Raw genomic sequence first — 55,126 nt, forward strand, 5'->3', positions numbered from 1 at the left:
CCCCCGCCAGCCTTCGACGCCCCCCGCCAGCCTTCGATGCCCCCCCGCCGGCCTTCAGCAGCCGCCGGCGACCGAGGGCAGCACCTGCACCACGGCGCCGTCGCGGACCGCCGTCGCCAGCCCGCCCTGCCAGCGCACGTCCTCCCCGTCGACGTAGACGTTGACGAACCGCCGGACCGCGCCCGCCTCGTCCCGGATCCGCCGGCCCAGCACCGGGTGCGCTGCGGCGACCGCGTCGAGGACCGCGGCCAGCGTGGCGCCGTCCGGATCGACCCGCAGGTGCCGCGACCCGCCCGCGAGGTCGGCCAGCGACCCCGGCAGCACCACCTCGACGTGCACGCCGGCCCCCGTCACGGCAGCCGGGCCGCCCGCACGACGAGCACGTCGGGCAGGTGCTCGGCCACCAGGGTGAACGTCTCCCCCTCGTCGGCGCTGGCGTAGACGCAGCCGTCGCGGGTGCCGAGGTACAGGCCGGTGCGCTCGTGGTCGTCGGTGCAGAAGGCGTCGCGCAGCACCGCGGTCCAGGCGCCGTCGGGGAGCCCGGCGCCGACCTCGGTCCAGCTGTCGCCGGCGTCGTGGGTGCGGTGCACGCGGAGCCGGCCGTCCGGGGGCACGCGCTGCACGTCGGCGACCAGCGGGACGACCCAGGCGGTGCCCGGCGCGTTCGGCGAGGCGGCGATCGGGAAGCCGAAGTCGGCGGGGAGCCCGTCGGCGATCGACGTCCACGACCCGCCGCCGTCGTCGGTGCGGAAGACGCCGAAGTGGTTCTGCGCGTACATCCGCGCAGGGTCCCCCGCGTCCACCGCGACCTTGTGCACGCACTGCCCGTACTCCGGCGGCTCCGGCAGGAAGACGGCGCTGATGCCCCGGTTGCGCGGGGTCCACCCGGTGGCGCCGTCGTCGCTGGCGTAGACGCCGCCGGTGCTCATCGCGACGGTGACCCGGTCGCTCGCCGGATCGGGCAGCACGGTGTGCACCGCGCCGCCGCCGGCCCCGGGTTCCCAGGTGGGCCGGTGGGGGTGGTCCCACAACCCCCGCACCAGCGTGAAGCTGCAGCCGCCGTCGGTGCTGCGCCAGAGCGAGTGGGGCTCGCACCCGGCCCAGACCAGGTCCGGGCGGTCGGCGGTGTCCGGGCGCAGCTGCCACACCCGGCCGAGCGCGGCGCCGGTGTCCTCCGGGAAGCGGATGGCGCCGTGGTCGGTCTCCTGCCAGGTGCGGCCCAGGTCGTCCGACCAGGTGACCGACGGTCCCCAGTGCCCGTACTGGACCCCCGCCAGCACCCGGGGCACCGGGCGACGGGTGTCCACGGAGACGGCCGCCACCTCCTGCGCCAGCAGGTGCGGCCCGTCCAGGGACCACGTGCGGCGGTCGTCGTCGCTGCGGGCGAGCCACAGCCCCTTGCGCGTCCCGATGGCCAGCAGATCGGTCATGGCACCCCTCCGGTTCGGCGGTCCTCGGGGTGAGGACCGCCGCGGGGGTGGGAACTGAGCGGTCGGGCCTCAGATCCGCGAGGCGCCGCCCTCGGGGTGCGGCTGGCGGCCGTCGGAGGCGACGTCGGGCGCCAGCCGCTGGGCCTCCGCGCGCAGCTGCTCGGCGGCGGTGCGGTCCTCGTCGGCGCGGGCGGCGCGCTGGCGGGCCTCCTGCTCGGCGAGCGCAGCGCGCTCCTGGACCTCGGCGAGCTCCCGGCGGGCGCGGGCCGCCTGCTCCTCGGCGAGCGCCTGCTCCTTCTCGGCGCGGGCGCCGCGGATCTCGGCCTCGCGCAGGTGGTCGCGGGCCTCCTCCCGCTGCTGCGCCCGCTTGCGGGCCCCCGTGGTCCGCGAGCGCCTGGTGAGCGCGAACGCCACCAGGGCCAGCAGCACCAGCGCCACCACGACCAGCACGACGATCAACCACGGCTCCACGGCGATCCCCTCCTCGGATGCGCCGACGTGGTGCCCCCCGGGGGTCTCGCGGAAACCCTCGGCCGGCTACGCCAGCGCGCTGCCGGCGACCCACTCCTCCCACGGGATGGCCCAGTCGTAGATGGCGCCGTCGGCGGCCGAGAGCGTCGGGCCGATCGAGTTCTCGATCTCCACGACGTCGCCGGGCTGCGAGAACTCGAAGAACCAGGCGGCGCGCTCGGTCGAGAGGTTGATGCAGCCGTGCGAGACGTTCTCGTTGCCCTGCTGCGCGACCGACCACGGCGCGGCGTGCACGAACTCCCCGTTGTCGTTCAGCCGGACCGCGTACTCCACCGGCGTCCGGTAGCCGTTGGGGCTGTCGACCGGGGTGCCGTAGGTGCTCGAGTCCATGACCCGGTTGCGGTTGAGCTCGGTGACCACGTGCGGGCCGTTGCGGCTCGGGAACTCCGGACCGCCCGCGCTCATCGGGAAGGTCTGCACCAGCTCGTCGCCGTCGTAGACGCGCATGGTGTGCGTCGCGGCGTCGGCGACCGACACGTGCCGCTCACCGATCGAGAAGGAGATCGAGCGGTCCTTCTCGCCCCACACGCCGTCGCCGAAGTCGACGCCGTAGAGGTTCGCGTCCACGGTGACGTCGGTGTGCGCGGGCCAGTACGTGGACGGGCGGAAGTGCACCTCGGTGTCGCTGAACCAGCTCCAGACGCCGTCGGTGGGCGTCGAGCTCGTCACCACGAGGTTGCGCTCGACCGCGGCCTTGTCCTCCACCGGCTCGGAGAAGTAGACCCGGATCGGCATCCCGACGCCCACGGTCTGGCCGTCGAGCGGGCCGATCCCCGGGGTCACCACCGACACCGGGTCCACCGTCGTGAACGACGACGTCGCCGTGGCCGGCTCCGCCGGGTCCCCCGAGGCGGTCGCGGTGAGCGTGTAGCCGGTGCCGTAGGCCAGCGGGGTCTCCGGCGCCCAGAGCACCGTGCCGTCGCCGTCCTCGTCGTCCTCGAGGGCGCCGGGGACGACGGTCCCGGCCGCGTCCGTGAGGCCGACCTCGCCGAGCTCGCCGCCGGTGACCGAGATCTCCAGCGGCACCACGGGCGAGACGTCCACCGCTCCGTCGGCGACCGCCAGCCGGACCGTCGCCGGCTCGGCTGCGGCGGGCGGCTGGGGCGGTCCCCCGGCCTCCGACCCGCTGCAGCCGGTCAGCAGGGCCAGCGCCCCGGCAGCGAGCACCATGCCTGTGCGACGCACCTCGTCCTGCTCCTCTCCCCCTGCTCCCGCCCGGACGCGGACCGGAGCACCCCGCCCAGTGTCCACGCCCGGGACGACGACCGGGGTGGGACCCGCGCCACGGGCCCTGGGCGGCGGCTGCCGGGACGTGGTGGAGAGCACCCTCCCCCGGTTCGGGCTGCGGGCCGGGCGCTGGTATCGTTCTCGTTCGTGCCCGGCCGCCGGGCGCACCGCGCCATTAGCTCAATTGGCAGAGCAGCTGACTCTTAATCAGCGGGTTCGGGGTTCGAGTCCCTGATGGCGCACCACCACCGACGCCCCGCCGGGTCCCACCCGGGCGGGGCGTCGGCGTCCCGACAGGTGTCCGGGGATCCGACCCTGTATCGGCACCGCCGAGGCCCGTGACGGTTGACACCTGCTCCCGGTCTGCGAGTCTGCTCGAGGACGTCGACGTCGAGCAGCACGGGGGCAGCATGCGCACCGGGCTCACCCGAAGCAGGTCCCCGAGGACGACGACCGGTCGCAAGCGCCGCGTCCTCCGTTCATCCTCGATCACGGCTCTGGCGTCGGCCGCCGTCGTCGTGGGCATGCCCGGCACCGCCTCGGCCGTGCCGATCAACGACTGCCCCGCATCGATCCGGTCGGTCCTCGACCAGACACCGGCGACCTACACGCAGAACGTCGCGCTGACCTTCGACGACGGGCCCTCGCCACGGTGGACGCCGCAGGTGCTCGACGTCCTGGCCGCGTACGGGATCCACGCCACGTTCTTCGTCCTGGGCACACATGCCGAGGACAACCCGGACCTGGTCCGGCGGATCATCGCCGAGGGCCACTCCATCGGGAACCACACCCAGACCCACCCCGACCTGGACACGCTCTCCCGGTCGGCGCAGGCGTCGCAGATGGACAGCGCCACGGGCGCGATCTACGCCGCGAGCGGCCTGCACCCGTGCTTCTTCCGGGGTCCGGGGGGCTCGCACCACGGCGCCTCCGTCCAGGAGGAGGCGTGGGCCCGGGACATGACCATCGCCGACTGGTCGAACGACCCCCGCGACTGGGCGGCTCCCGACAGCCTCAGCCCCTCCTACCAGGACACGATCGTGGAGCGGGCCACGAACCCGGTGTACGACCACCCCATCGTGCTGCTGCACGACGGCCCGCCGGTCAACTACCGGCAGAACACGATCGAGGCGCTGGGCCGCATCATCGAGTCCTACCAGTCCCGCGGGTACGTCTTCACCGACCCGGCCGGGCAGCAGTTCGACGCGAGCGCGATCGCGATGCACTACAACGCGCTGGGCGGGCCGGCGAGCGTCCTGGGCGAACCGCTCATCAGCCAGACGCCGACCCCGGACGTCGAGGGCGCCTACGGTCACTTCGAGGGCGGCTCCATCTACTGGTCCCCCGGCACCGGCGCCCACGAGATCCGCGGCCCGATCTACAGCTTGTGGGCAGACCTGGGGTGGGAGAACTCCTTCCTCGGCTTCCCCGCCACGGACCGGATCCCCACCCCCGACGTCGACGGCGCCTACAACCACTTCCAGGGCGGCTCCATCTACTGGTCCCCCGACACCGGCGCCCACGAGATCCACGGCCCCATCTACGACACCTGGGCCACCCTCGGCTGGGAGAACTCCGCACTCGGCTTCCCGACCAGCGACGAGTACGACATCGACGGCGGCCGGCGCAGCGACTTCCAGAACGGCTACATCACCTGGACGCCGTCCGACGGCACCGTCGTCCACGAGACCGGCTGAGCCCTCGGGTCCGGCCGCGACGCACGGGACGGGCGGACGGGAGCCGTAGGGTGCGCCGGTGAGCTGGAAGCGCGCCGTGTTCGCGCTGTTCGCCGTCGCGGCGGGCACCAACGTCCCCACCCCGCTGCTGCTGGTCTACCAGGAGCGGCTCGACCTCTCCGCCGAGGTCCTGACGGCGCTGTTCGGCTGCTACGCGGCCGGCCTGGTGCCGGCGCTCCTGCTCGCCGGCCCGCTGTCGGACCGGCTGGGCCGGCGGCGGGTGGCGCTCCCGGGCATCGTGCTCTCCGGCCTGGCCTCGCTCGCCTTCGCCGCGGCTGGGGACTCCCTGCTCCTGCTGTTCGGCGCCCGCTTCGCGCAGGGCGTGGTCAGCGGCATCGTCTTCAGCGTCGGCAGCGCCTGGGTCGGCGAGCTGTCGAAGGCCTCCGGGGAGGGCGCCGGTGGGCGGCGCGCCGCCGTCGCCATGACCGCCGGGTTCTCCCTCGGGCCGCTGACCAGCGGGCTGCTCGGCGAGTACGCCCCGGCGCCGACCGTGCTCCCCTACCTGGTGCACACGGTGCTCGTCCTGGTGGGCCTGGCGGCCGCGGTGCGGCTACCCGAGACGGTCGACCTGCTCCCCGGACGGCGCGGCGGCACGGGAGCGCCGCCGGTCGCGCCCCTGGTGCGCCGCGGCGACGCGCTGCTGGTCCTCAGCGTGCTGGCCCCGGTGGCGGTCTGCGTCTACGCCTTCCCGTCGACGGTCATCAACGCGGTGCCGCTGCTGGTGCAGCTGCCCTCGGCCGGGGTGGCGGTCACCGGTGTGCTCGCCGGGGTGACGCTCGGCGCGGGAACGGTCGTCGCCGGGCTGCAGCGCCGCCTGGGCGCGTGGACCGCCGTCGTCGGCACCGGGGCCGGCACGCTCGGCTTCGGGTGCGCCGCCGCGTTCGCCGCCACCGGCGCGCTCCCCTGGCTCGTCGTGGCCGCCCCGCTGCTCGGCGCCGGCGGTGGCCTGTGCCTGGCGGCCGGGCTGACACTGACCGCCCGGCTCGCCGCCCCCTCCCGGCTGGGCGCCCTGACGTCGCTGTTCCTCTCCTTCGCCTACCTCGGGTTCGCCGCGCCGTTCGCGATCGCCCTGGCCGCACGGGCGACGACGGCGACCCTGCCGCTGGCCGCGGCCGCCGCGCTCGCCGCGCTGCTCACCCTGCGCCTCGTGCCGGTCTCCCGCGCCGGCCGGCTGTAGGGGCTCACCGGGTCAGACCGGCTGCAGCGCCTCGATCTCCACCCGGATGACGTCCAGCGCGGCCGCCGCCCGGCGGCGGGACTGCCGGGGCGTCTCCCCCACCGTCAGGACGTGGCCGAGGTGCGCCCGGCGGCAGGAGGCCGGTTCGGCCGCATCACCGACGTCGGCGAACACCTCCGCGACGAGCAGCCCCGGGATGTCAGCCGCCTCGCGCAGGCCCGACACCGCGCGGACCCGGCCGGTGGCGTGGGAGCCGAGCAGGAGCTGGGTGCTGGCCGCGACGCCCGCCCGCCCCCCGGGGGCGGGCCGGTCCAGCAAGCGGGCCACGACGAGGTCGGCGGTGTCCAGCCCGCTCACCTGGTCCACGCAGGCGTGCGCTCCGGCATCGGCCGGCCGCGGCGCCAGCGCGACCAGCCGCGGACCGGACGGCCCGAGCACGAACTCCAGGTGGAAGGGCCCCAGCTCGTACCGGCAGGCGGCGAGCACGGCCGCGACGAAGGGCGCGGCGTCGGGCGACGGCGGCCGGGTGGTGGCGGTGAGCAGCACCGCAGCAGGGTGCGGCGGGGGCGTGGATGCCAGCTCGCTCCAGGCGTGCACCGCCACGGCACCGCCGTCCACGTACCCGTCGGCGGCGTACCGGGGCCCGGCCACGTGCTCCCCGATCACCAGGCGGCCGGCTGACAGCGTCCCCGGGCCGCAGCAGGCGCGGGCGGCGAGCACCCGCAGCTCGCCGTCGTCGTGCACCGGGCCGACCCGGGTGCCGGCACCGTCCACCTCGACCGTGCAGGGGTGCCCGACCGGCGAGGCCGGCGCCGGCGCGTCGGCGCGGAGCACCGCCCAGCGGCCGTCGGGGATGCCCGCCGCCGCCAGCGCCTCGCGCCGGGCGACGGCGTCGCCGGTCACGACCGGGGACGCGGGGTCGGGGCCGCGCAGCCCCAGTTCCCGGGCGGCGACGGCGGCCGGCCCGGTGGTGCCCTGCGCCCAGCCGGCGAGCGCGGCCACCCGCCCCGGCAGGGAGCGCACGGCCGCGGCGATCGCACCGGCGTCGCCGGTGTCGCAGTCGAGCCAGCGGTCGACGAGCCAGTCGACGTCCTCGCCGTAGGAGCGCCGTCGACGCGTCAGCACGGCCGTGCGCAGGCCCCGGGCGCGCGCCCGCTCGAGCACCGCCGCGCCCGCCGCGTCCAGCCGCTCACCGGCGGCGAACTCCGGTCGCGCAGCCGGGACGCGCCCCTGCACCTCGACGGAGACGAACCACGGCTCATCGGCGCCGGCCGGGTCGCCGGGCACGCGTTCGCACACGGCGCCTCCCCCCGTCGGCCGGTCGTCGCCCGCGGAACGTACCGGCCGGTCCGCCTCGACGGAACAGGTTCGGCCGCGCCATGTCGGAGGCGGGAAGCAGCGGGTCGGGCGGTCGGTTGTCGGTGGGGTGGACCCAGCCCAGCCGCCGCGCGACGTCGACGTCGTGGTGATCGGTGCCGGGCAGGCCGGCCTCTCCACCGCCTGGGCGCTGGCCCGTCAGGGCTTCGAGCGGGGCACCGGGTTCGTCGTGCTCGACGGCGAGGAGGCGCCCGGCGGTGCCTGGCGGCACCGGTGGCCCTCGCTCACCCTGGGCAGCACCCACCGGGTGCACGACCTGCCGGGCCTGGCGTTCCGACCCGAGGACGACGCCGCACCCGCCCTGGAGACCGTGCCCGCCTACTTCGCCGAGTACGAGCGGCGCTTCGCGCTGCCGGTGGTGCGGCCGGTGCGGGTGACCGCCGTCGAGCGGGCCGACGACGACCGGTTCGCCGTCGCGACCGACCGGGGCACCTGGACCGCGCGCGCCGTCGTGAACGCCACCGGCACCTGGACCCGGCCGTTCGTCCCGCGCTACCCCGGGCAGGAGCTCTTCCGCGGGCGGCAGCTGCACACCGTGGACTACCGCTCCGCGGAGGAGTTCCGCGGGCAGCACGTCGTCGTCGGCGGCGGCGGCGCCTCGGCCACCCAGCTGCTGGCCGAGATCTCCCGGGTGACCTCGACGACGTGGGTCACCCGCCGGCCACCGGTCTGGCGCGAGGGCCCGTTCGACGAGGCCGCCGGCCGCGCCGTCGTCGCCGAGGTGGAGCGGGCCGTCCGGGAGGGCCGCCGACCGGGCAGCGTCGTGGGGCTCACCGGCCTGCTCACCTCGGCGCCCTACGTGCGCGACGGGCTCGAGCGCGGCGTCCTCCGGCGGCTGCCGGTGTTCGACCGGATCACCCCCGACGGCGTGGCCTGGGATCGTCCGGCCACCCACGCACCCACGGCCGTCCGCGCCGACGTCATCCTCTGGGCCACCGGGTTCCGCGCCGCGGTCGGCCACCTGGCCCCGCTGCGGCTGCGCACCCCCGGCGGGGGCTTCCGCGTCGAGGGCACGCAGGTCGCCGGCGAACCGCGCCTCCACCTGGTCGGCTACGGACCCTCGGCGAGCACGATCGGCGCCAACCGGGCCGGGCAGGCCGCCGCGCGCGCCCTGCGGCGGGAGCTGCACCCGGGGATGCCCCTGCCCCGCACGGCCTGAGCGCCAGGAAGCTTTCAGGGTCCGATCAGGGCGCTCCCCGATGTGCCCGGCGCAGCGCGGCCGACAGGCTGCTGGGCATGACTTCCCGACCGATCCCCGGAGGCCCGCGATGATCGAGGCGCGGGGCCTGACCAAGAAGTACGGCGACCGCACGGCCGTCGACGGCATCTCCTTCACCGTGCACCCGGGCCGGGTCACCGGCTTCCTCGGGCCCAACGGTGCCGGCAAGTCCACGACCATGCGCATGCTGCTGGGGCTGGACCGGCCCACCGCCGGCAGCATCACCGTGCACGGGCGCAGCTACGCCGACTTCCCCGCGCCGCTGCGGCAGGTCGGCGCGCTGCTGGAGGCCCGCGCCCTGCACCCGGGGCGCTCGGCGCGCGACCACCTCCGCTGGATGGCGGCGAGCAACGGGCTGCCGGTGCGCCGCGTCGACGAGGTGCTCGACCTCGTCGGCCTGACCGACGTCGCCGGGCAGCGGGTGGGCCGTTTCTCCCTCGGCATGGGCCAGCGGCTGGGCATCGCCGTCGCCCTGCTGGGCGACCCGCCGGTCGTCGTGCTCGACGAGCCGGTCAACGGGCTGGACCCCGAGGGCATCCGCTGGGTGCGCACGCTGACCCGGCAGCTGGCCGCCGAGGGTCGCACCGTCTTCCTCTCCAGCCACCTGATGAGCGAGATGGCGCTCACCGCCGACCACCTCGTGGTCATCGGGCGGGGCCGGGTGCTGGCCGACTGCTCGATGCCCGACTTCATCGCCGAGCACGCCGCCTCCTACGTGCGGGTGCGCAGCCCGCAGACGGCCCAGGTGGCCGACCTGCTGCGCCGCGACGGCCTGGAGGTCACCGCCGTCGACGACGAGCTGCGGGTGCAGGGCCGCGACGCCGCCGCCATCGGCGAGCTCGTCGGCCGGCAGGGGCACCTGCTGCACGAGCTCACCCTCGTCAGCTCCTCCCTCGAGGAGGCCTTCATGACCCTCACCGCCGCGAGCGTCGAGTACACCACCCGCGACCGGACCCCCGCAGGAGCCACCCGATGACCGGAACCCTCAGCACCCCGGCCCCCGACACCGTCGCGCTGGACCCGGACCGGCACGTGCCCGGCGTCCGCGAGCCCGGCTTCGCGCAGACCCTCCGCGCCGAGTGGATCAAGTTCTGGTCGGTGCGCTCGACGCCGTGGTCGGTCGGCGCCCTGGTCACCCTGGGCGCGGGCCTGACCGTGCTCGTCTGCGCGGTCAGCGCCGCGGACCTGGCGGCGGGCACCACCGGCGAGGCCGCGGGCTCCTTCATCACCTGGGGCATGACGGTCGCGCAGATCACCGCCATCGTGCTCGGGGCGCTCGTGGTCACCAGCGAGTACGGCACCGGGATGATCCGGGCGACGCTGACCGCGACCCCGCACCGCGGGCGGGTGCTGGCGGCCAAGGCGCTGGTCCTCACCGGCACGCTGTTCGTCGCCGGCGCGGTCACCGCCGTCCTCGGCTACCTCGGCGGCAACTGGTTCCTCGAGCAGGAGGGCATCGGCCTGGCGCTCGGCGACGACGGCGTGCTGCGGTCGCTCGTCGGCAGCGGGCTGTACATGGCCGGCATCGGGTTGTTCGCCGCCGCCGTCGGGCTGCTCGTCCGGCACACCGCCGCGGCGCTGTCGATCGTGCTGGCCCTGCTGCTGGTGGTCGGCAACATGGTGATGCTGCTGCCGGGCGCCTGGGGCGAGTGGGCGACCAAGCTGATGCCGGGGAACGCGGGCTCCGTCGTCGCCACCCCGGTGTCGTTCAACCCGAACCTGCTCGGACCGTGGACCGGGTTCGCCGTGTTCTGCGCCGAGGTGGCCGCCGTCGTGCTCGCCGGCTACCTGGTGCTGCGCCGTCGCGACGCGTGACCCAGGCGCCCCCGCTGTGCCCCGGCCCCCGCGGCCGGGGCACAGTGGTGCGGTGACCACGCCCGACCCGGCCGCCGAGGGCCGCCGCCGCGCCGACCAGCTCCTGACCGCCCTGACCGCGGGTGACGACGCCGCCGCCGAGCGGCTGCTCGCCGGCCTGGACGAGATCCGCGACCTGGTGTTCGTGGGCGCGGGGCTCACCGTGATCGCCCGCGCCGAGGGCCGGGCGCTGCCCACGGCGCAACGCGCGCAGGCCAGCACCCGCCAGCTCAAGCTCGGGGAGGTGCGCGACGCCAACCGCGACGACCCCGACGGGCTGCGCACCTGGCTGCGGCGCTCGGCCGAGGAGATCCTCTTCCTCCGCTCGCTGCACGCCGCCCGGCCGGGCTGAGCTCAGACGCGGGCGCGCGGGGCGCGGGCGGCCAGCCGCGCCAGCGGCAGCACCGCGGCCAGCGCCACGGCCGACACGACCAGCGTCCAGGGCAGGCCGGCGGCGCCGTAGGCGAACCCGAGCAGCAGCGCCCCGGCCGCCGTGCCCGCGTCGAAGGAGGCGTTCCACAGCGCGCTGGCCGCCGTCGTCCCCCGGTCGCCGGCCCGGGCGAAGGCGCGCAGCAGGGTCAGGTTCTGCACCCCGCCGAAGCCGGCGCCGAACAGCGCAGCCCCCAGCAGCACCCAGCCCGCGCCCCACCACAGCCCCGCACCGGCCACCGCGAGCCCCACCCCGCCGACCAGCACCGAGAGCGGCAGCAGCCGCGCGGTGCCGAGGCGGTCGGCCAGCACGCCGGCGCGCCAGCGGGCCAGCGCGCCGGTCAGCCCCCACAGCAGCAGGGCGGCGGTGGCGAGCCGCCCGTCGGGGCGGTCGATGGGCAGGAAGGTCACGAACCCACCACCGGCCGTCGTCACCACGAACAGCACGAGCGACGGCGCCAGCGCGGCGCGCACCGCGGCCCGGGCGTTGCCGGCCGGGGCCGGCTCCTCGCGGCCGCCGGCCGCCCGCAGCAGCGCGGGGAGGAACACCAGGCCCAGCACCGGTGAGGCCGCCAGCCAGGACAGCACCGCGACGTGCCCGCTCAGCACGAGGGCCACGCCCGCGGGGACGGCGGCCATGTTGGGCAGCGCGATCGCCAGCCCGTACAGGCCGATCGACTCCCCGCGCCGCTCCGGGGGCGCCACCCGCGCCGCCAGCATCGCGCCGAGGACGGTGATGACCGCGAAGCCGGCGCCGCGGACGGCGGAGAGCCCCGAGATCCAGGCGAGACCGTCGTCGAGCACGTAGAAGGGGGACGGCAAGCCCAGCGCGAGCAGCCCCGCCACGAACACCGGGCCCGTGCCGTAGCGGGTGACGAACGCGGGCACCACCGACTGCACCGCGATGGTCGTGAGGAGGAAGACCGCGGTGACCACCCCGGCCGTGCTCTCCGCCGCACCCCCGGCCACCGCGTACGCCGGCAGCGAGGCCAGGGTGAGGAAGTAGCTGGCGAACCCGAGGGCCGTGACGCCCACCAGCGACTGCACCCCGCGCGACCGCCACAGGCGGGCCTGCACCTCCACCGCTCCCCCGCTCCGTCGTCCGTCCGCTGCCCGCAGCATCTCCCGGCGGGCGGGGGCGTCCGCACCCGGGTAGGCACGAGGCGTGGGTGTGCTGACCGTGGGCCACGGGTCCGACGACCGGCACGCCCTCGGCGCCCGGCTCACCCGGGCCGGGGTGGACCTGCTGGTGGACGTGCGGCGGTTCCCCGGCAGCCGCGCCAACCCCGACGTGCGGCGGGAGGCGCTCGCCGCGTGGCTGCCCGAGGCCGGGATCGGCTACCGCTGGGAGGAGCGACTCGGTGGCCGCCGGCGGCTGCCCGCGGGCGAGCCGGTCGCCGATGGGTGGTGGACCGTCGCCCAGTTCGCCGCGTACGCCGCGCACACCCGGACGGCGGAGTTCACCGGAGCCCTCGACGAGGTGCTGGCCGGGGCGGCGGAGGGCACCGTGGCGGTGCTGTGCAGCGAGTACGTGTGGTGGCGCTGCCACCGGCGGCTGATCGCCGACGTCGCCGTCCTGGGGCGGGGGGTGCCCGTCGGGCACCTCATGCCCGACGGCCGGGTGACCCCGCACCGCCCGGCCGACGGCGCGACCCTCGGCGAGGACGGCCTCGTCCACTGGCCCGCCGCCCATGTCGATCAGGTCACCTGATCCTTCCGGGTCCTGGCTCATGGTCGACCGTGCGCCAGGACCCCGTGAGGTGAGCCAGGACGACGGCTGTCCACAGATCCGCGCCATCCGGGCCGGCGACCGCCCCGTCATCGCGAGACTCGACCCGTGCACCCGCTGCTGCGATCACGCGCCGACCGACGACTCGGCGTCTTCACCAGCCAGGAAGCGCTGGCTGCCGGCTACTCGGTCGACGACGTCCGGACGGCGCTGCGGACCGGCCGGTGGACGCGGCTGCGCAAGGGCGTCTACACCGAGTCCGCGCAACTGGCCGCAGCGAGCGAGGTCGACCGCCACCTGATGGCCGGCATGGCCGTTCTGCTGTGCTTGGGCGCCGGTCCGGTGCTCAGCCACGCATCCGCCGCCCGTCGCCACGACCTGCTGCTTCCGAGGTCCGCGGGCGACGACGTCCGCGTGACCGCGGTCGACCAGTGGCGCACCGGCCGCGGCTACCGGGTCGCCCGCGCCAAGCTGCCCGGCACCGACGTCGAGCCCTGGATCGCAGGATTCGCCACCACGACGGTGTCCCGCACCCTCGTCGACTGCGCCCGGGAGTGGTCGCTGCTCGACGCGGTCATCGCCCTCGACGCCGCACTGCAGCGGCGGCGGGTGTGCCGCTCGGACCTGGAGCTCGCCGTGCACGCCGCCCGGCACCGCACGGGAGCCTCTCGCGCGGCACGCGCCGTCGGCCTCAGCGACGGTCGGGCCGAGTCGCCACTGGAGACGGAGGGGCGGCTGGCACTGCTGGCCGCGGGCCTGCCGCGCCCCGAGCTGCAGGTCGACCTGCACGACTCGCGGGGATTCGTGGGCCGCCTCGATGCCTGGTACGAGGAGGCGGCCGTGGCGCTCGAGTTCGACGGGCAGGTGAAGTACAGCGACCCCTACGGGGACCGTTCCCCCCATCAGGTGCTGTGGGAGGAGAAGCGCCGCGAGGACAGCGTCCGCCGTCTCGACGTCCGGGTGCTGCGCATCGCCAAGGCCGACCTCGGCGGCGCCTGGCCGAGGACCGTCGCCGACCTCACCCGGTTGCTCGCGATCCCGTACACGGGCCCACGCCGGTTCACCGTCGTCCGGCGTCCGGAGCCGGGGGCAGGGCTCGACGTCGCCTGAACACGGCGTCCTGGCTCAGCTCCCGTGGTCCTGGCTCACGACCGGCCGTGAGCCAGGACCACGAACGATCAGGTCACCTGATCATCGAGGGCCCCGGGAGCCGCCTCAGCCCATGTGGGGGTAGCGGTGGTCGGTCGGCGGCGCGAACGTCTCCTTGATCGACCGCGTCGAGGTCCACCGCATCAGGTTCTGCTTCGCGCCGGCCTTGTCGTTCGTGCCCGAGGCCCGCCCCCCGCCGAAGGGCTGCTGCCCCACGACGGCCCCGGTCGGCTTGTCGTTGACGTAGAAGTTGCCCGCCGCGTGCCGCAGGAACCTCTGCGCGTGCGCGATCGCGGCCCGGTCCTGCGCGATCACCGCACCGGTGAGGGCGTAGGGCGCCACCGACTCCATCTGGGTCAGCACCGCGTCGTAGTCGGCGTCGTCGTAGACGTGCACCGCGAGCACCGGGCCGAAGTACTCGGTGGTGAAGACCTCGTGCCCGGGGTCGGTGCCCTCGATGATCGTCGGCCGGACGAAGAAGCCCTCGGAGTCGTCCTTCTGCCCGCCGGCCACGATCGAGAGCGCCGGGTCGTCGTCCACCCGGTCGAGGACGCCGGAGAGCTTCGAGAACGACTTCCGGTCGATGACCGCGCCCATGAAGTTCGAGAAGTCGGTGACGTCACCCACCGGCAGCGACTCGGTCACCGCCACCAGGTCGTCGCGCAGCCGCCCCCACACCGACCGCGGCACGTACGCGCGGGAGGCCGCCGAGCACTTCTGCCCCTGGTACTCGAACGCGCCGCGGACCAGCGCCGTCCGGAGCACGTCGACGTCGGCCGACGGGTGGGCGACGACGAAGTCCTTGCCGCCGGTCTCCCCGACGATCCGCGGGTAGCCGCGGTAGGAGGCGATGTTCTCGCCCACGGTGCGCCACAGGTGCTGGAACACCGGCGTGGACCCGGTGAAGTGGATGCCGGCGAGGTCGCGGTCGGCGAGGGCGACGTCGGAGACGGCGACCCCGTCACCCGGCAGCATGTTGATCACGCCGGGCGGCAGGCCCGCCGCCTCCAGCAGCCGCATGAGGAAGTGCGCGGCGAACTGCTGCGTGGGCGCCGGCTTCCACACCACGGTGTTGCCCATGAGCGCCGGCGCGGTCGGCAGGTTGCCGGCGATCGCGGTGAAGTTGAACGGCGTGATCGCGTAGACGAAGCCCTCGAGCGGGCGGTGGTCGGTGCGGTTCCAGGCGCCGGGCGAGGACTCCGGCTGCTCGGCCAGGACCTGCCGCGCGAAGTGCACGTTCCAGCGCCAGAAGTCGATCAGCTCGCAGGCGCTGTCGATCTCGGCCTGCTGCGCCGTCTTGCTCTGGCCGAGCATCGTGGCGGCGTTGAGCGTCTGCCGCCACGGCCCGGCCAGCAGGTCGGCGGCCTTGAGGAAGACCGCGGCGCGGTCGTCGAAGGAGAGCTCCTGCCACGCCGGGGCGGCCTCCTTCGCGCAGCGGACGGCGTCCTGCGCGTCGGCGTGCGTGCTGTGCGCGGAGGTACCCAGGACGGCGGCGTGCCGGTGCGGCTGGACGACGTCGAACCGCTCGCCGGCGGACATCCGCTGCCGGTCGCCGATCGTGGCGGTGAGCTCCACCGGCGCGGCGGCCAGCTCGACGAGCCGCCGCTGCAGCTCGTCGCGCTCGGGGGTGCCCGGCGCGTAGGTGAGCACCGGCTCGTTGCGCGGGGACGGGACACGGGTGACGGCGTCCATGAGAAGACCTCTCGGGTTCACGATCGGGTGGCCAGGGAGCGGAGGAAGAAGGCGACGTTGGCCGGGCGCTCGGCCAGCCGGCGCATGAAGTAGCCGTACCAGTCGGCGCCGTAGGGCACGTAGGCGCGCACGCGGGTGCCGGCGGCGGCCAGCCGGTGCTGCTCGTCGGGGCGGATGCCGAAGAGCATCTGCACCTCCCAGGAGTCGGCGGCCCGGGAGTGCTGGGCCGCGAGCTCGTGCGCGAGGGAGATCAGGCGCGGGTCGTGCGAGCCGACCATCGGGTACCCGGGCCCGCTCATGAGGGTCTCCAGGCAGCGGCGGTAGGCGGCGTCGACGTCCCGCTTGCGCTGGTGGGCGACCTGCTCGGGCTCGTCGTAGGCGCCCTTCACCAGCCGCACCCGCGAGCCGCTCACGGCGAGCGCCTTGGCGTCGTCCACGGTGCGGTGGAGCATCGCCTGCAGGACGGCGCCGGTCGCCGGGTGCTCCTTGCGCAGCTCCGCGACGGCGGCGAGCGTGGAGTCGACCGTGCGGTGGTCCTCCATGTCGAGGGTGACCGTCGTCCCCGCCGCGGAGGCCGCCTCCACGACCGGGCGGACGAGTTCGAGCGCGAGGTCGTGCCCGCCGTCGGGCAGTGCCTGGCCGAACGCCGACAGCTTCACCGACACCTCGGCGGCCGGCCCGAGCCGCAGCGGGGCCAGCGCCTCGAGCGCGGTGAGGTAGGCGTCGCGCGTGCGGCGGGCCTGGGCCCGGTCGGTCACGTCCTCGCCGAGGTGGTCGAGGGTGACCGCGATGCCGTCGGCGGCGAGCGCGCGCACCGCGGCGATGGCGTCGTCCAGCGACTCCCCGGCCACGAAGCGGTCGACCACCCGGCGGGTGGCCGGCGTGCGGGTGACGGCGCGGCGCAGGGCCGGCCGGCGGGAGGCGGCCAGCAAGGCCTTCTGCAGCACCACGGGTCCTCCTCGGGGCCGGCACCACGTGCCCCTCGAACGCTAGGCACCCGCCACCCCTCCGGGCCAGGGACAGATGTCGGGATTCCGCCCGTCTGCTCTCATACAGCTGTACGAGATCCGGGGTGGGGAGGGACGGCGGTGCGCGACGAGCTGCAGGAGCTGGTCGACGAGGTGTCGCGGGTGCTCGGCGCACCGGCGACGCTGGAGGACGCCGGCTTCACGCTGCTGGCCTTCTGCGCGCACGACGACAGCGGGGCCGATCCGATGGACACCGTCCGCACCCGGTCGATCCTCACCCGCAGCTCGACGCCCGAGACCCGGCGGTGGTTCGAGGACTTCGGGATCGCCGCGGCGACCCGGCCGATGCGGACCCCGGCCGATCCCGCGGCCGGGGTGCTCACCCGGCTGGTGCTGCCCGTCCGCCACGAGGACCGCACCCACGGCTACCTGTGGCTGCTCGACGACGGGCGCACCGACCCCGACGACGACGCCGACCCGGCGCTGCGCCGCGCGCTGGACCTGGCCGCCGACGCCGGCCGCGCGCTGGCCGGACGGCCGGCCGACGACCTGGGGCAGGTGCTCGCCGACGCGCTCATCGGCCGCCCCGCGGCCCGCGCCCAGGCTGCCCTGCGGCTCCGCGACCGGCTGCCCGCCGACGGCGCGCAGGTGCTCGTCGCGCTCCGCCCCACCGACGGCCCCCCGGCGCCGGCCCGGCCGCTGCCCGCGGCCGGGGCGGTGGCCACCGTCGTCGACGACGGGATCGCCGTGCTCGTCCCGCTACCGGCGCCCGCGGACCTGCGCCCGGCCGGAGCGCTCGCCGCCGCCTCCCTGGCCACCCTGCCCGCCGGCAGCACCGCGGGCGTCTCGTCGGCCCGGCGCGGCACCGACGACCTGGCCGGCCAGTGGGGCGAGGCCCGGGCCGCGGCACGGGTCGCCGCGGCGGTCGACCGGTTCTTCCCCGTCGCCCGCTGGGGCGAGCTCGGCGGGTGGCGGGCGGCCACGGCGCTGCCCGGCCCCGACCCGGTGCTGGCGCCGCTGCTCGCCGACCCGGTGCTCACGACGACGGCCGAGACCTTCCTCGACTGCGCCGGCAGCGCCGCGCGGACGGCGGCGGCGCTGCACGTCCACCGGCAGACCCTGTACTACCGGCTGGGCCGCATCGCCGCGCTGACCGGCCTGGACCTCGCCGACGGCGACGCCCGCCTGCTGCTGCACGCCGGCCTGCGCGCCGCCCGGCTCTCCGGAGGATCCGGCTGCCACCGCCCGTGATCACCTGGTGTCACATATTCTCCTTGCCGATGGCTGCGGGAGACATGGCTGCGCAGGCGGAACCCCGCAGCGACGACGACGTGCTGCGCGCGCTGCGCACCGGGACGGCCGAGGAGCACCGGCAGCTCGAGGAGACCCTCGACCTGCTCGACCCGGAGCTCGACCGGGCCCGGCTGGTGCAGGTGCTGGGGCTGATGCACGGCTTCTGGACGGCGGCCGAGCGCGGGCTGGACGAGTGGGCCGCGCGCCACCCCGCCGACGCCGCGACCGCGGGCTGGGCGCGCCGCCGCCGGGCCGGGCTGTTCGCCGCGGACCTCGCGGCGCTGGGCGCCCCCGTCCCCGGCGCGGCACCGGGGCTCCCGGCGGTGCCCGGCACCGACGAGGCGCTGGGCCGGCTCTACGTGCTCGAGGGCTCCACCCTCGGTGGCACGTTCATCGACCGCCACCTCGCCGCGCTGCCCCTGCTGGCCGGCGTCCGCCTGCACGCGTTCTCGCCCTACGGTGCCGAGACCGGCGCGATGTGGGCCGCCTACCGTCGGGTCGCCCGCGCGCACGTGGCCGCGGGCGGGAACGCCGACCGGGTGGTCGCCGCGGCCCGGGACGCGTTCCGCGAGCTCTCCGAGTGGTGCCGGCCCGCCGCGCGGGCGCAGGCGGTCGGGGCGTGACCGGGGTCCAGCACGAGATCGAGTTCCTGGCGCCGGGCGAGCAGGTCGACCTCACCAACTGCGAGCGCGAGCCGATCCACGTCCCGGGCAGCATCCAGCCGCGGGGCGTGCTGATCGCCGTCCGTGACCCCGACTGGGTCGTCCAGCAGGTGTCGGAGAACCTCGCCGACCTCACCGGCGTGGACTGGCGGCAGGCGCTGGGCCGCCCGCTGGCCGAGGTCATCGGGGCCGCGCCGGCCCGCGCGGTGATCAGCTCGGCGAGCGCCTTCGGCGACCTCCGCGAGCGCAACCCGGTCGAGATCATCCTCGACGTCGCCGGCGAGCCGGTGCCCGTCGACGCCCTCCTGCACCGCACCGTGATCGACCCCGGGCCGGTGCACGGGGTGGACGGCGAGCCCGTCGCCGCCCCCGAGGAGTCGGTGCCGGTCAGCACCCTCGTCGTCGAGCTGGAGCCGGCGCGCGGGCCGCGGCCGTTCTCCTTCCCGAACACCTACCAGGCGGTGCGCAGCACGGTCGCCGCCCTGGACCGGGCCGGCAGCCTCCAGGAGCTCTACGACATCACCGCGGCGGCCGTGCGCACCCTCACCGGCTTCGACCGGGTGATGGTCTACCGCTACGACGCCGACTACAACGGCGAGGTGGTGGCCGAGGCGAAGGCCGCGCACCTCAACTCCTTCCTCGGCCTGCACTACCCGGCCTCGGACATCCCCGCGCAGGCGCGGGCGCTGTACGAGAAGAACTGGATCCGGCTGATCTCCGACGTCGGCTACGCGCCGGTGCCGATCCAGCCGGTGCACCACCCGGCCAGCGGCCGGCCGCTGGACCTCACCTACTCCGCCCTGCGCAGCGTCTCGCCCATCCACGTGGAGTACCTGCACAACATGGGCGTGCGGTCCTCGATGTCGATCTCCCTGCTGCGCGGCGACAAGCTGTGGGGGCTCATCGCGTGCCACCACTACGACGGCCCGCACGCCCCGCCGTACGCCACCCGGGCCGCGGCGGAGTTCCTCGGCTCCACCCTGTCGGTCCGGTTGATCGACCGGGCGCAGGAGGAGGAGTTCGCCCGGGCGCTGAGCGCGCGGTCCACGCTGGCCTGGCTGACCGCCGCCGCGCTGGACGAGGAGCGGCCGATCACCGAGACGCTGCTGGGCTCTCCCAGCCTGCTGGACCTCCTGGCCGCCGACGGCGTCTCCATGTGCCTCCAGGGCACCCGCGGATCCGCCGGCGCCGCGCTCCCGCCGGAACTGGCGGACGCGATCGCCGCCTGGGCCGCGAGCCGCGGCGAGGACGTCGTCGCGACCGACGCGCTGGCCGCGGCCGCGCCCGGCCTCGGCGCGGTCGACCCCGCGTGCGGCGTCCTGGTGCTGCCCCTGCCCGAGGGCCAGTACGTGCTCTGGTCCCGCGGCGAGGCCGTGCGGCACATCGACTGGGGCGGGGACCCGCACAACAAGGCGATCGCCGAGCGCGAGGGCGATGCCGTCCGGCTCAGCCCGCGCAAGTCCTTCGAGCGCTGGCGGGAGACCGTCCGCGGCCGGTCCGAGTCGTGGTCGGCGCAGGAGACCGCCGAGGCCGCCGAGCTGCGCGTCCACCTGCTGGAGGCGCTCTACGCGCGGTCCCGCAGCATCGTCCGCGCCGCCGAGACCCTGCAGCGCAGCCTGCTGACCGACCCGCCTGAGCCCGACCACCTCGAGGTGGCGGTGCGCTACGTGCCGGCGGCGCGGGAGGCCCAGGTGGGCGGCGACTGGTACGACGTCTTCGAGCAGCCCGACGGCTCGACGGTGCTGGTCATCGGGGACGTCGTCGGCCACGACACCCAGGCCGCGGCGACGATGTCCCAGCTGCGCGGTCTGCTGCGCGGCATCGCCTGGGACAGCGTGGCCGGCCCGGCCGAGGTGCTCTCCCGGATCGACGCCGCGATCGAGGGGCTGGGGCTCGGCGCCATGGCGACGGTGCTGGTCGGCCGGCTCGACCGCCCGGCGGGGCCGGCCGGCGACGGCACCCGGCTGCGCTGGGCCTCCGCCGGGCACCTGCCGCCGCTGCTCGTCGCGCCCGACGGCTCCCAGCGGCTGCTGGTGCCCGACCGCCCCGGCCTGCTGCTCGGCGTGGACCCGTCGCTGCCCCGCACCGAGCACGAGGCGGTGGTCGTCGACGGCTCGACGCTGCTGCTCTACACCGACGGGCTGGTGGAGCGCCGCGACCAGGTCTTCGACGACGGCGTCGACCTGCTCGGCCGGGCGCTCGCCGAACTGCGCCACCTCCCGGTCGCCCGCATGTCCGACGCCCTCATCGGCCGGCTGCTGCCCGAGGGCGGTGAGGACGACGTCGCCCTCGTCGCCGTCCGGCTCCGGGCAGCGGGCGGCTGAGCCCGTCGCTCAGCCGGCGCCGGGCGCGGTGAACCGGGGGGTGAGCCCGTCGTCGGGCGGGCCGCCCCGGTCCGGCAGCGGCCGCTCGTCCTCGGCCGCGCGGACCACCGCGATCGTCTCCAGCGGGTCCGGTGGCCCCGTGCGCGCGCCACGCTCGAGCGCGGCGAGCAGCCGCTCCTCGTCGGGCGCGAGGTCACCGGGACCGAGCCGCCCGCCGGGGCTGCCCGCATCGGAGCCCGACGCCATGGCGGTGTCGGGCGTCGGGTCGTCCGGGGCGTTCATGCGGCAGTTCCTCATGGTCGGTCAGCGGGGGAAGTTCGGCTCGAGCCGGGGGACGACCTGCATCTCGGGGACGAACGCCGACGGGTGCAGGAGCAGCAGCGTGCGGATCGCCTCGGCGACCGCCGACGGCGGCATCATCAGGTGCCCGGGGATGCCCCACTGCTCCATCATCGGGGTGTCCATGGCGGCGGGGATGACGCTCTGCACCCGGCACGGGAACGGCCGCTCGCTGCCGTCCTCCAGGCGCACCGCCTTCTCCCGGAGCTCGCGCTGGATGCAGCGGGTCGCGTTGAGGAAGCCGGCCTTGGAGCCGTTGTAGGCGATCGCCCCGCTGCCCGAGGTGATCGCCGACAGCGAGACCACGTGCACGACGTCGGCGGTGCGCCCCTCGGGCAGGTGCTGCACCCGCTTCACGAACTCGCTGGTGAGGAAGACCGGCCCCTCGCAGTTGACCGCCTGCACCCGCTGGTAGTCGGCGAGGTCGATGTCGGTGATGTAGCCGGGCCGGTCGATGCCGGCGACGTTGACCAGCACGTCGAACGCGTCGCCGTGCCGCTCGAACAGGTCCGCGACGACGGCGCGCCGGCTCTCGTCCTGGGTGACGTCCAGGGCGGCGACCTCGGCGGAGCCGCCGGCCCCGGTCACCCGGGAGAGCGTCTCCTGGCTGCCGTCCGCGTCGATGTCGGCGATCACGACGTGCGCCCCGCCCTCGGCGAGGGCGAGCGCGGTGGCCCGGCCGAGTCCGCTGGCCCCGCCGGTCACGAGCGCGACCCGGCCCTTCAGCGACGCCTCCACAGCTGCTCCTCCGTCGTCCGCGCGTACCCGTCGCGGACAGCCTCGCCGAAAGCCGCCGGGCCCGCAGGTCGGGGCGTCAGCGCCGCGTGGCCCAGACGTCGGCGAGGGTCACCGTGGTCAGCCCCCGCTCGGCGACCAGCTCGAGCAGCTGCCCGTAGACGGTGGTGACCGTGGGGTGGTTGGCGTGGCCGACGACGATCGTCCGTGCGCTGAACCAGCGCCGGGCGGCGGCCACGAGCTCCTCGGCGGTGAGCACCCGGTAGTCCTCGAGGGTGCCGTTCCACATGGCGATCGTCGGGTGCCCGAGGTCGGCGGCGATCCGGTCGGTGCGCTCGTCGTGGGCACCGAAGGGCGGCCGGAAGAAAGGGGTCTCCACGCCGAAGGTCGAGCGCAGGAAATCTCGGTTGCGGCGGATCTCCTCGGCCACCTCGGCGTCCCCCAGCGTGGTGAGGTCGGGGTGGGACCAGGTGTGGTTGCCGAGGGCCACCTGCCCGGAGTCGACCAGCGGGCGCAGCAGCGCGGCGTTGTCCTCCCAGGCGCGGTACCGGCCGTTCGGGAAGAAGGTCATGCGGGTGCCGCTGTCGGCGGCGAAGCGCGCGAACGCCGCGACCACCTCGCTGCTGGTGCCGTCGTCGATGGTGAGCGCCAGCAGGTCCCCTTCGCCTGGCAGCGCGTCGACCACCCCGGCGGGCGGCTCCTGCGGCTCCACCCCGGGGACGCCGCGGTGCACCTGCCGCCACCGTGCGACGGGGTCGCCGACCGGCCCGGGCGACGCCGCGGGGCCGCCGAGCGCGGCCGGGGGCGCGTCCGGCGCGGCTGCACCGCGTGCCAGCGCCGTGCCCGCCACCCCGGCGGCGAGGGCGAGCAGGAACCCTCGACGGTCCATGCGCCGCACGCTAGCGACGGTGGTGCGCCGCGCCGCGGAGGCGGGTGGACGGCGCGTCGCGGCGCCGGGCCACGGGGGTCAGAGGCGGTGCAGGCCCGCCTCCTCGATCAGCCGCGCCTGCTCCCGGCACCACGGGGACCACGCGTCGCCCTCGGTCTCCTGGCGGCGGCGGAACGCGGCCCAGTCCAGCAGCTCCCAGTCACCCACCTCGGTGGGCTCGGGCGCGGGCGAACCGGTGAAGCGCCCGACGTAGACCGGGCACACCTCGTTCTCGACGACCTCCCGGAACTCCGCCCGGTAGCGGTAGCCCGGCAGCGCGGGGCGGAGGTCGGAGACGCCGAGCCCGAGCTCGAAGCCGGCGCGGCGGGCGATCGCGGCCCCGTCGTCCTCACCGGGGCCGGGGTGGCCGCAGACGGTGTTGGTCCACATGCCGGGGAAGGTCGCCTTGCCCTCGGCACGGCGGGTGACCAGCAGCCGGCCGTCGGCGGCGAAGAGGTAGGCCGAGAACGCGCGGTGCAGCGGCGTCTCGCCGTGGTGCACCTGCGGCTTGGGCATCGTGCCGATCTCTCGGCCGTCGTCGTCGAGCAGCACGATGAGCTCGACAGGGGTGGCGGTCACCGGCCCATCGTCCCCGATCGGCCGCGGCGCCGCCCGCCCCCGTGCGGACCGCCCTCGCGCGGGGCACAGTTCCGGGGTGGACAGCTTCCGGCGCGACGGCCTGACCTTCGACGTCCGGGACGCCGGGCCGGCCGACGGCGAGCCCGTCGTCCTCCTGCACGGCTTCCCCCAGGACTCCACCGCCTGGGACCGGGTCGCCCCCGCCCTGCACCAGCACGGTCTGCGCACGCTGGCACCGGACCAGCGGGGCTACTCCCCCATGGCCCGCCCGCGCGGCCGCGCGCACTACCGCCTGCGGGAGACGGCGGACGACGTCGTCGCCCTGCTGGACGCGGCCGGGCTGGGCTCGGCCCACGTGGTCGGGCACGACTGGGGCGGCATCGTCGGCTGGGCGCTGGGCGCGTGGCACCCGGAGCGGGTCCGCACGCTGACGGCGCTCTCCGTGCCGCACCCGGGGGCGATGACGCGGGCGATGGTCACCGGCGACCAGGCGCTGCGCTCCTCCTACGTGGGGCTGTTCCAGCTCCCGGTGCTGCCCGAGCGGCTGCTGCTCGCCGGCGACGGGGCCGCGCTGCGCCGGGTGCTGCGCCACGGCGGGCTGCCCGACGACGCCGTCGACCGCTACGTCCGGCGGATGCGCGAGCCGGCGGCGCTGACCGCCGCCATCAACTGGTACCGCGCCCTGCCGTGGAGCGGTCGCGACCCGGTCGGGAAGGCGCGCGTGCCCACCCTGCACGTCTGGAGCACCGGCGACGCCTTCCTCGGCCGGGCCGCGACCGAGGACACGGCCCGCTTCGTCGACGCGCCCTACCGGCTCGAGGTCCTCGACGACGTGACGCACTGGATCCCCGAGCTCGCCGCGGAGCGGACCGCCGAGCTGGTCACCGCCCACGTCCGCGGCTGAGCCCGGGCATTGCGAGACTGCACGCCATGAGCGAGACGACGTCGCCGCTGACCCGCGCCGAGCGGCTCGACCGGCTGCCCGTCAACCGGGAGCACCACCGGCTGGTGGTCGGCTCGGGCATCGGGTGGGCGCTGGACGCGATGGACGTCGGGCTCATCTCGTTCGTGATGACCGCGCTGGTCGCCCAGTGGGGGCTGTCGAACGCCGAGGTGTCGTGGATCGGGTCGATCGGCTTCGTCGGGATGGCGCTGGGCGCCACGCTGGGCGGGCTGCTCGCCGACCGGGTCGGCCGCCGCCAGGTGTTCGCGCTGACCCTCCTGGTGTTCGGGCTGGCGACCGGGGCGGCGGCGCTGTCCTGGTCGGTCGGCGCGCTGCTGGTCTTCCGCTTCCTCATCGGCCTGGGGCTGGGTGCCGAGCTGCCGGTCGCCTCGACGCTGGTCAGCGAGTTCGCCCCCGCCCGGGTGCGCGGCCGGGTGGTCGTGCTGCTGGAGGCGTTCTGGGCGGTGGGCTGGACGCTGGCCGCCCTGATCGGCTACTTCGTGGTGCCCGCCGGCGACGACGGGTGGCGCTGGGCGCTGGCCCTGGGGGCGGCGCCGGCGCTGTACGCGGTGGTGGTGCGCCGGGGGCTGCCCGAGTCGGTGCGCTTCCTCGAGCTGCGCGGCCGCACCGACCAGGCGGAGGCGACCGTGCGCCGCTTCGAGCGGGCCGGCGGCGTCGCGCCCGTGCCGTCCCCCGCGCCGGCGCCGCCGACCGCCCCGCCGGGCGCCCGGGCGCTGTGGACCGGCGGCGCCGCACGGCGGACGGCCGCCCTCTGGACCGTCTGGTTCAGCATCAACTTCGCCTACTACGGCGCCTTCATCTGGCTGCCGACGCTGCTGTTCAACGACGGCTTCTCGCTGGTCAAGTCGTTCCAGTACACGCTGATCATCACGCTGGCCCAGCTGCCCGGGTACGCGGTGGCGGCCTACCTGATCGAGAAGTGGGGACGGCGGCCCACCCTGGCCACCTTCCTGCTGGGCTCCGCCCTGGGTGCCGGGCTCTTCGCCGCCGCCGACGCCGACACCGCGGTGCTCGTCACCGGCATGGTGCTGTCGTTCTTCAACCTGGGGGCCTGGGGCGCGCTGTACGCGGTGACGCCGGAGATCTACCCGACCGCGCTGCGGGCCACGGGCGCCGGTGCCGCCGCCGGCTTCGGCCGGCTCGCCTCCATCGCCGCCCCGCTGTGCGTGCCGCTGCTGGTCGACGCCGGGGGCACCGGCCTGGTCTTCGCCACGTTCGCCGCCTTCTTCCTGCTGGCCGCGCTCGCCGCCTGGGCGCTGCCCGAGCTGCGGGGCCGCTCGCTCGACGCGGAGGCCCCGCGCGGGGTGACGTCACCGGCGCTGCCGGGCTGACCGGCACCCTCGCCGCCCGGCCGACCCGCGGCCGTACCGGTTGGCCGCAGGCCGGACGGGTAGCGGCAGGGCATGCCTGAGCTCTCCCCCGGACAGCTGCGCGGCCGCACGATCGCCGTCACCGGTGCCAGCGGCAACGTCGGCACCGCCCTCCTGCGCCGGCTGACCGCGCCGTCGGCCGGTGTCGCCGAGGTCCGCGGGCTGGCCCGCCGGCGCCCGCCCTCGACCGCGCCCTACGACGGGGTGCGCTGGCACCTGGCCGACCTCGGCGAGGCCGCGAGCGAGCGGGAGGTCGCCGAGTTCGTCGAGGGCGCCGACGCCGTCGTCCACCTCGCCTGGGCGCTGCAGCCGGGTCGGCAGCCCGACCGGCTGCGCCAGGTGAACGTGGAGGGCACCCGGCGGGTGGCCCGCGCCGCGGCCGCCGCCGGCGTCGACCAGTTCGTGCACATGAGCTCCATCGGCGCCTACGCCGGCGGCGCGCGCGGCGTCCGGGTGACCGAGGACTGGCCGACCACCGGCATCCCCAGCGCGCAGTACAGCCGTGACAAGTCGCAGGCCGAGAGCGTGGTGCGCGACGTGTTCGGCCGGCACCGCGGCACGACGCTCACCGTCGTCCGCCCCACCCTGGTGCTGCAGCCGCAGGCCGCCAGCGAGATCGGCCGCTACTTCTTGGGCCCGCTGCTGTTCGGGGCCGCACGCGCGCTGCCCGGCGCGGTGGCCCGGCTGCTGCCGCTGCCCCTTCCGGCGCTGGCCATCGCCTTCGTGCACGCCGACGACGTCGCCGACGCCCTCGAGCGGATGCTCGACCGCCGCGCCCCCGGCCCGTTCAACCTGGCTGCGGAGCCGCTGCTGGACGCCGACGCGCTGGCGAAGGCCCTGGGCTCCGTGCGGGTGCCCACCCCGGCGATCGCGCTGCGCGCCGGCCTGCACGCCGCCTTCGCCGCGCACCTGGTGCCGACCGAGCCGGGGTGGCTGGACATCGGCACGCAGGTGCCCGCGCTGGACACCGCACGGGCCCGCAAGCTGCTCGACTGGGCCCCGTTCCACGCCGGCGACGACGTGCTCCGGCAGTTCGTCGCCGCCCTGGGCAGCGGTGCCGGCGGGCCCGGGGCGCTGCTGCGCCCGGCGGGTGGCGCCTCGCTGGACCCCACCGGCGACCCGGCCAACGCCCCCGGTCCGCGGGCCAACTGACCCCCGGCGGCGTGCGGGCGACCCCGGTGCCGACCAGCCCTCAGCTGCGGCTGGTCCAGGCGCCGACGTCGCGGCCGGTCCGCGCGAAGACCTCCGACGCCCGCTCGGCCCGCAGCGCGACCAGCAGCGCCTCGCCCTCGGCGAGCGTGGTGCCCGGGTCGTCCTCGGCGACCAGCCGGGCGGTGGCGGTGGCGCGCCGCCCCTCGACCGAGACCAGCTGACCGGTCACCAGGAGCGGGACGCCGAGGTGCACCGGCCGCCGGTAGGTGACCGTCAGCGTGGCGGTCAGGCCGCCGTGCCCGGCCCCGCGCGCCGAGCGGGCCAGCACGTGGTCCAGCAGCGTGGCCACGACCCCGCCGTGCACCAGCCCCGGCGGACCCTCGAGCTTCTTCCCGACGGTCACCCGGCCGACGCACCGGCCCTCGTCCGGGAAGTCGTCGACGACCATCGGCGGGGCGACCGGGCTGCCCGGCCCGTACACGGGGCTGTACCAGCGCTGGCCGCTGTCCGGGTCGTCCACCGACGCGATCTCGTGCACCTCGCGCAGGTCCGTCGAGAGCAGCGCGGTCAGCTCCCGGGCCGCGCTGGTCGCCTCGGCCAGCCGGTCCAGCGGCACCTCGGTGCGGACGGCGGCGTCGACCAGGTCGCGCAGCGCCTCCCCGAGCTCGCCGACGGCCGCGCGACGGACCTCCCGGTCCTCAGCCACGCGGCATGCCGGCCTCGCGCAGCAGGGCGCCGCCGACGATGATGCGCTGCACCTCGCTGGTCCCCTCGTAGAGGCGGAACAGCCGTGCGTCGCGGTAGAAGCGCTCGACGGGCGTCGTCCGCAGGTAGCCCATGCCGCCGTGCACCTGCACGGCCTTGTCGACGGCGCGCCCCACCATCTCGGTGCAGAACAGCTTCGCCGACGACGGGCCGACGGAGGTGTCCTCGCCGGAGTCGTAGCGGGCCGCGACGTCGCGCACCATGCTGCGGCCGGCGAGCAGCTCGGCGTGCATGTCGGCGAGCATCGCCTGCACCAGCTGGAAGCGGCCGATCGGCGCCCCGCCCTGCTTGGCGGTGGCGGCGTAGGCGACCGACTCGTCGAGCACCCGCTGCGCCATGCCGACGCACAGCGCGGCGATGTGCAGCCGGCCGCGGGAGAGCACCGTGAGCGCCTTGGCGTAGCCGCGGCCCTCCTCGCCGATGAGGGCGTCGGCGGGCACCCGCACGTCGTCGAGGAACACCTCGGAGGTCCAGGCGCCGGCCTGGCCCATCTTCTTGTCCCTGGGGCCGACGGTGACCCCCGGCGTCGTCGTCTCGACCACGAAGCTGGAGATGCCGCGGCCGCCCTTCTCCGCGGGGTCGGTGCGGGCGAACACGACGAACAGGTCGGCGATCGGCGCGTTGGTGATGTAGCGCTTGCTGCCGTTGATGACCCACTCGTCGCCGTCGCGGCGGGCGCTGGTGCGCAGCGCGGAGGGGTCGGAGCCGGCCTCGGCCTCGGTGAGCGCGAAGGAGCCGATCAGCTCGCCCGCGGAGAGGCGCGGCAGGTACCTCCTCTTCTGCTCGTCGCTGCCGAACTTGGCGATGACCTGGCCGGAGATCCCGTTGTTGGTGCCGAACAGCGAGCGGAAGGCCGGCGTCGTGTAGCCGAACTCCATGGCCAGCTCGACGTCCTCGGTCATCGTGACGCCCAGCCCGCCGTAGTCCTCGGGCAGCGCATAACCGAAGAGGCCCATCTCGGCGGCCTGCGCGCGCAGGTCGTCGGGGATGCGGTCCTCCTCCTCGATCTGCTCCTCGCGGGGCAGCACCGATTCGCGGATGAGCTGGCGAACGGCGTCCTTGACCTGGCGGAAGTCCTCGGCATCCACGGGCCCATGGTGACGTGTGCCGCGTCCGGCCCCCGCGCCGGGGTCCGCCCATGCCGAGGAGGCGTAGGAAGCTCTACCCGCGTGCGGGGGCCGCAGGACGCAGGACGCAGGACGCAGGACGCAGGTAGAGCTTCCTGTGCCTCGAAGGGGCGGGCTCAGGCGAGGGCGTCCAGGCGGGCCATGTCCTCGTCCGAGAGCGTCAGGCGCGCCGCACCCAGGTTCTCGGTCAGGTGGTCCACCGACTTGGTGCCGGGGATCGGCAGCATCACCGGCGACTTCCGGAGGAGCCAGGCCAGCGCCACCTGCGAGGGCGTGGCGTCCAGCTCGCGCGCGATGTCGGCGACCGGGCTGTCGGGCGCGGCCAGGTTGCCGGTGGCGATCGGGAACCACGGGATGAACGCGATGCCGTGCTCGGTGGCGTAGTCCAGGACGTCCTGGCTCTGCCGGGTGGTGAGGTTGTACAGGTTCTGCACGCTGACGATCTCGGTGATCTCGCGGGCGGCCTGCAGCTGCTCGACCGAGACCTCCGAGACGCCGATGTGGCGCACCTTGCCCTGCTCCTTGAGCTCGACGAAGGCGCCCAGCTGGTCGGCCAGCGGCACCTCGGAGTCGATCCGGTGCAGCTGGATGAGGTCGATCCGCTCGACCTTCAGGTGCCGCAGCGAGAGCTCCACCTGCTGCTTCAGGTACGCCGGGCGCCCGACCGGGGTCCAGACGTCCGGGCCCTGCCGGGTGAGGCCGGCCTTGGTCGCGATGACCAGGTCCTCCGGGTAGGGGTGCAGCGCCTCGGCGATGATCTGCTCGCTGATCTCGGGGCCGTAGGAGTCGGCGGTGTCGATGAAGTCGACACCCTGCTCGACGGCGGCCTGCACGACCCGGACGGCGGCCGCGCGGTCGGCCGGCTCGCCCCACACCCCGGGGCCCGGCAGCTGCATGGCGCCGTAGCCCAGGCGGTGCACGGGGAGGTCGCCGCCGATGGAGAAGGTGTCGCTCAGTTCAGCAGTCGTCATGCACCTGGCCAGCACGACGGTGGGCGCGCGTGTTCCCGCGCCGGCGTGTTCGATGGGCTGCGTGAGCGAAGGCGCGGGCGAGGTGGTCGTGCTGCGGCACGGGCAGACGGAGTGGAGCCGCACCGGCCAGCACACCGGAGGCACCGACCTGCCGCTGCTGCCGGAGGGCGAGGAGCAGGCCCGCGCCCTGCGCCAGGCGCTGGGACGGCGTCGGTTCGCCGAGGTGCGGGTGAGCCCCCTGCAGCGGGCGCGGCGCACCGCCGAGCTGGCCGGGCTCGCCCCGACCGCCGTCGACGGGGACCTGGTCGAGCTCGACTACGGGGGCTACGAGGGCCGCACGACCGCCGAGATCAGCGCGGAGCTGGGCCGGGAGTGGTCGATCTGGCGGGACGGCACCGTCGACGCCGACGTCCCCGGCGAGTCGCTGGCCGACGTCGGCGCGCGTGTCGACCGCGTGCTGGCCCGGGTACGGGAGCGGCTGCCGGGCGGCGACGTCGCCCTCGTCGCCCACGGGCACGTGCTGCGGGTGCTGACGGCCCGGTGGCTCGGTCTGGCCCCCGAGGCCGGCGCCCTGTTCGCGCTGCCCGCCGGGCGGTACGGCGTCCTGGGGCACGAGCACGGCCGCCCCGTGCTCACCGGCTGGGCGCTCGGCTGAGCCGGGCTCAGCGCGAGCGGGCCACCGGTTGCCAGCGGCCCTCGAGCTCCTCGGCGGGGGGCTCGGGGCGCACCGGCCGGCCGAACAACCAGCCCTGGCCCAGGTCGGCCCCCAGCGCGGCCACCTCCTCGGCCAGCTGCTCGGTCTCGATCCCCTCCGCCACGACCACCGCGCCCAGCCGGTGGGCGAGGTCGGTGACCGCCTTCAGCACCGTGCGGGCGCCGTCGTCCGGCAGCTCCTGCACGAGCCCCTTGTCGAGCTTGACCACGTCGGGCCGGACGGCGGCGAGCAGGGACAGGCTGGACCAGCCGGCGCCGACGTCGTCGAGCGCGACCCGCCAGCCCAGCGAGCGGTGGTGCTCGAGCACCGACACCAGGTGCCCGCGGTCGGCGATCGCGTGCGACTCCACGACCTCGAAGACGAGCTGGTGGGGGTCGATCCCGGCGTCGTGGGCCACCCGCTCGGTGCTGGCGAGGCAGACCTGCGGCCGGTAGATCGAGGTGGGGTCGAAGTTCACGAACAGGTCGTCGGCGCCGAGCCACGGCACCGCGCCGGTGATGGCGGCCTCCCGGCCGATGCGGTCCAGCCGGTGCAGCCAGCCCGCCGACTCGGCGACGAAGAACAGGTCCCCACCGCCGACCTCCCGGCCGTCGACGAGCCCGCGCAGCAGCGCCTCGTGGGCGACGACCGACCGGTCGCCCAGGGCGACGATCGGCTGGTAGACCGACCAGAACTCCGCCTCGGCCAGGACACCGACCTCCACGGTCACCCCGCGCCGGGCGAGCTCGACGGCGAGCGTGGGAGCCGTGAGCAGCCGGGCGGTGAGCGCGGCGCCGTCGTCCGGCGGGTCGGTGACCACCCGCACGGCCTCGGTCTCGGCGCCGGTCAGCTCACGGGCGAGCTTCTGGAAGAGCCGCTCCAGGCCGCGACCGCCCCGCTCGTCGAGGACGTCGACCACCTGCGGCGCGGAGTCCACGACGAGGCCGAGCGCCTTGGCGGTGCGGGCGACGTGCGGCAGCACGTGCCCGATGGTGGTGGCCAGCAGCGCGCGGCTCGCCCGGCCGGGCACCTCCCAGTTCTGGCGGCACCCGCAGACCCCGCCGCAGATGGTTCCCACGCCGGACAGGGTGGCCCACCGGCCGGGGTGCACGGGCCAGGCGCGCGGCGGTACCACAACGCTCTTCCGGGGTACCCACGGCAGAGTTCCAGCACTTTCACAACTTGAATGTCTAAGGTTTGCCCCATGGCCTCTCTCCCCACCGCAGAAGCCGCCCGTCCGAGCCGTGGCGGCCGCCCGCGCGACCCCAGTCGGGACGGGGTGATCCGCGCCGCCATCCTCCGGTTGCTCGCCGACGTGGGGTACGGCGCACTGACCATGGACGCGGTCGCCGCGGAGGCCGGCGTCGGCAAGGCGACGATCTACCGGCGCTGGCGCACCAAGCAGGACCTGGTGGTCGACACCATCTCCGACCTCAACCGGGACGAGGCGCCCAACCCCGACACCGGCTCCCTCGAGGGCGACCTCCGCGAGATCATGCGCACCCTCGTCGGCGTGGTGAACGGCCCGACCGGTGCAGCGACGCTCTCGCTGCTCTCCACCGTGCCCCGCCACCCGGCGCTCGCCGAGGCGTTCGAGAAGGGCCCGCTCGCGGTCTGGCGCCAGTCCTTCGAGCAGGTGTGGGAGAACGCCGAGGCGCGCGGCGAGGTGGGCCCCGGCTTCCGCACCTCGGTCGCCGCGGAGACCATCAGCGCGCTGTTCGTCCAGCGCTGGCTGCTCACCCACCGCCCGGTCGACGAGGCCTACGCCGACGAGGTGCTGGACACCGTCGTCATGCCGCTGGTGCGCGCCCAGGCCTGACGCCGCTCACCAGCCGAGGGAGCCGGGCCCGCCCTTGACGGGCCCGGCGATCTCGTCGGTGATCCAGCCGCCGTAGAAGCCTCCCGGCTGCGGGCGGGCCTGCTCGCCGTCGACGAGCGCGCGGTCGACCTTGCCCGGGTAGAAGGCGATCGCCGAGCGCAGGTGCCCGTAACCGGGGGCCGGGTCCTCGTAGGACCACCCGATCTCGGGGATGCGCCGGCCGTCGACGACGGCGTCCCAGTAGGTCGCCGCGCCCTTCCACTCGCACACCGAGCGGCCCGGCGCCCGCTCCAGCAGGTCGACGGCGACGTCCTCGCGCGGCACGTAGTACACCGGCGGGTGGCTGGTCTCGCAGACCCGCACCGCCCGCCAGGTGTCGGCCAGCACCCGGCCGGCCACCTCGACGACGACGTGGCGGTCGCTCACCCGCGCCGACGGCGGGCGCGGGTAGTCCCAGACCGACTCCTGGCCGGGCCCGACCGGATCGCGGCGCACCGGATCAGCGCGTGCGGCGGCCCTTGTCGACCACGACCATGCGGCGGCCCAGCACCTCGACCTCGTCCTTGCGCCGGTGCCGCACCTTCTGGACGACGACGAGCGTGACCAGCAGGCCGACGGCGCCGATCGTGGCCTGGCCCGCCGGGGTCCGCAGGAACCGCTGCACGGCGTCCCGGCCCTGCGCCTTCAGGCGGGTCGGGCTGCTGCGGTAGGCGATCTGGTCCAGGGTGGCGGCCAGCGACTCGCGGGCCGCATCGATCTCGAGCTGGATCTGTCGTGGGTCGCGGGGCACGGGCGACAGCCTGCCAGACGTGCCGCTGGTCAGCGCGCCGACGGCCCTCCCCGGCCACCCGCGCGGGTGCTCCTAGACTCCGGGACCACGCGGGAGTGGTGTAACGGCAGCCACGCCAGACTTAGGATCTGGTGCCTTCGGGCGTGGGGGTTCGACTCCCCCCTCCCGCACGCGTCCTGCGCGGCGTCGTCCGGCGCGGCGGTCCCCCGACCGGGTGACGACGGGTGCGGTGCCCGCCGCGGCCCCGCAGGCTCCTCCGGTGAACGCGTGGTAGCTGCGGGCGCCCCGGTGGCAGGTCGGCATCGCGATGGGCGTGCTCCTCGCCCCGTTCGCCGTCGTCCTGTTCGGGCTGACCGCGCCCGCCCGGCTCGAGCGGCGCGCCGAGGTGCCCCGCCGGGCCGGCTGACGCGGCGGTCAGCCCAGGACGACGCGCAGGTCCAGCTCGGCCGACGGGGTGTCCGGGTCGTCGTCGTCCACGACGGCCAGCAGGTGCACCTCGCCGCCCTCGACCCCGCGGAGGGCCAGGCCCTCCACCTTGTGCACGTGGCCGCCCACCTCGGGGACGGGCGCGACCGCCTGGACCGTGTCGCCGTCCAGCAGCGCGATCGCGGTGGCGACCACCGGACCGTCGTCCACCGCGTTCGGGGTGTCCTCGGCCGCCGCGCTCAGCAGCACCCTGCCGTCGGGGAGGGCGACCGCGTCGGTGACCGCGAGGCCCACGCCCTCGACCTCGCCGAGCTCGTACTGCCGGGGCCGGTCCACGGCGACCGCGGCGGGATCGGCGCGGCCGAGGACGGCAGCGACGAGGTCGTGCAGCGGCACGTCGACGCTCGCCGAGCGGACGCCGGCCGCCAGGTTGCCCCGGTTGAACCAGCGCACCACGTCGCCGTGGCGGCTGGCGCCCTCCAGGTTCACGTGGTCCATCGGCAGCTCCAGGCGTTCGGCCACGCGCCGGTACACCGGGCCGAGCTCCGCCGATCGCACCACCGGCCGCCCGTCCTCGAGCCGCACCAGCACCGCCCGCATGCGCCGGACCGTGGAACCCGACCCCAGCAGGAGCACCGCCGGCTCCCCGTCCACCTCCGCCGGGCAGGCCACCTCCAGGTCGGGCTTCAGGTGCTTGGTACCCGCGGCTTCGCTGAAGGTGCGCAGGCCCTCGACGGGCGGGAGCACCTCCACGGTGACCACCCTGTCCGGCCGGCGCCAGGCGGCGACCGTCGAGTCGTCCTGCACGACCAGCCAGCCGTCCCCGAGCGTGGCCACACCCGAGGCCGCGGTCACCGGGGTGCCGTCGGCGAACCGCAACGTCCGGGCCGCGTCCACGAAGACCTGCACCGGACCGGCTCAGCGGGGCGCCAGCACCTCGGCCAGCACCGGCACCAGCGCCGCGAACGCCTGGCCGCGGTGGCTGCGGGCGTCCTTCTCCGCCGGCTCCAGCTCGGCGGACGTCAGCTCGAGCCCCTCCGGGACGAACACCGGGTCGTAGCCGAAGCCGTTGCTCCCCCGCTTCTCGTGGACCACGCGCCCGCGCCACTGCCGCTCCAGCACCCGCTCGGTGCCGTCGGGGGTGACCAGCGCCGCTGCGCACACGAACGCCGCGCCCCGCCGCTCGTCGGGCACGTCGGCGAGCTGGCCGAGCAGCAGCGCGGTGTTGGCGTCGTCGTCGCCGTGCCGGCCCGACCACCGGGCCGAGAGCACCCCGGGCATGCCGTTGAGCGCGTCGACCGCGAGCCCGGAGTCGTCGGCCACCGCGGGCAGACCGGTGTACCGCACCGCCTCGCGCGCCTTGAGCAGCGCGTTGTCCGCGAAGGTCGCACCGGTCTCCGGGGCCTCGGGGTACTCGTCGACGTCGCGCAGGCCGATGACCTCGACGCCGGGGACGGCGGTGGCCAGCAGTCGCTGGAGCTCGGCGAGCTTGCCGGCGTTGCGGGTGGCGAGCAGCAGCCGGGTGCTCATCGGGCGGCCGGTCCGCGCTGCAGCGCCTCGGCCTGGAGGCGGGTGAGCTCGGCGCAGCCGGCGACCGCCAGGTCGAGCAGCGCGTCGAGGGTCGGCCGGTCGAAGACCGCGCCCTCCGCGGTGCCCTGCACCTCGACGAAGCCGCCGTCCCCGGTGCAGACCACGTTCATGTCCGTGCCGGCGCGCACGTCCTCCTCGTAGGCGAGGTCCAGCCGCGGCTCGCCGTCGATGACACCCACGCTGACCGCGGCGACCGACTGGACCAGCGGAGCCTTCTTCGCCAGCTTCCCGCGCTCCCCGAGCCAGGCGACGGCGTCGGCCAGTGCCACGTAGGCGCCGGTGATGGCGGCGGTCCGGGTGCCGCCGTCGGCCTGGAGGACGTCGCAGTCGATCGCGATGCTGTTCTCCCCGAGCGCCCCCAGGTCGACCGAGGCGCGCAGCGAGCGCCCGATGAGCCGGCTGATCTCGTGCGTCCGCCCACCGATCCGCCCCTTCACCGACTCGCGGTCGCTGCGGGTGTGCGTCGCGCGCGGCAGCATCGAGTACTCGGCGGTGACCCAGCCCAGGCCCGAGCCCTTGCGCCACCGCGGCACGCCCTCGGTCACGCTCGCGGCGCACAGGACGCGGGTGCGGCCGAACTCCACGAGCACCGATCCCTCGGCGTGGTCGAGCCAGTTGCGGGTGATGGTCACCGGACGGAGCTGGTCGGCGCTACGGCCGTCGGCGCGGGTCACGTCCGCCGACAGTAGTGAACGCAACCGACGACCTCCGGACGAGCCGGGCCCTCCGCCCGCGCTAGCCTCGCCGGACATGGCCGCACCCACCACCGACGATGCGCGCCGGCGACGGTGGGAGAGCACCACCGGCTGGATCCTGACGACCGCCGCGCTGCTGTTCCTCACCGCCTACGCCTGGCCGATCATCGACCCGGATCTCGCCACGCCGTGGCCGACGGTGCTGGCCTGGGTCACCGCGGCCGCCTGGGCCTGGTTCGCCATCGACTACGTCGCCCGGCTGTGGTTGTCCGACCACCGCAGCCGGTTCGTGCGGAGCCATCCGTTCGACCTGGCCGTCATCGTCCTGCCGTTGCTGCGCCCGTTGCGGCTCCTCCGGCTCGTCACCTTGCTCTCGGCGCTCAACCGGCACGCCGGGAGCTCGTTGCGCGGCCGGGTCGCGGTCTACGTCGTCGGGGCCACGGCACTGCTGATGTTCGTGGCCGCGCTCGCCGTGCTGGATGCCGAATGCGGGCGCCCCGAGGGGAACATCGACACCTTCGGCGACGCACTGTGGTGGTCGTTCGCCACCGTGACCACCGTCGGGTACGGCGATCGCTTCCCGGTGACCACGCAGGGCCGCGCGGTCGCCGCCGGGCTGATGCTGACGGGCATCGCGCTGCTCGGCGTGATCACCGCGACGTTCGCCTCCTGGCTGGTGGAGCGGGTGCAGGAGGTCGGCGAGGAGTCGGAGGCGGTCACCCGGCGCGACCTGCAGGCGCTGTCGGCGGAGGTCGCCCAGCTGCGCGCGGCCCTGACCCGGGAGTCGGCCGCCCCCGGCACGGCCGCCGAGGCACCGGCACCGGGGGCCCGCGCCGTCCCGCCCGCAGACGCCGGGAGCCCGGCACGCGACCGGAGCCCGTGACGGGCAGGATCGGCGCCATGAGATCGGAGCTGCGTTCCGTCCGCACCGGCGGCGTCCCCGTCGTCGTCGACCTCACCGACGACTGCGCCGAGTTCGTGCAGCAGGAGCGCGACGGGCTGCTGCACGTCTTCGTCCCGCACGCGACCGCCGGCCTGGCGATCCTGGAGACCGGCTCGGGCAGCGACGACGACCTGCTGGCCCAGCTGGACGCGCTGCTGCCCCGCGACGACCGGTGGCGCCACCGGCACGGCAGCCCCGGGCACGGCCGGGACCACGTGCTGCCGGCGTTCGTCCCGCCGCACGCCAGCGTGCCGGTGCTGGAGGGCCGGCTGATGCTGGGCACCTGGCAGCGCATCTGCCTGGTGGACACCAACACCGACAACCACCAGCGGCAGGTGCGCTTCTCCTTCCTGCCCGGCTGACGCCCCCTTGCGACCTCGCCCCCGGGACACGGCAGGATGCGCGGCATGAGCGAGACCGACGCCGCCCCCGTCCGCCTGGCCCCCGGCGACCCGGCGCCGGACTTCACGCTGCCCGATGCCGACGGCACCCCGGTGTCGCTGTCGTCCTACCGGGGCCGGCGCGTCATCGTCTACTGCTACCCGGCGGCGATGACACCTGGCTGCACCACCCAGGCCGTCGACTTCACCGCCGCGGCCGGCGACCTCGCCGAGGCGGGGCTGGAGATCATCGGCATCTCCCCCGACCCGGTCGAGAAGCTCGCCCGCTTCCGCGAGAAGGAGGACCTGCGCATCACGCTGGTCTCCGACCCGGACAAGCAGGTGATGCGGTCCTACGGCGCGTACGGCACGAAGAAGCTGTACGGCAAGGAGGTCGTCGGCGTGATCCGGTCGACGTTCGTCATCGACGCCGAGGGCCGGGTGGAGCGCGCCTCCTACAACGTCAAGGCGACCGGGCACGTGGCCAAGCTGCGGCGCGACCTCGGGTTGGAGTGATCCCTCAGGCGCGCCACGTGCCCGGCCGGGGCTGGCACTCCGGCGGGCAGGGGTACTCCGGGTCCCACGGGAAGCCGCCGTCCCGGTGGGCCCGGGTGAGCTGGTAGGCGGGCACGGAGAACTCGTCGGGGCGCTGGTAGAAGCGGTTGGCGCTGAACAGGATGTCGCCCGGGTTGGGCAGCTCCTCGACCACCAGCGGCTCGGCCTCGCCGTGGGCGATCACCTCCCCGGGCACCAGGTCCCGCCCGGCGAGCACCAGGCCGGCCACGTGCTGGAGCACGCCGCAGGCCGCCTCGCGCCCGACACCGACCACGACCAGCTCCGGGTGCCCGACGCCGAACAGCCCCACGGTGTAGCCGAACGGCGGTTCGCCGGCCTCCTCGCCGCGCATCACGTACTGCACGGCGACCCGGTGGGCGCGGATGGTCTGCGCCAGCCGGCTGTCCTCCTGGTCGAGCCAGGCGATCGTCCGGGGATCGGTCGTCATGCCGCACAGCTTGCGACCGACCACCGACACCCGGTGCGCCCGCGCGTCGGCCTGTGGACGATCGGGCCGCCTGGGGACGCCGATGAGTTCTCCCGGCCCGGGCGGTCGAACCGTCGTCGACCGTCCCGGAGGCGCACCGTGCACCAGCTGCTGAAGGTCCAGAACCTCACCGTCTCGAGCGACGGCTTCGCCGCCGGCGAGGGCCAGAGCCTGGAGCGGCCGTTCGGCCACGCCGACCCGCTGGAGCTGATGGGCTGGGCCGTCGCGACCGCCAGCTTCCCGAACCGCAGCGAGCCCGGCGGCAGCCGCGGGCTCGACGACTACTTCACCCGCGACTTCGCGCACGGCATCGGCGCCGAGATCATGGGCCGCAACAAGTTCGGCCCCCAGCGCGGCCCGTGGCAGGACCACGAGTGGCAGGGCTGGTGGGGCGCCGAGCCGCCGTTCCACACCCCCGTCCTCGTCATGACCCACCACCCGCGCCCGTCGTTCACCCTCTCGGACACGACGTTCTCCTTCGTGGGGGGCGACCCGGCCGACGTGCTGGAGCAGGCCCGGGCGGCGGCCGGCGGCCGGCACGTACGGCTCGGCGGCGGGGCCGCCACCGTCCGGGAGTTCCTCGACGCCGGCCTCGTGGACACCCTGCACGTCGCGATGGCACCCGTGGAGCTGGGCTCGGGGGCGCGGCTGTGGACCTCGCCCGACGAGATGTCGGACCGCTTCCACCACGATGAGGTGCCCAGCCCGAGCGGGGTCGTCCACCACCTCTACTGGCGCCGCTGAGCGGTCACGTCCCGTCGATGCCGAAGACGCTGCGGACGAGGGCGTCGATGACCGTCGTCGCCGCCTCGAGGTCCGGCGCCCGCGCGGCCAGCACCTCGGAGTAGAGGAAGGACTCCCCCAGCCGGACGACCGCCAGGGCGAGCAGCGGCACCGGGATCTTCGGCACCAGGCCGTGCTCGTCGACGTCGCGCTGGAACAGCTCGGCGTAGGCCTCGACGACCCGGGGCTGGACCCTGCCCTGGGGGTCGGTGAGCACCCGGATCGCGGTCGCCGGTTCCTCGGCGAGCAGCCGGCGGACGGGGCCGGCGGCGCTGAGGGCGTAGCGGAAGTCCTCGCTCACGGCCAGCGAGCGCAGCCGGTCGGCCGGGCCGCCCTCCGCCCACCGGGCGTCGTGCTCGCGCTCGATGGCGGCCAGCGTGCGCCGGCCGAGGAAGGCCAGCGCGTCGCCGAGGATCGCGTCGCGGTTGCCGGCCCGGCGGAAGAGCGTCGCCCGCGAGATGCCCAGCTCGGTCGCCAGGGTGCCGGTGTCCAGCCGGCGGCCGGCCATCAGGGTCCGCGCCGCGTGGCGCACGATCTCCTCGGGGGCGCCGGTCACGGGTGGCAGCGTAGGGCAGCAGGGACGGGCCCCGACGTCGCCGGAACCCGCCCCGTACCAGCACCTACCGGGAGATCACACCGGCACGGAGTGCCCGTCAGCCACCCTCGGCCGCGCGGCGGGCCCGCGCCCGCCGCTTCCCCTCGTGCATGGCCTGCACCCGGGCGACCGGGATCGTGTGGCCCTCGGCGACGAGGTCGGCCGGGAGCGACTGGGGCTCCGGCAGCAGAGCGGCCCAGTCGGGCAGCGCGGAGGACGTCGTGACGGTGGCATCGCCCGGCCGAACCGTGTCGAGGTCGGCCCAGTCCACGGGAGCCGACACCGGCAGCCCCGGCCGCACCCGCGGGCTGTAGGCGGCGACGACGGTGCCGGTGCCCGACCGGGTGGAGTCCACGAACACCCGGCCCTCCCGCTCCTCCTTCAGGAACGCCGTCGTCGCGATCGCGGGGTCCAGCTGCGCCGTCCGCTGCGCCAGCGCCCGCGTCGCCGCCGCGACGTCCTCGACCGGTGCGCCGCGCACGGGGACGACGACGTGCAACCCCGAGGAACCGCTGGTCTTCACCGCGCCGGCGAGCCCGGCACCGGCCAGCGCCCGGCGGGCGAGCCGCGCGACGTCGACGACCGCGGAGAAGTCGGCCCCGTCGGGCGGGTCGAGGTCGAGCACCAGTCCGGTGGGCTCGCGCGCCCCGGCCGGGAGGAACGGGACGTGGAACTCGACCGCGCGCTGGTTGGCCAGCCACAGCAGGGTGCGCCGGTCGTCGCAGAGCACCTGGTGCACCTCGCGGCGCGCCGACTCGGCCCACACGGGCACGGTCCGCACCCAGGCGGGGGCGCCCCTGCTCACGTTGCGCTGCATGAACGGCGCCTGGCCCGGCCGCACCCGCACCACCGACAGCGGCCGGCCGGCCAGCAGCGGCACCATCCGGTCGGCGACGGCGTCGAGGTGGTCGACGAGGGCCCGCTTGGTGACCTCGAGCCCGTCACCGAGCGGCGAGTCGAGGCTGCTCAGCGGCACGCCGTCCCGCTCGTCCACGGGGGTCACCGTTCCCCCATCGCGGCCATCCGGCAAGCGGCTCAGATCTCGTACACGGCTCCGGGGCTGACCAGCTCGGTCTCGCTGAACACCGAGCTGGCGGCGAACAGCTGGCCGATGTGGTCCACCCAGGCGGGGATGTGGGTGAGCAGCAGCCGCCCGACCCCTGCCTCGGTGGCGTGCTGCGCGGCCTGCCGCCCGGTGAGGTGCAGGCCCGGGGGCTGGTCGGGCACGGCGTCCGGGTGGGCCGCCTCGGCCAGCAGCACGTCGGCGCCGCGGGCCAGCTCGACCACCCGGTCGCAGGGGCCGGTGTCACCGGTGTAGACGAGCGACCGGCCGCCCGCGGTGAGCCGGATGGCGTAGGTCTCCACCGGGTGCGCCGTGCGGGCCAGCTCGACGTCGAAGGGGCCGAGGCGGAAGCCGCCGGGGCCCACGGGGACGAAGTCGAAGACGTCGGTGAGACCGTCGCCGTCCAGGTCGTAGGCCAGCGCGAGCCGCCGTTCGGCCCCGACCGGCGCGTACAGCGGCACGAGCGGGCCGCGGGCACGACCGGAGTACCGGTGCCAGACGACGAACGGGGCGACGTCGAGGCAGTGGTCGGCGTGCAGGTGCGAGAGGAACACCGCGTCCACCGACGCCGGGTCCGCGAACCGCTGCAGCGCGCCGAAGGAGCCGTTGCCCAGGTCGACGACGAGCCGGAAACCGTCGTGCTCCACGAGGTAGCAGGACGCGGGCGAGTCGGGGCCCGGGCCGCTGCCGCAGCACCCCACGACGGTCAGCTTCACGCGGCGCCCGCCCGTCCGGCGGCGAGCACGGCGCCGACCTCCGGCCCGAGGAAGCGACGGCCGAGGCGGGCGAACGGCTCGGGGTCGCCGGTGGCGAGGAAGGCGTGCCGCGGCGGCGCGGCGCCGGGGTCGCGGAGCAGGTCGGCGCGGGTGAGCACCCGGTAGACGTCCTTGGCGGTCTCCTCGGCGCTGGAGACCAGCGTGACGCCGTCGCCGAGCACCACCGACAGCACCCCGGTCAGCAGCGGGTAGTGCGTGCACCCGAGGACGACGGTGTCGACGCCGGCCGCCATCAGGGGGTCGAGGTAGGACTGCGCCAGGCCCAGCAGCTGCCGGCCGCTGGTGATCCCGCGCTCGACGAAGTCGACGAAGCTGGGGCAGGCCGCGGAGGTCACCGTGACCTGTGGGGCCGCGGCGAACGCGTCGTCGTACGCGCCGCTGGTGACGGTGGCCTGGGTGCCGATGACGCCGATCCGGCCGTTGCGGGTGGCGGCGATCGCCCGGCGGACCGCGGGCAGCACCACCTCGACCACCGGCACGTCGTAGCGCTCCCGCGCGTCGCGCAGCGAGGCGGCGCTCGCGGAGTTGCAGGCGACGACGAGCATCTTCACGCCGCTGGCGACCAGCTCGTCCATCACCGCCAGGGAGTGCCGGCGGACCTCGGCGATCGGCAGCGGGCCGTACGGGCCGTTCGCGGTGTCGCCGATGTAGCGGACCGCCTCGCCGGGCAGCTGGTCCAGCACGGCGCGGGCGACGGTGAGCCCACCGACACCCGAGTCGAAGATGCCGATCGGTGCGTCGGCTCCTGGCTGCGTCCCCATGTCGCCGGACAGGCTAGCTCCCGCCACCGACGGTCGCGCCGCCCCGTGGCGGGGCGGCGTGCAGCAGCCCCTGCCGCCGCCGGCGCCGGGCTGCCAGACTCCTACCGGCCCTCACCGCCTTCCAGCGGCCCGGTCATCCGGCCCTGAGGCACCCGGCGTGCCGGTGGCTCACGCCCAGAGCTGGCCCTCCAGCGCGGAGGTCGCCTCCTCCAGCGTGCCGGCGTAGGCGCCGGTGGAGAGGTACTTCCAGCCGCCGTCGCAGACGACGAAGCAGATGTCGGCCCGGCGCCCGGCCGCCACCTCCTTGTCGGCGATGCCCAGGGCCGCGTGCAGGATCGCGCCGGTGGAGATGCCGGCGAAGATGCCCTCGCGCTCGACCAGCTGGCGGGTGCGGTGGATGGCGTCGTCGGGGCCCACGGAGAACCGCGAGTCCAGCAGCTCGGCGTCGTAGAGCTCGGGGATGAAGCCCTCGTCGATGTTGCGCAGGCCGTAGACCAGCTCGCCGTACCGGGGCTCGGCGGCGATCACCTGCACCCCCGGCTTGTGCTCGCGGAAGTACCGGGAGCAGCCCATGAGCGTGCCGGTCGTGCCCAGCCCGGCGACGAAGTGGGTGATCGAGGGCAGGTCGGCCAGGATCTCCGGCGCCGTCCCCTCGTAGTGCGCCTGCGCGTTCGCCGGGTTGCCGTACTGGTAGAGCATCACCCAGTCGTCGTGCTGGGCGGCGAGCTCCTTGGCCACGGCGACGGCCTGGTTGGAGCCGCCCGCGGCGGGCGAGGAGATGATCTGCGCCCCGTACATCTCGAGCAGCTGCCGGCGCTCCACCGAGGTGTTCTCCGGCATGACGCAGACCAGCCGGTAGCCACGCTGCCGGGCCACCATGGCCAGCGAGATGCCGGTGTTGCCGCTGGTCGGCTCCAGGATGGTCGAGCCCGGGCGCAGCAGCCCCTCCTTCTCGGCCGCCTCGATCATCTTGATCGCGGCGCGGTCCTTGATGGAGCCCGTGGGGTTGTGGTCCTCGAGCTTGGCCCACAGCCGCACGTCGGGGGTCGGCGAGAGGTTGGGCAGCCCGACGAGCGGGGTGCCGCCGAGGGAGTCGACGAGGGAGGCGAAGCGGGCCATCGGGTGAGCTCTTCCGGGACGGGGACGAGGGGCGGGAGCGGGGTGCCGCTCAGCAGCCGCCCGCGACCGCCGGGAGGATGGTGACCGAGTCGCCGTCCTTGACCTCGGTGTCCAGGGCACCGGTGAAGCGGACGTCCTCGTCGTTGACGTAGACGTTGACGAAGCGGTGCAGCTTGCCCTCCTCGGTCACGAGGCGGTCCTTGAGACCCGAGTGCTTGCTGTCGAGGTCGTCGATGAGCGCCCCCAGGGTGCTCCCGCTGCCCTCGACGGTCTTGCTGCCGCCGGTGTGGGTGCGCAGGATGGTCGGGATCCGGACCTCGATGGCCATGGCGTGCTTCTCCTCGGTACGTGGGGGATGTCGCGGTGCTGCTCTGCAGCCGTGGTGCGTCTGTGCGGGCAACGCCCGGTGACCGCCGCCGATTCCGGGCGGCGGCGGCAGTCACACGTTCAGTCGTAGACGACGGTCGTCGGCGAGTGCCCGAACAGGTAGGACTCGACGATCTCGACCTCCTCCTCCGACACCTCCCCGTCGACGATGCGGTAGCTGCGGAACTCGACGTCGTCGCCGGCCAGCCCGGTCTCGGGGCCGTGGTGCCGGGTGGACACCAGCACGTAGTGGGTGCGGGGGTCGGCCGCCGGCCCCGACGCGTAGCCGATGTCGGTGCGCGAGGGGTAGGCCTCGGTGGCGGTGTGCGAGTGGTAGACGACGACCGGCCACTCGTCGCGGTCGTCCATCTCGCGGTACAGCGCCAGCAGGTCGGCGCTGTCGAACTCGTAGAACGTCGGCGACCGCGCCGCGTTCAGCATCGGCACGAAGCGCTCGGGACGCTCGGTCCCCTCCGGTCCGGCGACGACGCCGCAGGCCTCGTCCGGGTGGTCCTTCCGGGCGTGGGCCACGATGGCGTCGTAGGTCGCGCGGTCGATGCGCAGCACGACGCCAGTCTAGGCGTGCCCGCGGGGCCGCTCCCCGGTCGCCCCCGGAACGGCACGGCCGGGTGACCGGCAGGTGGCCGCCGGGCGGCCGCGGGGAGACGAGCCGGGACCGATACGGTCGGCGTCGTGTGGGTCCCGCTGCTCCTGACCGCCGGCGTCGTGCTGCTGGCCCTGCCGGCGCTCGTGATGGGTCTGCGGGGGCTGTTCCGGCACCGCGGCTACAGCGCGGTCCACCCGGGCGACCGCGGCCCCGTCGTGGTCATCGTGGTCGTGCGCGCGGTGCTCCTGCTCCTGCTGCTCGCCACCTCGGCCCTGGTGCTGGTCTCGACCGTCGGCGCGGCGCTGGCCGAGGTGGAGCTGCACGGCATGGTCTACGTGCTCTTCGTCCTCGCCCTGCTGCTCGCCGCCCTGGTGCTGCTCACCTTCGGCCGGCGCGACCCGCGACGAGCGCGTCGACGAGCGACCCCTGCAGCGCGGTGAGCCAGTAGTAGACGGCGAGCTGGTGGTCGCCCTCGTCCACGATCTCCTCCGGCGGCTCGGTGTCCTCGCCGATGTCCAGCCGGGTGCCGAGCGCCAGCCGCAGGTCGTTGCTCGTGCGCAGCCAGGCGCCGGCCTGGTCCGCGTCCAGGCGCACCTCTCCCCCGTCGGCCGGCAGCGTGGCGCGCACCGTCGCGAGGTCGTCGGCCTTGCCGCCGCGCAGCGCCTGCTCGGTGAGCCCGCGGTAGTCCTCGGCCAGCGCCGGGTCGCTGCGGTGCCCGGCCGGGAACAGCCGCTCGATCACCGGGTCCCCGCTGCTGTCGGCGCGGTCGGCGGCCAGCAGCTGCTCCAACTGGTCCAGCAGCAGCCCCACGATGCCGGCCTCCGCCCGGTCCAGCCGGGCGACCAGCTGCCCGCCGCGGGCTGCGCGGAACGGCTTCACGAGTCCCTCTGGTAGCTGGCCCACAGCCCGTAGGCGTGCAGCCGGCTGGTGTCGTGCTCCATGCGCTCGCGCGGGCCGGAGCTGACGATCGCCTTCCCCTCGTGGTGCACCTGCAGCATCAGCGTGGTGGCGGTCGGCTCGTCGTAGCCGAACAGCTCCTGCAGCACGAACGTCACGTAGGTCATCAGGTTGACCGGGTCGTTCCACACGATGGTCACCCACGGACGGTCGAGGTCGTCGTGCTCCTCGACGGTCGTCTCGGGGGCCCGGGTCGGGGCGAGCGGTCCGGCCACGGTCCCAGCTTAGGACGTCGCCCGGCCCGCCGATCGGGCTCCGCCTACGCTCCGGAGCCATGCCGACGGCTCCCGCGCTGCTCACCGACCGCTACGAGCTGACCATGCTCGCCGCCGCGCTCGCCGACGGCACGGCCGGGCGGGACTGCGTCTTCGAGGTGTTCGCCCGCCGCCTGCCGCACGGCCGCCGCTACGGGGTGCTCGCGGGCACCGGCCGGCTGCTCGAGGCCCTGCCGCACTTCCGCTTCGGCGACGAGGAGCTGGCTGCCCTGCGCGACCAGGGCCTGACCGACCGGCGGCTGCTCGACTGGCTCGCCGACTTCCGGTTCAGCGGCGACGTCGACGGCTACGCCGAGGGCGAGCTGTTCTTCCCCGGCTCCCCGGTGCTCACCGTGCGCGCCCCCTTCGGGGAGGGCGTGCTGCTGGAGACCCTCGCCCTCTCCGTGCTCAACCACGACTCGGCGATCGCCTCGGCGGCGGCGCGCATGGTGGCCGCCGCCTGCGAGCGCCCCTGCATCGAGATGGGCTCGCGGCGCACCCACGAACTGGCCGCCGTGGCCGCCGCGCGTGCCGCACACCTCGTCGGGTTCGCGGCGAGCTCCAACCTGGAGGCCGGCCGGCGCTACGGCGTCCCGACGACCGGCACCAGCGCGCACGCCTTCACGCTGCTCCACGACGACGAGCGCGCGGCCTTCCGCGCGCAGGTCGACACCCTCGGCACGGGCACCACGCTGCTCGTCGACACCTACGACGTCGAGCAGGGCATCCGGACGGCGATCGAGGTGGCCGGGCCCGAGCTGGGCGCCATCCGGCTGGACTCCGGCGATCTGCCGACCCTGGCCACCCGCGCCCGGGAGCTCCTCGACGAGCTCGGCGCCACCGGCACCCGCGTGATCGTCACCAGCGACCTCGACGAGTACGCCATCGCGGGCCTCATGGCCGCCCCGGTCGACGGCTACGGGGTGGGCACCTCGCTGGTCACCGGCTCCGGGGCGCCCACGGCCGGGATGGTCTACAAGCTGGTGGAGCGGGACGGCGTCCCCGTGGCCAAGCGTTCCGAGGGCAAGAACTCCGTGGGCGGGCGCAAGCACGCCGTCCGGCGGCACGGCGACGACGGCACCGCCACGGCCGAGGTGGTCAGCAGCGCGCCGGTCGGGCCACGGGCGGGCGACCGCGATCTGGTGGTCCCGCTGGTGCGCGACGGCGCCGTGTGCGACGACGTCGCCCCGCCCGAGGCGCTGCGGCGCGCCCGCGAGCACCACGCGCGGGTGCGGGAGGCGCTGCCCGCCGAGGCGTGGGCGCTCTCCCGCGGCGAACCGGTCCTGGAGACGCTCACCGCGTGAGCGACCAGCCCGTCGCGGGGCACACTGCAGGGATGACGCGCGCACTGATCGTCGTGGACGTGCAGAACGACTTCTGCGAGGGCGGCAGCCTGGCCGTCGCCGGTGGTGCCGCGGTGGCGGCGGCGATCACCGAGCACGCCCGGACGGCGGGCTACGACCACGTCGTCGCCACCCGCGACCACCACGTCGACCCCGGGTCGCACTTCGCCGAGACGCCGGACTTCCTCGAGACCTGGCCCGCCCACTGCGTCGTCGGCACCGGCGGGGTGGAGCTGCACCCGGCGCTGGACCGCGGCACGCTCGAGGCGGTGTTCGACAAGGGCGAGTACGCCGCCGCCTACTCGGGGTTCGAGGGGGTGTCCGACGGGGTCGGGCTGGCCGACTGGCTGCGCGGGCACGGGGTGGACGCCGTCGACGTCGTCGGCATCGCCACCGACCACTGCGTGCGGGCCACCGCGCTGGACGCCGTCGCGGCCGGGTTCCGCACGCGGGTGCTGCTGCCCCTCACCGCGGGTGTCTCCGAGGGCACGGTGAGCGCCGCTCTCGACCAGCTGCGCACGGCGGGGGTGCAGCTGGAGGGCGCCGTCCACCAGGGCTGAGCGGAGCCGCGGCGCCGTCCTCCCCCACCGCCGACGCCGAGGGAGGACGCCCGACGATCAGGTCACCTGGTCATCGCCGAGCAGCGGGGCGGGTGGTCAGACGGCGTCGAGGACCTCGTCACGGGTGAAGCCGAGCACCTGCAGGACGGCGTCGAGGTGGGGCTGGTTCAGCGCCGTGTGCGCCTGCTCGCGCACGAACGGCTTGGCGTTGAACGCGATCCCCAGCCCCGCGGTGCTGAGCATGTCGAGGTCGTTGGCCCCGTCGCCGACGGCCACCGTCTGGTCCAGCGGGATGCCGTACTGCTCGGCGAAGCGGACCAGCGCCCGCGCCTTCCCGGGCCGGTCGACGATCTCCCCGACCAGCCCGCCGGTCAGCCGCCCGTCCCGCACCTCGAGGGTGTTCGCCGCGGCGAAGTCCAGCCCGAGGCTCTCGGCCAGCGGGCCGGTGATCTGGGTGAAGCCGCCGCTGACGATGCCGCAGCGGAACCCCAGCCGCTGCAGCGTGCGGATGAGGGTGCGCGCGCCCGGGGTGAGCACCAGGTGCTCGCGGACCTCGTCGAGCACCGTCTCGGGCAGCCCGGCCAGCACGGCGACCCGCGCCCGCAGCGACTCGGCGAAGTCGAGCTCGCCGTTCATCGCCGCCGCGGTGAGGCGGGCGACCTCCGCCGCCCGCCCCGCGCGCGCGGCCAGCTCGTCGATGACCTCGCCGCGCACCAGGGTGGAGTCGACGTCCAGGACGATCAGGCGCTTGCTGCGCCGGGCGATGCCGACCTGCTCGACGGCGATGTCGGCGCCCGTCTCGGCCGCCACCGAGGCGAGGGCGGCGCGCAGGGCGGTGGCCTCCGCGCCGGAGACGGTGAGCTCGAAGCTGGTGACCGGGACGTCGGAGAGCCGCCGGATGGCGTCGATGTTGCCGCCGACCCCGGTGACCGCCTGCGCGGCGCCGGCCACCGCCTCGGGAGGCACCGGCCGCCCCAGCACGATGACGTGGTGCGGGCGCCCGCCGGCGGCCGGCGCGTCGGGGCCGCTGGCCGACTCGACCGCCACGCGGACGCCGACGGCGCCCTCGACGTCGTCGGCCACGGACCGCAGGTGGTCCAGCAGCTCCGCCTCCCCGGTCACCGGCCGGCCGCCGGTCACCAGCGCGCCGACCACCACGCCCAGCACCAGGTGCCCGTGCACCACGACCTGCTCGACGTCGAGGACCTCGACCGGCGGGCGCCCGTCCCCGCGCGGTGCCAGCGCGGCGAACAGGCGGGCGGTCACCCCCGGCCGGTCCGCCCCGGTGACGGTGAGCAGGGCCCGCGGCGCGATGGCGTCGGGGGCCGGCAGCAGGTCGGGCGTCGGCTCGTGCGGCACGCGGTCATCGTGCCGCACGGCCGTGGCGGCCCCGGCCCGGCCCCTGCCCCGCGTGCGGCAGCGACGCCGACGCCCCGCCGGCCCGGAGGCCGACGGGGCGTCGGTGACGTGCTGGTCCTGCGTCAGGTCGGGTCGGGGTCCTTCGGGCCCTGGCGCGGGCCCGTGCCCTCGAGCACCTCGCTGACGCCGCCGTAGGGCTCGTGCCGCTTGCCGACGTGGGCCTCGGCCTGCAGCCGCTCGATGAGGTGCGGGTAGTGCGCCTCGAACGCCGGGCGCTCCGAGCGGATCCGGGGGATCTCCACGAAGTTGTGCCGCGGCGGCGGGGACGACGTCGCCCACTCCAGGCTGTTGCCGTGGCCCCACGGGTCGTCCCGCAGCGCGAGCTCGCCGTACTTCCACGACTTGACCACGTTGTAGATGAACGGGATCACCGAGGCGCCGAGGATGAACGACCCGATCGTGGAGACCGTGTTCAGCACGGTGAAGGTGTCGGTCTCCAGGTAGTCCACGTACCGGCGCGGCATGCCCTCGTTGCCCAGCCAGTGCTGCACCAGGAACGTGCCGTGGAACCCGATGAAGGTGAGCCAGAACTGCAGCTTGCCCAGCCGCTCGTCCATCATCCGGCCGCACATCTTGGGGAACCAGAAGTAGATGCCGGCGTAGGCGGCGAACACGACGGTGCCGAAGACGACGTAGTGGAAGTGGGCGACGACGAAGTAGCTGTCGTTGACGTGCCAGTCCAGCGGCGGGCTGGCGAGGAGGACGCCGGTCAGACCACCCAGGAGGAAGGTGATCATGAAGCCGATCGAGAACAGCATCGGCGTCTCGAAGGTCATCTGACCCCGCCACATGGTGCCGATCCAGTTGAAGAACTTGATCCCGGTCGGCACCGCGATCAGGTAGGTCAGGAAGGCGAAGAACGGCAGGAGCACCGCGCCGGTGGCGTACATGTGGTGCGCCCAGACGGCGAGGGAGAGCGCGCCGATCGCGATGGTCGCGAAGACCATGCCCTTGTAGCCGAACAGCGGCTTGCGGGCGAAGACCGGGATGACTTCGGTGACGATGCCGAAGAACGGCAGCGCGATGATGTAGACCTCGGGGTGCCCGAAGAACCAGAACAGGTGCTGCCACAGCATCGGGCCGCCGTTCTCGTCCGAGTAGACGAGGGAGCCGAGGTTGCGGTCGGCCAGCATCGCCGCGATGGCGGCGGTCAGGATCGGGAACGCGAAGAGGACCAGCACGCTGGTGACGAGCGTGTTCCAGGTGAAGATCGGCATCCGGAACAGCGTCAGACCCGGCGCCCGGAGGCAGACGATCGTGGTGATGAAGTTGACCGCGCCGAGGATGGTGCCCAGACCGCTGACCGCCAGACCGGCGAACCACATGTTCGCGCCCGGGCCCGGCGAGTGGACGACGTTGGACAGCGGCGCGTAGGCGTACCAGCCGAAGTCCGCGGCGCCACCCGGCGTCAGGAAACCGCCGACGACGATCAGGCTGCCGAAGAGGAACAGCCAGTACGAGAAGGCGTTCAGCCGCGGGAACGCGACGTCCGGCGCCCCGATCTGCAGCGGCATGATGAGGTTCGAGAACGCGAAGAACAGCGGCGTCGCGAACATCAGCAGCATCACCGTGCCGTGCATGGTGACCAGCTGGTTGTACTGCTCGGGAGACAGGAACTGCAGCCCCGGCCGCGCCAGCTCACCGCGCATCAGCAGCGCCATGAGGCCACCGCCGATGAAGAACGCGAACGAGGTGGCCATGTACATCAGACCGATGGTCTTGTGGTCGGTGGTCCGCAGCAGGTTGGAGAGCCGCGAGCCCTTTTCGACCACGTGAGCCGGGCTGGGCCGGCTCACGATGGGCGCCGGTGCAATCGTCACGGTCGGCAGCTTAGACCGTGCCACCCGGCCACTCAGGTCCGGCAGGCGAGGCGCGCCGGGCGATCACCGTCCGCGCAGGTAGGTGGCCACCTCGACCGAGATCGTGACCGGCACGGTGGCCGGCAGCCGGGCCACCGAGGCCGCCAGCGCGTCCGGTGCCAGGTGCCGGGCGTGCGGCCCCATGCCCACCAGCGTGGTGACCGCCGCGTGGTCCAGGAGCAGGGTCCGGCGGAGCCGCTCGGCGCCCGCGCGCGCCAGGTGCGGCTCCAGGGTGGCGCTGAGCCGTTCCGCCTTGCCCGGGTCCACGCGCAGCAGGCCCAGCGGCGCGACGAGCTCGGTCAGGTGGTCCCGGCCGGGTGTGGCCACGACCAGCCGCCCGTCCGGGCGCAGCACCCGGGCGATCTCGGGGCCGTTGCGCGGGGCGAAGACGACCAGCGCCCGGTCCACCACGGCGTCGCGCACCGGCAGGCGAGCCCAGGTGTCCGCGACCACCGCCACCGCACGTGGGTGCGCCTTGGCGGCGCGGCGGGCCGCGTAGCGCGAGGCGTCCAGCACCACACCGGCCGCCCCCGGGAGCGCGTCGAGCAGGCGGGCCAGGTGGTGCCCGGTGCCGCCGCCGAGGTCGAGCACCGTGGCCGGCTCCCCCGGCAGGACCGCCGCTGCCAGCGCCGCCGTCACGCCGTCGTAGTGGCCGGCGGAGAGGAACGCCACCCGGTCGGCGACCATCGCGGCCGAGTCGCCGGTCGGCGGGCGGCGCCCCGGGGGCAGCAGGGTCAGGTGCCCCTGCCGCGCCCGGTCGACGGCGTGACCCGTGGCGCAGCGCAGCCCGGCGCCGCCCCCCTCGACGGCGAAGGGTGCCGTGCACACGGGGCAGGCGAGCAGCCCGACCGCGCGCGGGTCCAGCGGTGGGGCGCTCACCGGCGCGGGGGCACCGGGTGGAAGGTCACGTCGCGCAGCCGGCCGTCGGCGGCCACGGCGGTGACGAACGTCCCGTGCGGCTGGCGGCGGCGGTCCGTCGGCGACCCCGGGTTGACCAGCCGCAGGCCGGAGGCGGCCGTGGTGTCCCAGGGGATGTGGCTGTGCCCGAACACCAGGACGTCGGCGTCGGGGAAGCGGGCCGCGCACCGGGCCTCCCGCCCCGCCGCCTGCCCCGTCTCGTGGACGACGGCCAACCGGACGCCCCCGATCTCGGCGCGGGCGACCTCGGGCAGCCGGTCCCGCAGCGGCCCGTGGTCGTTGTTGCCGTGCACCGCGACCAGGCGCGCCGCCCGCTGCTCCAGCGCGTCGAGCAGCGCGACATCGACCCAGTCGCCGGCGTGCACGACCACGTCCGCGGCGTCGATCGCCGCCCACAGCGCATGAGGTAGCTCACGCGCGCGCTTGGGGACGTGCGTATCTGCGGTGAACACCAGCGAAACAGGCACGACGACATGGTTGCAGGCCGCTACGTTCTCTCCGGCCGGCGATCCGGCCCGTTCCGCACGACCCGAGGACCTCCCGTGACCGAACCCTTCCCCTCCCCTGCCGCGGGCGGCGCGCCGACTGCCGCCGACGAGCCCTACGAGAAGCGCTGGCTGGCCCTGGGCGTCATCGCCATGACCGTCCTGCTGGTCATCCTCGACGCCACGATCGTCAACATCGCGCTGCCCGCCGTCACCGCCGACCTGGGCATCAGCGCCGCCAGCCAGCAGTGGATCGTCACCGCCTACACGCTCACCTTCGGCGGCTTCCTGCTGCTGGGGGGCCGCATCGCCGACTTCTGGGGCCGCAAGCGCACCTACCTGGTCGGCGCGGCCGGCTTCGCCGTCGCCTCCGCGCTCGGCGGCATCGCCCAGAACGAGGCGATGCTGTTCGGCGCCCGCGCGCTCCAGGGCGTCTTCGGCGCGCTGCTGGCCCCGGCGTCGCTCGCCCTGCTGACCGTGCTGTTCACCGACCCCAAGGAGCGGGCCAAGGCCTTCGGCGTCTACGGCGCCATCGCCGGCGGTGGCTCCGCCGTCGGCCTGCTGCTGGGCGGCGTGCTGACCGAGTACGCCGACTGGCGCTGGTGCTTCTGGGTGAACCTGCCGGTGGCCCTGCTCGCGATCGTGCTGGCGGTCCCGATCGTCCCGGAGAGCAAGGCCCCCGGGGACACGAGCTACGACATCCCCGGCGCGGTGCTGGTCACCCTGGGCCTCGGCGCCGTCGTCTACGGGTTCACCCGGGTCGCCGAGGCCTCGCAGACCAACGCGGCCGAGGCGGCTGCGGCGAACGCGCAGGCCGCGGCGCAGGGCGCGCCCGCGCTGGTCACGCCGGAGAGCGGCTGGACCGACGGGCTCGCCTGGGTCTTCATCGTCGGCGGGCTGCTGCTGGTGGCGCTGTTCGTGCTGCTGGAGCTGCGCACCCGCAACCCGCTGCTGCCGATGCGCATCGTGCTCGACCGCAACCGCGGCGGGGCCTACCTCACCTCCACCCTGGTCGGGGCGGGGCTCATCGGGGCCTTCTTCTTCCTGAGCCTGTACTTCCAGCAGGTGCTCGGCTACGAGCCGGTCATGGCCGGGCTGGCCTCGCTGCCGACCACGCTCGGCGTCTTCGTCTCGGCCGGCGCCTCCAGCGCGCTGCTCCCGCGGGTCGGGCCGAAGCCGCTCATGGTGCTCGGTGGCTTCCTGGCCGCGGCCGGGCTGTTCACGCTGTCGCTCGTGGGGCTGGACACCGGGTTCTGGACGCTGCCCTTCCCGGGCCAGCTGCTCCTGGGCCTGGGCCTCGGCTTCACCTTCGTGCCGCTGTCCAACCTCGCACTGGTGGGCGCCGGGCAGCACGACGCCGGCGCGGCCAGCGCCATGCTGAACGCCACGCAGCAGGTGGGCGCCTCCATCGGCACCGCCGTCCTCGCCTCGCTCTCGGTGGCGGCGATCAGCACCTACACCGCCGACGCGCTCACCTCCGGGGCCGACCCGCGGGACCCGGCCGTCGGCCTGGCCGCGCAGGTCGAGGGCTACACCACGGCGTTCACCTGGGCGGCCGCGCTGCTGGTGCTGGGCGCGCTCGTCGCCGCGGTGCTCATCAAGGCGACCAAGGAGGACCTGCCGGCCGAGGGCGACGCCGTCGTCCACGTCGGCTGAGAAGGCACCCCGGGCGCCTCTCCCCACGACGGGAGGGGCGCCCGGTGCGTTCGGGGGCGGATCAGGCCCGCTGGCGCTCCGCGAGAGCGCGCAGCCGGGCGTTGTACGCCGTGAGCTCGGTGTCGCCGTCGCGGTCGGCCGCGCGGTCGAGGGTCCGCGCCCGCCGCTCGTCCGACCGGGCCCAGGAGAAGAACACGACGGACAGCACCAGCACGGTGGGCAGCTCGCCGAAGGCCCACACGATGCCCCCGGCCACGGCCTGGTCGGCCAGCGGGTCGACGCCCCACCCGGCCGGGGGTTCGGCGAAGGAGTCGACGACGAGCGAACCGGCCATCATGATCGCGACGCCGAAGAATGCGTGGAACGGGACGGGCAGGAACAGCTCGAGCATGCGGCCCGGGTGGCTGAGCGTCCGCGGCCAGGGGTCCTGGGCGACGATCGGGCCGAAGAACAGCAAACCGGTGACCACGAAGTGCGCCAGCATGAACTGGTGCCCGGCCGGGTTGGACATGAGGGCGTCGAACAGCGGGGTGAAGTAGACGCCGTAGAGGCTCGCGAGGAACAGCGGGACCGTGAACAGCGGGTGGGCCACGGCGCGGGCGAACCGGCTGTGCAACGCCTCGAGCAGCAGCGCCCGGGGGGCGCCCGCCGGGCCGCGGCCGCGCGGCAGCGTGCGCAGCGCCAACGTCACGGGCGCGCCGAGCAGCAGGAGCAGCGGGGTGATCAGCGACAGCACCATGTGCTGGGTCATGTGGACGCTGAAGAGCACCATGCTGTAGCCGTTGAACCAGGTACCGGTCACGGCGAAGAGCGACGCGGTGCCACCCGCCCAGGCCAGCGTCCGCCACCACGGCCAGGAGACCCCGGTGCGCCGCAGGCGCACGACCGCGGCCAGGTAGACGACCAGCCCGACGATGCTGAGGACGGCCAGCACCGACCAGGCGTCCAGGTGCGGGAGGAGCATCCGCCCCCAGGTGGGCGGCTCGTCCGGGACCCACATCCCCGAGTGGTGCCCGTGCTCCACCGCGATCTCCTCCTGCCGGCCGGTCGTGCGCCTCCACTGTCCCACTGCGCACCGCCGCCCCGGCCGGCGGCGGCCGCGACCCGCCCCACGCGCGACGCCGCCCCCCGCCGGAACTGCTCCGGCGGGGGGCGGCGTCGTCGTCGGTGCGGCGTCAGATCTGGACGCCGCGCTCCCGCAGCCACGGCAGGGGGTCGATCCGCTCGCCGTCGATGCCGCCGACGCGCACCTCGAAGTGCAGGTGCGGGCCGGTCGACTGGCCGCGGTTGCCCAGCAGCGCGATGGTGTCGCCGGCGCGCACCACCTGGCCCGGGGTCACGAGGATCTCGTCCATGTGGCCGTACACGGTGACGTCGCCGTCGCCGTGCTGGATGTACACGACCAGCCCGTAGCCGCTGGCGGGGCCGGCCTCGAGGACGACGCCGTCGGCCGCCGCGTACTCCGGCGTGCGCATCGGCGCGGCCAGGTCGATGCCCCC

Annotated in this window: 61 protein-coding genes and 2 tRNA genes (1 of these 63 cut by a window edge); 26 read left to right on the forward strand and 37 right to left on the reverse strand. The window is 75.2% G+C overall.

The features are described 5' to 3' along the window. Window positions 1-54: 54 nt before the first annotated feature. The 4 genes from E9549_RS05610 to E9549_RS05625 form a co-directional block, all read right to left on the reverse strand. Window positions 55-339, reverse strand: a complete 285-nt coding sequence (locus E9549_RS05610; RefSeq protein WP_236825560.1) for a ubiquitin-like small modifier protein 1 — start codon at window positions 337-339, stop codon at window positions 55-57. A gap of 11 nt (window positions 340-350) precedes the next feature. Continuing rightward, window positions 351-1,430 (reverse strand): sialidase family protein, encoded by a 1,080-nt coding sequence (locus E9549_RS05615; protein WP_236825561.1) that lies wholly within the window; start codon window positions 1,428-1,430, stop codon window positions 351-353. Between the two features lie 69 nt (window positions 1,431-1,499). Beyond that, window positions 1,500-1,901 (reverse strand): hypothetical protein, encoded by a 402-nt coding sequence (locus E9549_RS05620; RefSeq protein ID WP_236825562.1) that lies wholly within the window; start codon window positions 1,899-1,901, stop codon window positions 1,500-1,502. A 66-nt stretch (window positions 1,902-1,967) separates the two neighbouring features. After that, window positions 1,968-3,131, reverse strand: a complete 1,164-nt coding sequence (locus E9549_RS05625) for an Ig-like domain-containing protein (RefSeq protein WP_236825563.1) — start codon at window positions 3,129-3,131, stop codon at window positions 1,968-1,970. A gap of 226 nt (window positions 3,132-3,357) precedes the next feature. On the opposite strand from E9549_RS05625, the gene E9549_RS05630 reads away from it, so the two are divergent. The 3 genes from E9549_RS05630 (at window position 3,358) to E9549_RS05640 (ending at window position 6,101) form a co-directional block, all read left to right on the forward strand. Beyond that, window positions 3,358-3,433, forward strand: a tRNA-Lys gene (locus E9549_RS05630). A 279-nt stretch (window positions 3,434-3,712) separates the two neighbouring features. Then, the gene (locus E9549_RS05635) at window positions 3,713-4,885 is read left to right on the forward strand and encodes a polysaccharide deacetylase family protein (RefSeq protein WP_236825564.1); all 1,173 of its coding nucleotides are present in this window, start codon (window positions 3,713-3,715) and stop codon (window positions 4,883-4,885) included. Window positions 4,886-4,943: 58 nt separating this feature from the next. Then, entirely contained in the window at window positions 4,944-6,101 is a 1,158-nt protein-coding gene (locus tag E9549_RS05640) for an MFS transporter (protein WP_236825565.1), read from the forward strand. A gap of 12 nt (window positions 6,102-6,113) precedes the next feature. On the opposite strand, the gene E9549_RS24040 is transcribed toward E9549_RS05640, so the two are convergent. Further along, the gene (locus E9549_RS24040) at window positions 6,114-7,400 is read right to left on the reverse strand and encodes a hypothetical protein (protein ID WP_236825566.1); all 1,287 of its coding nucleotides are present in this window, start codon (window positions 7,398-7,400) and stop codon (window positions 6,114-6,116) included. A 127-nt stretch (window positions 7,401-7,527) separates the two neighbouring features. On the opposite strand from E9549_RS24040, the gene E9549_RS05650 reads away from it, so the two are divergent. The 4 genes from E9549_RS05650 to E9549_RS05665 all read left to right on the forward strand — a co-directional run bounded on the left by E9549_RS05650 (window position 7,528) and on the right by E9549_RS05665 (window position 10,903). Continuing rightward, a complete protein-coding gene (locus tag E9549_RS05650) occupies window positions 7,528-8,637 on the forward strand; it encodes an NAD(P)-binding domain-containing protein (RefSeq protein ID WP_236825567.1) in 1,110 nt (369 codons plus the stop codon). Between the two features lie 109 nt (window positions 8,638-8,746). After that, on the forward strand, window positions 8,747-9,673 hold the full coding sequence (locus tag E9549_RS05655; protein WP_236825568.1) for an ABC transporter ATP-binding protein: 927 nt from the start codon (window positions 8,747-8,749) through the stop codon (window positions 9,671-9,673). Further along, window positions 9,670-10,512 (forward strand): ABC transporter permease subunit, encoded by an 843-nt coding sequence (locus E9549_RS05660; RefSeq protein WP_236825569.1) that lies wholly within the window; start codon window positions 9,670-9,672, stop codon window positions 10,510-10,512. Before E9549_RS05655 ends, E9549_RS05660 begins: the two co-directional genes overlap by 4 nt. Before the next feature lie 52 nt (window positions 10,513-10,564). Next, window positions 10,565-10,903 (forward strand): hypothetical protein, encoded by a 339-nt coding sequence (locus E9549_RS05665; RefSeq protein WP_236825570.1) that lies wholly within the window; start codon window positions 10,565-10,567, stop codon window positions 10,901-10,903. A gap of 2 nt (window positions 10,904-10,905) precedes the next feature. Here E9549_RS05665 and E9549_RS05670 read toward each other — a convergent pair whose 3' ends face one another. Next, window positions 10,906-12,057 (reverse strand): MFS transporter, encoded by a 1,152-nt coding sequence (locus tag E9549_RS05670; protein WP_236825571.1) that lies wholly within the window; start codon window positions 12,055-12,057, stop codon window positions 10,906-10,908. Window positions 12,058-12,145: 88 nt separating this feature from the next. Between E9549_RS05670 and E9549_RS05675 the strand changes: the two genes are divergently transcribed. Together E9549_RS05675 and E9549_RS05680 are read left to right on the forward strand one after the other, a co-directional pair. Next, on the forward strand, window positions 12,146-12,691 hold the full coding sequence (locus E9549_RS05675; RefSeq protein WP_236825572.1) for a DUF488 family protein: 546 nt from the start codon (window positions 12,146-12,148) through the stop codon (window positions 12,689-12,691). A 126-nt stretch (window positions 12,692-12,817) separates the two neighbouring features. Further along, window positions 12,818-13,819 (forward strand): type IV toxin-antitoxin system AbiEi family antitoxin domain-containing protein, encoded by a 1,002-nt coding sequence (locus E9549_RS05680; protein WP_236825573.1) that lies wholly within the window; start codon window positions 12,818-12,820, stop codon window positions 13,817-13,819. A 105-nt stretch (window positions 13,820-13,924) separates the two neighbouring features. Here the strand turns inward: E9549_RS05680 and pruA are convergent, their stop codons facing one another. Then, window positions 13,925-15,550: an L-glutamate gamma-semialdehyde dehydrogenase gene (pruA, locus tag E9549_RS05685; RefSeq protein ID WP_236825574.1), complete on the reverse strand. Its 1,626-nt coding sequence runs from the start codon at window positions 15,548-15,550 to the stop codon at window positions 13,925-13,927. 17 nt (window positions 15,551-15,567) lie between these two features. Further along, a complete protein-coding gene (locus tag E9549_RS05690; protein WP_236825575.1) occupies window positions 15,568-16,500 on the reverse strand; it encodes a proline dehydrogenase family protein in 933 nt (310 codons plus the stop codon). 138 nt (window positions 16,501-16,638) lie between these two features. On the opposite strand from E9549_RS05690, the gene E9549_RS05695 reads away from it, so the two are divergent. From E9549_RS05695 to E9549_RS05705, 3 genes are read left to right on the forward strand one after another with little or no spacing between them, the layout of a single operon-like run. Further along, the gene (locus E9549_RS05695; RefSeq protein WP_236825576.1) at window positions 16,639-17,769 is read left to right on the forward strand and encodes a CdaR family transcriptional regulator; all 1,131 of its coding nucleotides are present in this window, start codon (window positions 16,639-16,641) and stop codon (window positions 17,767-17,769) included. A gap of 44 nt (window positions 17,770-17,813) precedes the next feature. Continuing rightward, complete coding sequence (locus tag E9549_RS05700) at window positions 17,814-18,434, forward strand: biliverdin-producing heme oxygenase (RefSeq protein WP_236825577.1); 621 nt, start codon at window positions 17,814-17,816, stop codon at window positions 18,432-18,434. Next, window positions 18,431-20,797, forward strand: a complete 2,367-nt coding sequence (locus tag E9549_RS05705) for a SpoIIE family protein phosphatase (RefSeq protein ID WP_236825578.1) — start codon at window positions 18,431-18,433, stop codon at window positions 20,795-20,797. Before E9549_RS05700 ends, E9549_RS05705 begins: the two co-directional genes overlap by 4 nt. Window positions 20,798-20,806: 9 nt before the next feature. Here E9549_RS05705 and E9549_RS05710 read toward each other — a convergent pair whose 3' ends face one another. From E9549_RS05710 to idi, 4 genes are all read right to left on the reverse strand, one after another. Beyond that, on the reverse strand, window positions 20,807-21,079 hold the full coding sequence (locus E9549_RS05710) for a hypothetical protein (RefSeq protein WP_236825579.1): 273 nt from the start codon (window positions 21,077-21,079) through the stop codon (window positions 20,807-20,809). Window positions 21,080-21,100: 21 nt separating this feature from the next. Beyond that, window positions 21,101-21,874: an SDR family NAD(P)-dependent oxidoreductase gene (locus E9549_RS05715; protein WP_236825580.1), complete on the reverse strand. Its 774-nt coding sequence runs from the start codon at window positions 21,872-21,874 to the stop codon at window positions 21,101-21,103. A 76-nt stretch (window positions 21,875-21,950) separates the two neighbouring features. Further along, window positions 21,951-22,760, reverse strand: a complete 810-nt coding sequence (locus E9549_RS05720) for a polysaccharide deacetylase family protein (protein ID WP_236825581.1) — start codon at window positions 22,758-22,760, stop codon at window positions 21,951-21,953. A 78-nt stretch (window positions 22,761-22,838) separates the two neighbouring features. Further along, entirely contained in the window at window positions 22,839-23,378 is a 540-nt protein-coding gene (idi, locus tag E9549_RS05725; protein ID WP_236825582.1) for an isopentenyl-diphosphate Delta-isomerase, read from the reverse strand. A gap of 76 nt (window positions 23,379-23,454) precedes the next feature. Here idi and E9549_RS05730 point away from each other — a divergent pair, with 76 nt between their 5' ends. From E9549_RS05730 to E9549_RS05740, 3 genes are all read left to right on the forward strand, one after another. Then, window positions 23,455-24,282, forward strand: coding sequence for an alpha/beta fold hydrolase (locus E9549_RS05730; RefSeq protein ID WP_236825583.1), 828 nt, complete (start codon window positions 23,455-23,457; stop codon window positions 24,280-24,282). 26 nt (window positions 24,283-24,308) lie between these two features. Continuing rightward, entirely contained in the window at window positions 24,309-25,673 is a 1,365-nt protein-coding gene (locus tag E9549_RS05735) for an MFS transporter (protein WP_236825584.1), read from the forward strand. A gap of 72 nt (window positions 25,674-25,745) precedes the next feature. Then, the gene (locus E9549_RS05740; RefSeq protein WP_236825585.1) at window positions 25,746-26,864 is read left to right on the forward strand and encodes an NAD-dependent epimerase/dehydratase family protein; all 1,119 of its coding nucleotides are present in this window, start codon (window positions 25,746-25,748) and stop codon (window positions 26,862-26,864) included. Window positions 26,865-26,904: 40 nt separating this feature from the next. On the opposite strand, the gene E9549_RS24045 is transcribed toward E9549_RS05740, so the two are convergent. The 3 genes from E9549_RS24045 to E9549_RS05755 form a co-directional block, all read right to left on the reverse strand. Continuing rightward, window positions 26,905-27,570, reverse strand: a complete 666-nt coding sequence (locus tag E9549_RS24045; protein ID WP_236825586.1) for a PaaI family thioesterase — start codon at window positions 27,568-27,570, stop codon at window positions 26,905-26,907. Beyond that, the gene (locus E9549_RS05750) at window positions 27,563-28,717 is read right to left on the reverse strand and encodes an acyl-CoA dehydrogenase family protein (protein ID WP_236825587.1); all 1,155 of its coding nucleotides are present in this window, start codon (window positions 28,715-28,717) and stop codon (window positions 27,563-27,565) included. Before E9549_RS05750 ends, E9549_RS24045 begins: the two co-directional genes overlap by 8 nt. A 155-nt stretch (window positions 28,718-28,872) precedes the next feature. Beyond that, window positions 28,873-29,727: an aldo/keto reductase gene (locus E9549_RS05755; protein WP_236825588.1), complete on the reverse strand. Its 855-nt coding sequence runs from the start codon at window positions 29,725-29,727 to the stop codon at window positions 28,873-28,875. 61 nt (window positions 29,728-29,788) lie between these two features. Between E9549_RS05755 and E9549_RS05760 the strand changes: the two genes are divergently transcribed. Beyond that, window positions 29,789-30,382: a histidine phosphatase family protein gene (locus E9549_RS05760; protein ID WP_236825589.1), complete on the forward strand. Its 594-nt coding sequence runs from the start codon at window positions 29,789-29,791 to the stop codon at window positions 30,380-30,382. A gap of 7 nt (window positions 30,383-30,389) precedes the next feature. Here E9549_RS05760 and E9549_RS05765 read toward each other — a convergent pair whose 3' ends face one another. Then, window positions 30,390-31,499 (reverse strand): EAL domain-containing protein, encoded by a 1,110-nt coding sequence (locus E9549_RS05765; RefSeq protein ID WP_236825590.1) that lies wholly within the window; start codon window positions 31,497-31,499, stop codon window positions 30,390-30,392. 126 nt (window positions 31,500-31,625) lie between these two features. Here E9549_RS05765 and E9549_RS05770 point away from each other — a divergent pair, with 126 nt between their 5' ends. Then, the gene (locus E9549_RS05770; protein WP_236825591.1) at window positions 31,626-32,240 is read left to right on the forward strand and encodes a TetR/AcrR family transcriptional regulator; all 615 of its coding nucleotides are present in this window, start codon (window positions 31,626-31,628) and stop codon (window positions 32,238-32,240) included. A 6-nt stretch (window positions 32,241-32,246) separates the two neighbouring features. On the opposite strand, the gene E9549_RS05775 is transcribed toward E9549_RS05770, so the two are convergent. Both E9549_RS05775 and E9549_RS05780 read right to left on the reverse strand, forming a co-directional pair. Further along, complete coding sequence (locus tag E9549_RS05775; RefSeq protein WP_236825592.1) at window positions 32,247-32,735, reverse strand: DUF427 domain-containing protein; 489 nt, start codon at window positions 32,733-32,735, stop codon at window positions 32,247-32,249. Window positions 32,736-32,739: 4 nt separating this feature from the next. Further along, window positions 32,740-33,030, reverse strand: coding sequence for a DUF3618 domain-containing protein (locus E9549_RS05780; protein ID WP_236825593.1), 291 nt, complete (start codon window positions 33,028-33,030; stop codon window positions 32,740-32,742). 89 nt (window positions 33,031-33,119) lie between these two features. Between E9549_RS05780 and E9549_RS05785 the strand changes: the two genes are divergently transcribed. Next, window positions 33,120-33,200, forward strand: a tRNA-Leu gene (locus E9549_RS05785). Window positions 33,201-33,444: 244 nt separating this feature from the next. On the opposite strand, the gene E9549_RS05790 is transcribed toward E9549_RS05785, so the two are convergent. From E9549_RS05790 to rph, 3 genes are read right to left on the reverse strand one after another with little or no spacing between them, the layout of a single operon-like run. Then, the gene (locus tag E9549_RS05790; protein WP_236825594.1) at window positions 33,445-34,365 is read right to left on the reverse strand and encodes a hypothetical protein; all 921 of its coding nucleotides are present in this window, start codon (window positions 34,363-34,365) and stop codon (window positions 33,445-33,447) included. 9 nt (window positions 34,366-34,374) lie between these two features. Continuing rightward, the gene (gene rdgB, locus E9549_RS05795; RefSeq protein WP_236825595.1) at window positions 34,375-34,986 is read right to left on the reverse strand and encodes an RdgB/HAM1 family non-canonical purine NTP pyrophosphatase; all 612 of its coding nucleotides are present in this window, start codon (window positions 34,984-34,986) and stop codon (window positions 34,375-34,377) included. After that, window positions 34,983-35,720 carry a ribonuclease PH gene (gene rph / locus E9549_RS05800; RefSeq protein WP_308113096.1) on the reverse strand — a complete coding sequence of 246 codons (738 nt, stop codon included), beginning with the start codon at window positions 35,718-35,720 and terminating at the stop codon, window positions 34,983-34,985. Before rph ends, rdgB begins: the two co-directional genes overlap by 4 nt. A gap of 76 nt (window positions 35,721-35,796) precedes the next feature. Here rph and E9549_RS05805 point away from each other — a divergent pair, with 76 nt between their 5' ends. The 3 genes from E9549_RS05805 to bcp are packed head-to-tail and all read left to right on the forward strand — an operon-like array spanning window position 35,797 to window position 37,580. Continuing rightward, the gene (locus E9549_RS05805) at window positions 35,797-36,624 is read left to right on the forward strand and encodes a potassium channel family protein (protein WP_236825597.1); all 828 of its coding nucleotides are present in this window, start codon (window positions 35,797-35,799) and stop codon (window positions 36,622-36,624) included. Window positions 36,625-36,641: 17 nt separating this feature from the next. Further along, window positions 36,642-37,046, forward strand: a complete 405-nt coding sequence (locus tag E9549_RS05810) for a YjbQ family protein (protein WP_236825598.1) — start codon at window positions 36,642-36,644, stop codon at window positions 37,044-37,046. Window positions 37,047-37,091: 45 nt separating this feature from the next. After that, the gene (gene bcp, locus E9549_RS05815; protein ID WP_236825599.1) at window positions 37,092-37,580 is read left to right on the forward strand and encodes a thioredoxin-dependent thiol peroxidase; all 489 of its coding nucleotides are present in this window, start codon (window positions 37,092-37,094) and stop codon (window positions 37,578-37,580) included. A 4-nt stretch (window positions 37,581-37,584) separates the two neighbouring features. On the opposite strand, the gene E9549_RS05820 is transcribed toward bcp, so the two are convergent. Further along, on the reverse strand, window positions 37,585-38,067 hold the full coding sequence (locus E9549_RS05820) for a DUF4262 domain-containing protein (protein ID WP_236825600.1): 483 nt from the start codon (window positions 38,065-38,067) through the stop codon (window positions 37,585-37,587). 138 nt (window positions 38,068-38,205) lie between these two features. Between E9549_RS05820 and E9549_RS05825 the strand changes: the two genes are divergently transcribed. Beyond that, window positions 38,206-38,850 carry a dihydrofolate reductase family protein gene (locus tag E9549_RS05825; protein WP_236825601.1) on the forward strand — a complete coding sequence of 215 codons (645 nt, stop codon included), beginning with the start codon at window positions 38,206-38,208 and terminating at the stop codon, window positions 38,848-38,850. Window positions 38,851-38,854: 4 nt separating this feature from the next. Here the strand turns inward: E9549_RS05825 and E9549_RS05830 are convergent, their stop codons facing one another. The 7 genes from E9549_RS05830 to E9549_RS05860 form a co-directional block, all read right to left on the reverse strand. Continuing rightward, window positions 38,855-39,445 (reverse strand): QsdR family transcriptional regulator, encoded by a 591-nt coding sequence (locus E9549_RS05830; RefSeq protein ID WP_236825602.1) that lies wholly within the window; start codon window positions 39,443-39,445, stop codon window positions 38,855-38,857. Window positions 39,446-39,542: 97 nt separating this feature from the next. After that, on the reverse strand, window positions 39,543-40,478 hold the full coding sequence (locus tag E9549_RS05835; protein WP_236825603.1) for a DNA polymerase domain-containing protein: 936 nt from the start codon (window positions 40,476-40,478) through the stop codon (window positions 39,543-39,545). A 41-nt stretch (window positions 40,479-40,519) separates the two neighbouring features. Continuing rightward, on the reverse strand, window positions 40,520-41,263 hold the full coding sequence (locus E9549_RS05840) for an MBL fold metallo-hydrolase (protein ID WP_236825604.1): 744 nt from the start codon (window positions 41,261-41,263) through the stop codon (window positions 40,520-40,522). Beyond that, entirely contained in the window at window positions 41,260-42,084 is an 825-nt protein-coding gene (murI, locus tag E9549_RS05845; RefSeq protein WP_236825605.1) for a glutamate racemase, read from the reverse strand. The genes E9549_RS05840 and murI overlap by 4 nt, the downstream gene beginning before the upstream one ends. 168 nt (window positions 42,085-42,252) lie before the next feature. Next, complete coding sequence (locus E9549_RS05850; protein ID WP_236825606.1) at window positions 42,253-43,203, reverse strand: PLP-dependent cysteine synthase family protein; 951 nt, start codon at window positions 43,201-43,203, stop codon at window positions 42,253-42,255. Window positions 43,204-43,252: 49 nt separating this feature from the next. Then, window positions 43,253-43,531 carry a MoaD/ThiS family protein gene (locus tag E9549_RS05855; RefSeq protein ID WP_236825607.1) on the reverse strand — a complete coding sequence of 93 codons (279 nt, stop codon included), beginning with the start codon at window positions 43,529-43,531 and terminating at the stop codon, window positions 43,253-43,255. Between the two features lie 119 nt (window positions 43,532-43,650). Beyond that, entirely contained in the window at window positions 43,651-44,136 is a 486-nt protein-coding gene (locus tag E9549_RS05860) for a Mov34/MPN/PAD-1 family protein (RefSeq protein ID WP_236825608.1), read from the reverse strand. Between the two features lie 126 nt (window positions 44,137-44,262). On the opposite strand from E9549_RS05860, the gene E9549_RS05865 reads away from it, so the two are divergent. Further along, window positions 44,263-44,616, forward strand: coding sequence for a hypothetical protein (locus tag E9549_RS05865; RefSeq protein ID WP_236825609.1), 354 nt, complete (start codon window positions 44,263-44,265; stop codon window positions 44,614-44,616). Here E9549_RS05865 and E9549_RS05870 read toward each other — a convergent pair. After that, on the reverse strand, window positions 44,555-45,055 hold the full coding sequence (locus E9549_RS05870; RefSeq protein ID WP_236825610.1) for a DUF2017 family protein: 501 nt from the start codon (window positions 45,053-45,055) through the stop codon (window positions 44,555-44,557). The two genes, E9549_RS05865 and E9549_RS05870, sit on opposite strands and share 62 nt — an antisense overlap. Next, a complete protein-coding gene (gene clpS, locus E9549_RS05875; protein WP_236825611.1) occupies window positions 45,052-45,348 on the reverse strand; it encodes an ATP-dependent Clp protease adapter ClpS in 297 nt (98 codons plus the stop codon). Before clpS ends, E9549_RS05870 begins: the two co-directional genes overlap by 4 nt. Window positions 45,349-45,407: 59 nt before the next feature. Between clpS and E9549_RS05880 the strand changes: the two genes are divergently transcribed. Together E9549_RS05880 and E9549_RS05885 are read left to right on the forward strand one after the other, a co-directional pair. Further along, window positions 45,408-46,691: a nicotinate phosphoribosyltransferase gene (locus E9549_RS05880; protein ID WP_236825612.1), complete on the forward strand. Its 1,284-nt coding sequence runs from the start codon at window positions 45,408-45,410 to the stop codon at window positions 46,689-46,691. 32 nt (window positions 46,692-46,723) lie between these two features. Further along, window positions 46,724-47,290 (forward strand): isochorismatase family protein, encoded by a 567-nt coding sequence (locus E9549_RS05885; RefSeq protein ID WP_236825613.1) that lies wholly within the window; start codon window positions 46,724-46,726, stop codon window positions 47,288-47,290. Window positions 47,291-47,386: 96 nt separating this feature from the next. On the opposite strand, the gene serB is transcribed toward E9549_RS05885, so the two are convergent. The 4 genes from serB to E9549_RS05905 all read right to left on the reverse strand — a co-directional run bounded on the left by serB (window position 47,387) and on the right by E9549_RS05905 (window position 51,953). Further along, window positions 47,387-48,649, reverse strand: a complete 1,263-nt coding sequence (gene serB / locus E9549_RS05890; RefSeq protein WP_236825614.1) for a phosphoserine phosphatase SerB — start codon at window positions 48,647-48,649, stop codon at window positions 47,387-47,389. Window positions 48,650-48,771: 122 nt separating this feature from the next. Further along, on the reverse strand, window positions 48,772-50,529 hold the full coding sequence (gene ctaD, locus E9549_RS05895) for a cytochrome c oxidase subunit I (RefSeq protein WP_236825615.1): 1,758 nt from the start codon (window positions 50,527-50,529) through the stop codon (window positions 48,772-48,774). A 63-nt stretch (window positions 50,530-50,592) separates the two neighbouring features. Then, window positions 50,593-51,432 carry a methyltransferase domain-containing protein gene (locus tag E9549_RS05900; protein WP_255723777.1) on the reverse strand — a complete coding sequence of 280 codons (840 nt, stop codon included), beginning with the start codon at window positions 51,430-51,432 and terminating at the stop codon, window positions 50,593-50,595. An 11-nt stretch (window positions 51,433-51,443) separates the two neighbouring features. Further along, entirely contained in the window at window positions 51,444-51,953 is a 510-nt protein-coding gene (locus tag E9549_RS05905) for a metallophosphoesterase (protein ID WP_236825617.1), read from the reverse strand. A gap of 75 nt (window positions 51,954-52,028) precedes the next feature. On the opposite strand from E9549_RS05905, the gene E9549_RS05910 reads away from it, so the two are divergent. Next, complete coding sequence (locus E9549_RS05910) at window positions 52,029-53,627, forward strand: MFS transporter (RefSeq protein WP_236825618.1); 1,599 nt, start codon at window positions 52,029-52,031, stop codon at window positions 53,625-53,627. 61 nt (window positions 53,628-53,688) lie between these two features. On the opposite strand, the gene E9549_RS05915 is transcribed toward E9549_RS05910, so the two are convergent. Both E9549_RS05915 and E9549_RS05920 read right to left on the reverse strand, forming a co-directional pair. Next, on the reverse strand, window positions 53,689-54,696 hold the full coding sequence (locus tag E9549_RS05915) for a cytochrome c oxidase assembly protein (protein WP_236825619.1): 1,008 nt from the start codon (window positions 54,694-54,696) through the stop codon (window positions 53,689-53,691). A 106-nt stretch (window positions 54,697-54,802) separates the two neighbouring features. Then, window positions 54,803-55,126, reverse strand: partial view of a M23 family metallopeptidase gene (locus E9549_RS05920; protein ID WP_236825620.1) — the final stretch only. It continues 1,026 nt past the right edge of the window; the window shows 324 of its 1,350 coding nt (coding positions 1,027-1,350); the start codon falls outside the window, past its right edge — the gene reads right to left on this strand; its stop codon occupies window positions 54,803-54,805.

Origin of the sequence: Blastococcus sp. MG754426 (assembly GCF_021699055.1) — a bacterium.
Taxonomy (GTDB): domain Bacteria; phylum Actinomycetota; class Actinomycetes; order Mycobacteriales; family Geodermatophilaceae; genus Blastococcus.

Bases quoted from the DNA above. Each gene is read 5' to 3' on its own strand.
- E9549_RS05855 (WP_236825607.1), bottom strand. From the start codon at position 43,531: ATGGCCATCGAGGTCCGGATCCCGACCATCCTGCGCACCCACACCGGC.
- murI (WP_236825605.1), bottom strand. From the start codon at position 42,084: ATGGGGACGCAGCCAGGAGCCGACGCACCGATCGGCATCTTCGACTCG.
- E9549_RS05635 (WP_236825564.1), top strand. From the start codon at position 3,713: ATGCCCGGCACCGCCTCGGCCGTGCCGATCAACGACTGCCCCGCATCG.
- E9549_RS05810 (WP_236825598.1), top strand. From the start codon at position 36,642: ATGAGATCGGAGCTGCGTTCCGTCCGCACCGGCGGCGTCCCCGTCGTC.
- rdgB (WP_236825595.1), bottom strand. From the start codon at position 34,986: ATGAGCACCCGGCTGCTGCTCGCCACCCGCAACGCCGGCAAGCTCGCC.
- E9549_RS05820 (WP_236825600.1), bottom strand. From the start codon at position 38,067: ATGACGACCGATCCCCGGACGATCGCCTGGCTCGACCAGGAGGACAGC.
- E9549_RS05850 (WP_236825606.1), bottom strand. From the start codon at position 43,203: ATGGCCCGCTTCGCCTCCCTCGTCGACTCCCTCGGCGGCACCCCGCTC.
- E9549_RS05735 (WP_236825584.1), top strand. From the start codon at position 24,309: ATGAGCGAGACGACGTCGCCGCTGACCCGCGCCGAGCGGCTCGACCGG.
- E9549_RS05615 (WP_236825561.1), bottom strand. From the start codon at position 1,430: ATGACCGATCTGCTGGCCATCGGGACGCGCAAGGGGCTGTGGCTCGCC.
- E9549_RS05660 (WP_236825569.1), top strand. From the start codon at position 9,670: ATGACCGGAACCCTCAGCACCCCGGCCCCCGACACCGTCGCGCTGGAC.
- E9549_RS05700 (WP_236825577.1), top strand. From the start codon at position 17,814: ATGGCTGCGCAGGCGGAACCCCGCAGCGACGACGACGTGCTGCGCGCG.
- bcp (WP_236825599.1), top strand. From the start codon at position 37,092: ATGAGCGAGACCGACGCCGCCCCCGTCCGCCTGGCCCCCGGCGACCCG.
- E9549_RS05805 (WP_236825597.1), top strand. From the start codon at position 35,797: ATGGCCGCACCCACCACCGACGATGCGCGCCGGCGACGGTGGGAGAGC.
- E9549_RS05755 (WP_236825588.1), bottom strand. From the start codon at position 29,727: ATGACGACTGCTGAACTGAGCGACACCTTCTCCATCGGCGGCGACCTC.
- E9549_RS05880 (WP_236825612.1), top strand. From the start codon at position 45,408: ATGCCGACGGCTCCCGCGCTGCTCACCGACCGCTACGAGCTGACCATG.
- E9549_RS05770 (WP_236825591.1), top strand. From the start codon at position 31,626: ATGGCCTCTCTCCCCACCGCAGAAGCCGCCCGTCCGAGCCGTGGCGGC.
- E9549_RS05720 (WP_236825581.1), bottom strand. From the start codon at position 22,760: ATGGACCGTCGAGGGTTCCTGCTCGCCCTCGCCGCCGGGGTGGCGGGC.
- E9549_RS05740 (WP_236825585.1), top strand. From the start codon at position 25,746: ATGCCTGAGCTCTCCCCCGGACAGCTGCGCGGCCGCACGATCGCCGTC.
- E9549_RS05655 (WP_236825568.1), top strand. From the start codon at position 8,747: ATGATCGAGGCGCGGGGCCTGACCAAGAAGTACGGCGACCGCACGGCC.
- E9549_RS05625 (WP_236825563.1), bottom strand. From the start codon at position 3,131: ATGGTGCTCGCTGCCGGGGCGCTGGCCCTGCTGACCGGCTGCAGCGGG.
- pruA (WP_236825574.1), bottom strand. From the start codon at position 15,550: ATGGACGCCGTCACCCGTGTCCCGTCCCCGCGCAACGAGCCGGTGCTC.
- E9549_RS05710 (WP_236825579.1), bottom strand. From the start codon at position 21,079: ATGAACGCCCCGGACGACCCGACGCCCGACACCGCCATGGCGTCGGGC.
- E9549_RS05885 (WP_236825613.1), top strand. From the start codon at position 46,724: ATGACGCGCGCACTGATCGTCGTGGACGTGCAGAACGACTTCTGCGAG.